Source organism: Acidithiobacillus sp. HP-2 (assembly GCF_015100155.1).
GTDB lineage: Bacteria > Pseudomonadota > Gammaproteobacteria > Acidithiobacillales > Acidithiobacillaceae > Acidithiobacillus.
In genome coordinates this window covers 1-54325 of record NZ_JACKZA010000017.1, presented here as the reverse complement: position 1 = coordinate 54325, position 54325 = coordinate 1, and the positions used below count along the sequence as shown (strand labels likewise).

The window sequence follows — 54325 nt, the reverse complement described above, 5'->3', positions numbered from 1 at the left end:
CGTCTGGCCACTGCATCACCGGCAGCTCGTGCGCAAAACCATCCAGCACGTTGGTTTAAAAAGCAACAATTTCCAGCTTTATTACGTTCTTCTATGGCGTCAAAGCGATTCGTCCGGAAGATTCGGGAATATATCCGGGAAGACTGTATACCGATCAGGACCCCCAGGACAACATCCTGCGCGAAAAATACGGGAAGGCAACGAGTTATTCATGTGGGTGCGCAACAGATTTCAGGATATTCGAAAAGATGGTCCTCTTCCTACCCTTATTCTTCTGCACAACAGACGCGCAAGGCCTATGCAATCATCCATATCTCCGTGGGGTTCAAGCGATCCGCGTGCTTATCCCAAGAGTATTTCAATCTGGCTAAGCCAGCAACCGTGTGGAGATTTGCATGAGCTTAAAGATGAATCGCAAAAAAATAGTTCAATCACTTGTCGTAAGTATTTTATGTTTAACGTCAGTTCATGCTATGGCCCATGAGGATCATGCTCCGCAAAACCCTCAATATCAAACAAAAATAATGAAAAACAAGGCGGAACGACTCAGTTATGACACCATTTTGGCGTTGAAGGCGCGCCATTGGAAAACCGCCCTGCATGACACCCAGCTGATGAACAAAACTCTTCATAAAATCTGGTATATTCACCAGCATTGCTAACGATTGGAAAATAATGAAAACGGTCCGCAAAAAATATCCATACAGGGCGCGCAAGTTACTGTATATCCTTGCCCTGATAGGAGGGCAAGGAATGGCCTTGCCCGCTGCTGGACATATCTTCTTGCATTCCACAGCAGCTTGCGACTATCTCAAGGAGCATGCCATCACAAATCGTGACATGCAGAATTCGGCTCACACTGCAGAATCATGGTCCAGGCAAAAGGTTGCCCTGTATATAGACCAGCCTCAGTCTATTAGGCGTGTCGCCCATATTCCAGAGGCGCCTTACCTCACAGCCATTGTTGGCAAAAAGGCAGAATGTGTTGCCGCTGCGCCTACCTGGTTCAGACGGTTAGCCCCTGCAGAGCAATCCTGGTTATGGTTGGTAGGCATTGCCAGTTTACGCCATCCACACATCTATCATCTCATGCTTCATGCTGCGGAACATCCACCACAAGGACTTTTTGCCGGTGTTGAAAAATGGTATGGACGCCGCGTTGCGAATCGCAGCATTCTGAAATCAGAAAAGCAGGCGACCCTCTGGTTACCAGACAAGGACCATGGTGCAGCCCGAAAAGCATTAGAAAAGCTCTCTCGTGAACCTGGTTTTTCAAAAAATTCCTGGTTACCCACATTAAAGCAACAGATGCATGCTATTCGTTAGTTTGATGTGCATGAAACATTTAAATAGGAGCATGAATGACACCCAATGAGGTTGAACAAATTGCAGAAACGTCGTTCACTGGGGAGAGTAGCCTTTTTAAAGTATTGCATTGGTTGATCGCCGTGCTGATTGTTTTTCAGGGCCTATTGGGTGCTGCAAACTTACGTATAGCCTGGCTGCAAGACCATCTGGCAAGTGCCATTGTGGTGCATGAAGAGATTGGGCTGCTTATTTTATTGCTCACGCTGTCGTTATTTATTGTACGGGTCATTACTGAACGCAGATCAGGCGCAGGCGCACAACCAAGTCACCAGCTATGGGCCAAGATGGTCCATGGTGCTTTTTATGGGCTCATTATCGTTGAGTGTGCCATCGGTATCTGGATGATGGGGCTTCTGGGTAAGGGCTTGACGATTCTGGCATGGCATATGCCGCTTCCCATTACCCCCGATCCCCACTTTGCTTTTTCTACTGTATTGCAATGGCATGCAGCAGTAGCGTTGACGCTGGCGTTTTTAATCGTTATTCATAGCCTGGCAGCACTTTATCATCATTACGTGCTTCGCGATCATACGCTGACCAGAATGTTACCCGTTCGCTTATCACGTACGAACCCCAAATCCTGATGTCAGTTTCCAGCTATTTTTTGAGCTATCTCCATGCCGCAGTCGTTTCGGCTTCGGGTGTGGTAGATCAATATGGGTTGGCCATAGTCGTGGCTGGATTGTTCCTGGAAAGCGCCGGTGTCATTTTTTTACCTGGGGAGACCTTGTTGATTGGTGCAGGTTTTGTAGCCAGCCAAGGTGCCTTTAATCCGCTAGTATTATTTGCCCTCGGCATAATAGGGACCAGTGCCGGTTGGTTCACCGCCTATTACATAGGTTACAAAGTCGGTATCAAATGGGTCAAAAAACATGGTCGATGGATAGGGATTACAGCAGAACGCCTAAATAAGACGCATACTTTCATGAATAAATATGGCTCCATAGTGGTGCTATTTGGCCGATTCATTGTTCCGTTGCGACAGCTTCAAGGATATATCTCTGGATCCGCAGAAACAACACTACAGGATTTTTATCTCTGGAATATATTAGGTGCAGTCATATGGGTTGCGTTTTGGGGCGGCGCTGGATATTTTTTGGGAATGTTATAGATGTTTGTGATTTAATGTTCATAAAGTTGCCTGCAAACGTGAAATGGAGGGCTACAATCATTTCTATTGATAGAATTAAATTTACATGGTGGTTATCATCGTTCTTATTGTGTATAGCCACATTTTATGTGAATCCTGCTTATGGAAAGCAAGTGATGACATTAAGCCAAATAGAAAATATTGCGCAGCAGTCACCGGCAATGCGCGAGAAAGAAAATGACGTACGTGCAGCCCGGCAGGAAATTAAAATTTTACACGCAGAAAGCTCGCCCATTCTCCAAGGGAGAATAAAGGCTGGTCATTATACCCACTTCAACTATGACGGTATTCCACGCGCCTACATTATGAAACCAAAACTCGGTTTTAAATATTATTTATTTGGTGGAAATAAATATTTGCGTCACATTACCGCAGAAGCCGAGCCCACATACTACCAAAATCTTTCTAAATATGACTCAGAGTCAAGAAATATCAGAATGAATATTCAGAAGTCATATGTAACCTACTGGGAAAATTATAAGATAGCAAAAGAGTTAAAAAAGGTTTTAATATTTTTTAAACGTAATAAAAAAATTCCAGGAGGTGTTCATGGAATTCTTGAAAGGTTGCGGCTAACGACTTATCTTGCACGCATGCGTACAGAAATATCTTTACACAAGATGATCGAGACTATAGGACACAAGTTTCATTCATTTATCCCTAAGCGACCAAAGTTAAAAAAAGAAAATGCACACAGAATTCCACCAAGCGTGCTCCGCCTGCATCCGGCTATTGAAGGTTTAATACGCTATTATCATGGGCAGCGCAAACTCGGTTGGTTACGATTTCTTGATGTAAAGTTAAAGCTTTTTGTGAGACCCTCCTACTACCCTGCAGCGGGAAGAACGAAAATGGCAATCATCGGTGGTTTGTACCTGAACATGCCGATCGACATCATGGGTGCAGTACATCATGCGAATCAGCAGCTCGATATTGATCGGGAAAACATCCTTCTGAAGCTCAAGCAAGATGCTTTAAAAAGTCAGCAAGAACATAAAATTACTAAAATAAAGTTACCCATTTACCACAAAAAGGAACGGTTCTGGAAAAACCGCACTCAGTATTGGTATAATTTTTTAAAACGATTACTATCACGAGATAATGGCGATTTAAAGGCAAAAAATACTGTGAATAAGGTACCTCATGCCTTGAGGGCTTATCGAGAAGCGACACTTAAATGGATTCATACTGAAGCGGCTTTGACTTTAATGCAGTATCGCTCTTGATCATATTACCTGCTGTATAATTTATTCATCACGTAGACACTCCGTAATTCATGATTATTAAATTATTTTTGCATGCTAGTGTAGCGTTATATTCTTGGTGAAACTTAAGGTTAATCATGATAAAATGGCTCCATGTTGAGGGTATGTGTCAAAAAGCCCCTGAGGTTTGTCAGTTTTCAGTAGAAAACAGCGTCAATACGGTTTACCTATGACCTGCTCCATATTCCGAAAATTATTTTTATCTATCAATTTGTTAATATTTATTCTTCACGAAATTGTGCTGTAAAAGCGTGATGCTGATGTATAGCGAAAAAAGACGCTGTTTAACAAACACATCTTGCACAGGTCGGCAGATGATAGCTTACTATGATAGCATTTTGATTAATTATTTTAATTGCTATATCAAAATAATATATATGCTCCCAAGGGAACACGAACTTAACCCCGCTTTTATAGACCTACGATCCATCTCTATCAAGCATCGCAAACGGTCCATCTGAAGCAAACCCTTTTGGGCAAAAACCCGCCAACTCTACATATAGCCGATTATATGTAGAGAAGCCCAAAAATCGTCTTTAACGTAATGAATCTATTAACGAAATTCGACTCACCCCAACCTGGAACACATTAGATAGCATAGATTTAACAAAAACTGCCATAAACTGCTCGAAGCTGAGAATGGTTTTTCGATTGTTTTTTTCAAAAACCCCTGCATCTGCTCATCCATAGATTTTGTCCAGCCTCTTGTTGTCGGTATTCACACTCAACAAGGAGTTGATTTATGAAAGCACTACAAATTGTTGCCGCCGCCTTGGGCAAAAGCCTTGGCGGAATTCAGGTCGAAGTGGACCCCAATGCGTCCACGGCATATACGAATGGAAGAAAGGTCGTTCTCCCCGTGCTTCCGGTTTTGGTAGACGAAGAGCGGGCCGATGTCACACTCGGCCTGGTATGCCATGAGAGCTTCCACATCCGGGATACCTATCTCGGTGGCAGACTGAAAGGTTTGCCGCCGGAAGGGATAACCTATACCCCCTTAAAAAAACGCCTCCAGAACGCTCTGGAGGATGCCCGGATAGAGCATAGGGGTTTTAAGCGTTACCCCGGCTCCAGGAAGTTTCTGGACGCCCTGGTGACGTTCGCCATTCGTGAAGGTTGGTTTCGGAATCCTTCGCGGAAGACGAAGCCGGGTAATCTGGTTTTGTTCGGATTGCTGTTTCATTATCGGGCGCATTTTCTGGGGCAGCACGCTTTGGATGCCATCGCGGATGCCTGGGAGAAAAAGGCCATCAAAACTTTTGGACCTGATCTCTGGGATAGGATGGTGGCCATTGCTGACAAGGCTGTGGTTGCGAACAACCCAGAGGCTCCCTGGTATGCAGCAGATGAAATATGTCGCTTGCTGGCCGGTAAGGATGCTAATGCAGCGAAACAGGCTGCAGAATCCGAGGACAACGATCTGGATCAGACGGATCTGGCAGAAATGCTACCGTCTGATTCTACCGCTGCCAAAAATGGCACTGACGTTCCCATAGAAAAGCACCTTGTCCAGCCGGTCAAGGAAAGCCCCATTGCTTCATATTTGGATTTGTCCAAGGGTGAATCCAAACGGGTTTACCGTAAGGTAGCAGGTCCGTTGGAAGCTAAACTCTGGGCCAAGGCGCAAGAGGATGAATGGGTATCCCGCACCGGAACAGCGGGTGTGGTGTCCAACTCCCTGTATAACGTCCAGACTACCGGGCGCGTATTCAGGAACCGTGTGGACGGCGATAGTCGGTCCATGACGGTTCATCTCCTCCTGGATTCCAGCGGAAGCATGGGGGCTGTGAATGTAAAAGAAAAGAGCAACTACTGGGCAAATGCCGGGGCTTTTGCTCTGGTACAGCTTTTCAGTGCTTTGGGGATCGAATGGTCCGTATCCTGGTTTGATGACGAATATTACCCAGGAAGGACGTACTCCAGTGCGCCACTGTCTCCCAAAGATCCCTGGCTGGTGGTTGCGGGTGGTTACACGGAACTTCCCAAGGCCATGTCTGAGGCGGGTAAGCAGCTTGTCTGCGAGGCCGAAACAGACCGGAAGCTATTACTGGTCCTTACCGACGGCAGAGCAAACGAGGCTAAAACAAAGCCTATCGACGATGCCCTGATGGATCAGGGTATTGAAGTCCGGTATGTCTTGATTGGGGCATTGCAGGGCTTCGGCTTCGCCAAGGACCGTGTATCTCACGGGGAAATGCAGAACACGGCCACGGCCATGATCGGCGCGTTCCGTACTTTTGCCTGAGTTTCCCAGGCGTTTTCGATTTTCCCCTACCCCTTTGCTTCGGCATTGGGGTTTTTCTTTGTCCATCGACTGCCATTCCATACTTTTTGTCCAGCCACTTATCTCCGGAAGTAGAAGCTGAACATGGGGTTCAGCGTCTTTTAATAGGAGAGTGCCATGTCTGATAAGTTTTATGGTGAGGTTGTGTTCCCCGAATGGGCCTGCAAGTACATTCCGGGTCTAGTTGATGATGCCCGCCTGGAGTTACTGGCAGACAGCAAAACCGTTTCCTTTGCGGAAGAGGAAGCTACAGATGGTGTTCCGTGGGTTTGCGGTGAGTTTGATACTCTGGGAATCCCGTATGACCGGACTTCTGCGGAATATTACGAATATCGCGGGGAAACTATGTTTTCGCGTTTTCGTAAGGGCGGCAAGACCGAGGAGCTGGTCGTGACCGATGGCGACGAGATGATTAAAGCTCAGGACATCATTACCATGATCGACAAGGGCAACAATCTGGCGGCAATCCGTCGCTGGTGTCAGGACAAACTGAACCTAATAGCCCCACTTACCCCGCCTATCGAAGATATTTCCGAAGCGGATTATCTGGCCTGGGCACAGGAGAAAGCCTGGGTGTTTCGGAAGGCTGTCAACGATCTTCGGGAAGGCCGGAGAGAGTCCGTAGGGGATCCTTATGTTTTGCCGGATTCCGGACTGGATGTGGGGACTGTGACCATAGACGGGGAAGCCGGCATTTTGGTCACACGTCCGGTAGTCATAGGGCGTGCGGTGACGGGGGAGCTGTTAGACCAGGCAGAATGCCGGTTCCTGAGTGATGGTGTCCGGTTCTTTCGGGTTGGTAGTTCTTACGGGCCTGTCGGTGCTTTTGTGCCGTTCAGGGTGGATAAGAAGCCCATCGCCAATCTCACCATCACTGCGACGGAGTGGTTGGAGATAATCACAGGAAACCGCAAGGAGGCTGTATGAAATCGTCAGTGGAACTAAAAGTCGGTGACTGGTACATGCTGGCAAATAAGATGTACCCAGAAGATCGGAGCATGGACCGTAAGGTGCTGATTACAGCACTGAACCCGAAAATGGTGTACTTCGATCAGAAAACAGACCGAAGGATGCCAGCAATAGCAAGGGGAATAATGTTGAAAGCACGTTTTTGCAAGTATGCGCGTGCGATTAAGGAGGAATCTGTATGAGCTTCGATCTAAGTGGTTGGAAACCAGGTTGCGAGCAGGCGAAGCATCTGGCAGGCAGCTTCCGGATTGCCGGAATTGCTTTTTTTGCGGCGGTGGCAGGGCCAGATGTACATGCTATCCTGTCTGACAAAGGTGTTGATCTTGTCATAAACCTGACCGTCGGATTGTGCTTGTTGGAATGGGCCGGATTTGAGGTGATTGGGTATATGATCCTCGGCAAAGGAGGATGCTAAGATGTTGATCTTGTATAACGTGATCATGCTCTCTATCGGGTTTGTGGTCCTGGCAGTTTCTTTCTACCTGTTGACCCGAAAAGGCAACAAACACTGAGAGGATAATATGTCATCACTGGATTGGTATGGTTTAATCGTTTCGTGTAGTGGGCTTGCCATATCCGGGACACTGATTTACCTGTTGACCCGGAAAGGCAACAAGCACTGATCTGGCTTGGCAAGGAGAGTGTAATGCTCTGGTATTCAGGAATCCTATCCGTTGGTGGTTTTGTTTTAATCTGGGGATTTTTCTACCTGTTGACCAAAAAAAAGCAACAAGCACTAAGAGGGTGATATGTCCTTAACATACGAAATTACGATGACGGTTATTGGCTTTGTTGTTGGTGGCGGGCTGCTGTATCTGCTGTCTCGGCACTAACATTAAGACATCGCCACAAGCGATCAGATCAACCCCACCCCTCTGCTTCGGCATTGGGGTTTTTCTTTGGGCATCGCGCAAAATTAAAGCCCTCTGTTCACACTTGGGCGGGCGTCCGCTGCCCTCGAACAGTGAGGGGAATCTTTACTCACAGCCAGCCCTTGCAACGGAACCCGGAACTGACTGTCCTTGACGGGCCGAAGATTTAAGAAAACCCCAAGGCAGGGAAGGAGATCACATCCCAACGTGAGGGGGATGCTCTTTGGCCTGTATCAAAAATAGCGGATACGCCGGGGGGAATCAAGCGACTGCCTTTCCATACTTTTTGTCCACCCACTTATTTGCGGAAATCATCGAACATCCCGTTCGGATTCTTTTTTCTTAATAAGGAGAAGTGCTATGTATCAACATAATACGGTCGCAGGTTGTTTTGTCCTCGTCAATGACGAGGCAACCAGTAAGGCTTTGGCTGCGGCCAAGTCAGTAATTGGTGATCCGTCTTGGAAGAAGGGGTATTCCGAGGACAACGCGAAAATGATTCGCGCCAAGCTCAAGGATGCGAAAGCACCCTTCCAGTTCAAGTTCTCTGGCAATCTCATCGGCGTTTCCACCAAGGAAACAAAAGATAGCTCTGGAAATGAGTACCATAAGGTCCGGGTGCATCTGGCTGATGAGAGTGGCACCGTCACAATCCTCTCTTTGGATGTTGGGACAGAGTTTGGTGAAAGCCTCGTCCCAAAACTCGGTTCTGCCGTCATGCAGTTGGGTCTGGGATCCAACATATCCATATCGGCCTTTCCGGTCGAAGAGGAACGGGCTGATGGACGCAAGTTCATCAATTTCAAGGCGTCAGTTAAGGATGCAGATGGCCATGAGGTGAAGGCTACCAAGCCACACTTCAAGATTGCTAATGAAAAGGTGATGGCTGCAGTTGAGGCATTAAAAGCAGCGGGCATTAAGGATCCCAAGACTCTGAATGCGGCTAGAAATTCGGCCAAGGAAGAGTATTTCTGGGATCTCGCTCAGAAGGTTGCCGCTGTTGCGGAAGTTCAGTGTGCGGCTGCTGCTGCGTGATTTTTAACTCTCCCCCACCCCACAGCTTAGGCTTTGGGGTTTTTCTTTGCCTGCGCTTCCATAGATTTTGTCCAGCCACTTGTTGTTGGTATTCCGACAACTGGAGAGACTTGGCCATGGATCTGAAGAAGATGCAGTCTGGGGATGTGGTCTATGGCCCATTCCCCACAACTATCACGAACAGGATGAAAACCAGTCATTATTGCCTGGTGTTAAGTGTGGATGAAGACAAAGGCCTCTTTTTGGCGGCACTAGGAACGTCCAGTCACATTGATTCGAGTCCACTCGAATATGAATTGTTAATTGATAATTCAGAAGATTTAAGAAGGGCGAAGCTGAAAAGGCCAACCCGATTCAACCTGGGGAAAACTGAATGGTTGCCGTCAGATAAATTCTGCGAAAACAGCAATATCAGGTTTTCACCCAAACTGGTTTATGCGCTGTTCAGGGCTTGTAAGGCGGCTGGATTGTTCAATCAAGAGGAGTATGATCAATGAAATCTTATGTTTTTGGAGGGCTACCAGTGGACTTTCTGGTATCTGGCTTTACCGATGGTGAGGTGCAGAGCATGAAGCAGATGCTTGCCGAAATCAGGGCTAAATATCCGTGGGAAACAGACCAAAGACTTCTGTCTATGGCCATCACCCGACTCTTTGTAGATCTGGTGGATCCCGCCATTGCAGAGGACTACCCCAGCCCTGAAGATCTAGCCGAAATGCGTAATGGCGCATCTCCAAAGGAAACGACAGAGCAGGATCGTGCGCGGATTCATAACGATCTTCGCAAGGTTTTCTCGGCGCATCTCACGCAAGTTTAATTATCCTTACCCCAACCCCTCGCCTTTGGCTTGGGGTTTTTCTTTGTCTGCTATTCTGCAGGGCGGTTGTATTTCAGGGATTGCGCGTAGAACGGACCTTTGGGTATCGCATCGCGCAAGGATGCACGCTCGATCTTCAGATCGCAGGCATAGCTTTCTGCCTGCGTCAGTGACCTGGCCAGGTAATTCCACTGATGCACAATCAAACGGCGGTGCTCAATCAAATCTTGCATCCGGACAAGAGATTCCCGCGTTTGCTCAACACCGAGCCCCCACCCGCCTTTGCTCTTTGCTTTGCGGGAAAGCCCCTTTAACGGCAGAACCGTATAAAACCAGCGGTATCCACCGGAAAAGTGGCGCATGAGCCAGCGAACCATCAAGGGCTGCAGCGCACCGTTCATACGGCCTTCCCGACGATCCCAGAACAATCCGATCTTTTCGTTACTCTTGGGCTGGTAACTGTCCAATATCCGGCCATGAAGCGCCAATGTCTCGTCGATCTCACCTAACAGGCGGATTGTCCGTGTGAGCTGGGTATGGAGATATTGCGTCATATTTTGGTCGCTTCCGGCTGGAATCGGAGCGCGGGTGGATGTTTCGGGAAGATCCACGACAGCGGCGATTTCATCCGGAATGGTGGTTTTGGAGATTTTTGGCATGTTTTTGAACCGTAAACGAGAACTTGGCGCAGCAATGATAATATAAGGTTAGAGGCGCAGTCTTGCGGTTTTTTTTCGGTGTTTTGCTGTGCATATTTCATCTTCTCGGTGCTTGCCGGTGCTTGTCGGTGCTAGTCAGTGATTATCGGTGCAATCAGTTGCGTTTTATTACACTATATTAGTGTGTGTCAGTGAATTTCGGTGTAATCGGGTGTTGTCCGGTTACACTCGGTGCGCTACAGTGAGCCATGCAGCAGTTTTGGTTTCCACTATTGTTGCGTTTTGTTGTTGGTTGGTGCTGACTGGTGTTGTTGGGTGTTTGTCGGTGCTAGTCGGTGTCGATTTGGGATGACGTGTGCTTTTGCACTTGTTGCGCCTTGTAGTTTTTTATAGTGTAAAACTTGTTTTATTAAGAAAGGAGGAGTTATGACGTGCGTAGGAATTGATGTGGGTCACTCGGCGGTAAAGTTCGCTTGGCGCAGTAAGGACGGGTCCACCAAAAAAATGATGTTCCCCTCAGTAGCGATTCCCGCGATGACCATCAGTGACAGTACCGCTTCCGAACAGGCGGCCAAGGAAATGGTCCCGGTCAATGGCAATCCGTATTACATTGGGGAAACCGCCATACACGAGTCCGGATCCATCAAGGTCGCAGGTTTGCATGACAGATGGCTGGATATGCCGGAGTTCCAGGCGCTTGTTCAGGGTGCCATCAACATTGTGAAAGAAGACGCTGGCAAGATTGACAGCATTGCAACAGGACTGCCGCCTTCTATTTTTCGGGAACAAAGCCTGAAAATGCGGAACATCGTGTCCACATGCACGGATGCTGAAGTCAGGGTCTATCAGGAACCCAGCGGGGTTTCCTCACGGTACATCCTGGATGAAAACGGGATGATGCGAGAGGACGTGACCAAGAATCTGGGTGTGGTAGCTATCGGCAGGTACACCACCGACTCCATGGCCATGCTCGATGGGCGCTGGATTGAAGATGCAGCAGGATCTTCCCGTGGAATGAGTGGCGCAGCCAATATGGTCCTCAAGAAACTGCGGGAAGATGGGTACAAGGTGGACTATCTGGATGCTGATGACGCGCTCTGGAAAGGAACGATTCAGTATAACGGCAAGCAGATAGATACATCGCCTTACAACAAGATCGCATTGCAGGCACTTTCATCGGAGATTTTTGATGCCGTATCCAGCAAGTTCGGGGACTCTGGACGAAAGCTGGAGAAAATCCTGGTAGCAGGCGGTGGAGCCGAATTGATGTTCGACGGGTTGGGAAAATACTGGCCACAGGCGGAGCTGGTAGAAGATCCAAGATATGCCGTAGCTGAGGGATTTCGGCGCATCTGCGAAGGATTCTGGAACATCCGCAATGTTCGGGCATAAAGGGGGTAGCCTTGAAAAGCAATCGAATTACCTTTTCGCTTGGACGTGATGATCAATATCTTAAAGACTGGTACGAGTCTATACCGGACAAATATCGCACCATGATGGTTAAAATTGCCGTCCTTAATGCCGTTAATAGCGGGCTTGCCGATGTGGATGCTTATCTTCCTTGGGTAAGGAGAAAACCATCACCAGGAACACAGGAATTACCGTATTCTGTAAAAAAACCGGCAGAACAGGCACATCCTGAAGCGTCCAAGATGCCGCTGCAAGAGCGACCGCAGGAAAGAAAACCTGCCGAAAAGCCCACAGAGAAACCCGTAGCACAGAAAGGTGAAGACCTACTGAAATTCACCCTGGCCCATTTGCCAGAAGGCTGCACACCAGATTTGCAGGCTTGTGCGGAACGGTTCCCGCGACCTGTTCCTTACACCTTGAAAGAGCTGATCACGCTCAAGGGAATGCTCAAGGCACTGGACGAACAGGAAGCACAAACAGGCCAAAGTTAAGGGGGTATCATGCTAATCGTTACCGACCCGGTAATTGCCGGGAAATCCGTGGAACAGACACTAGGAGCCGTTTTCGGTGTGGCCGTGCGTTCGCGCAGCGAAATGGGCAATTTTCTGGGGAAGATACGCGCCATTGCAGGCGGCAAAATGGGAGGGTATGAAAAGCTGGTGATGTCCGCCAATCAGGGGGCAGTTGCAGCCATGATCGCCCAGGCGGAACAGGCCGGAGCCAATGCCGTAGTCAGCTTCCGATTCAGCGCATCCTCCATGGGCGGCGGCGAGGAAGAAGAGTTCATCGAGGTAACAGCCTACGGGACCGCCGTTGTTCTGCGCTAGGATCGCACCCAAAGAAAAACCCCAATGCCGAAGCAATGGGGTTGGGGAAAGTCAGAACGACCAGTCGCATCCGCAGGGGATTTGACGGATAGATGCTGCAATGTCCGGGATGGGCTTTTTGGGCTGCACGGGAACAGGATCAGGCTTCGGATCCTTCCACTGGAGGCTTCTGATAATCATATCAAAGTTTCCAAACTGCAAGGCCCGTAGAATGTCCTTGGCTGCACTCTCCAGCGGTACATCCGTGTCAAACTGTGCCGAATAAATTTCGGCATATTCGCCGCTGAGTTTCTTATAATACATATCGACGGCAGTGACACGCGGCTTGGTATAGATCGAACCGCCGCCCTTTGTAGATGGGCCGTAAAAAATGGCTGCATCTTTTGTGTCCTCTTTTATATTGGGGATTAACGCGCCCCAGACCTTTTTGGTGGGACTATTAGCTGCTTGGGCAATTTTGACGTTCACCATCATAGTGAATCTCCTTGTGTCGAGTGTGATTTCCAAACAAAAGAGGCTGGACAAAATCTATGGGATGGCACCCAAAGAAAAACCCCAGGCCGAAGCGCGGGGTTGGGGTAAGGTAGGTATCAGGATGCTTTGCGGACAGTCTCGCGTGTGCTATCCGCCTTGCGGTAGCTATCCACAACGGATTCTGTAACATCCAGATCTTTTAACAATCGGGGATAATCGACGGATCCCTTCGTATTTTTGCGGGAGACTTCAATCCCTGCCCCTTTGATACAGCCTTCTCCGGTTTTGGGAAGAAATGACAAGAGCTTTTCGCGCAATTTCTTCTCATTGGCCTTGAAACTCTCCATCATCTCCTGAAAATCGACCCATTCCGCAGCAGCCTCGGCAAAGCCGGATGGCAATGCGTCTGACACCAACCCATCAAAGATGGTCCAGTCTTCCGCCTGGACAGCCTGCCAAAAGGCCTGCTCTCGCTCGATTAAGCGTTGCTGGTAATCCTTATCGGGGAAAACCTCAAGGATGATCGGATTTTCCGCTTCTTCAGGTCGATAAGTGGCATACAACAGCTTTTCTGCCCCGCTCACTGCAAAAGCGTGCTGGATTTGGCCCACATACTTTTCTGGAACCTTTCCGGATTGGGCTACTTCCCAGTCCTTTTGTCCGGGGCATTTAATCTCCAGGAGCGTACTGCCATCCATAGAGATCCCATCTGCAGACAGCCGCATCCAAGAGTGATTCTCGTGTTCGCCACAAATAGGAGAAAAAAACTCCTTGGTGATGCTGCAGACCAGATCACGAGCAACCGGTTCCAGATCATGCCCGCGCTGCATAGCTGCGGCTGCGGCGGGATGGGGTGTTGCCGGTTTAGTGATGCCCGTTTTTTCTGTAAACAGGGTATAGGGCTTTTTGAATGGTGAAACCCCCATGATAATGGGCGCATCGGATCCACCCAGACCGCCCTTTCTCCAATCCAACCATTCTGACGTATTTTGTTCCAATGTAATGACATTCATGACCAATCTCCTTGAGTTTGAGTGAGTACCAACAACAAGAGGCTGGACAAAATCTATGGATGGGCAGGCAAAGGACAAAGAAAAACCCCAGGCACAAGGCGTGGGGTGGGAAAAGGTTAGAAAGCCCAGGGACAGGATCCCTGAATACTTCTCAAAGCAGCCCTTAAATCCGGCGCGGATTCGGGTGTTTCGGGTGCAAGGCCATAATCATTCTCGCATCCCAAAATATGAACGGGTGATATGCTCATCGTAGCCATAAACTTCGGAAAACCCGTCAACACCTTTTCCGGACTGGAAGTTTTGTTGTGACCTTTCTGGAGATAGGTCGTAATCTTCTTGGCCATCTCGTAGTAGCTGAGATTCCCTACGGGTTCCAGCTTTACGTTGCAGACTTCCCGGTACTCAGCGTCAGGTTCCAGTACGCGAGATCGGTACCGGGCGATGACCTCGTTACTGGTGTGTGCCCGGATATTGGCGTTTCCGTCGAGGATCCCACACCAGAATGATGCGGCATCCATGGCAGATGCCCCATCCAGCTTCCCCTCTTCAGAATATAAAATGCCGTAAACACTACGGCACTTATCTTCTCTGACACCTATTCTGATATGAATCATGACACACCCCCTATGCAGCCTTGCGGCCACTGGCGGCGGGAAGTGCGCCGGGGAACGCCCTGGCGATCACCCGGTTGCACTGGCCAAGAAGCGGCATAGCCTTATCTTTGAAAACGATATGACCAGAGCCTTTCTTATAGACCTTCATCGTGAAGTATTCCGTATCCACAACGGAATCCTGCTGGGCCATCGCATCCGAGATAACGGCATACATGCCGTGCCGATGTTCCGGAATAGGCTTCCCGTCATAGACGGAAAGAATCCGCACCAGATCATCCAGTTCGTTGGCGACACTGTTGTTGACCATGCCGTAAGAATTAAGGACACGCTCAACAATCAGTTTTTTCTCCATCTTTACAGGATTGTTCGTCTTGTAATTCCAGGAGAGCCGCCGGAAGAGATCAATCATCCCCTCCTCCATCATGTCAGCGCGTTTCTCATAGAGATCCGCGAAGGTTGATTTGATGGAATCCATCTCGAAAGGCGGGGTTTTGCCTTCAGAGATTAGATCGCGCCACTGATCTCGCTTTGCCGCAGACATAAATGCCCGGATACCTGACTTTTCCATCAAGGCATCCCAGAATCCGGCGTCAACCTGCTGCATGGCGAGAACCATGGTGTCTTCAGGATCCTTCAGTGATGCAGAGTGCCACCTTCCTCCAGCCAAAAAACTCTCAAGAATAGAGTATTTCTTGGAAGTAACCGCCAACTCAGTAGAAATGGCTTCGGACAGCGTTTGGAACGCGCCCAGAATTTTAGCCTGAATCTGGTTCCGGCTCTCAATCATTTCCGCCACAGATGCACTGATAATCATCTCTCCGTTGTTCATAACATTTCTCCTTAATTGAAAAAAACTGCTGAACCCCATGTTCAGCTTCTACTTCCGGAGATAAGTGGCTGGACAAAAAGTATGGAATGGCAGGCAAAGAAAAACCCCAAAGCCGAAGCGTTGGGGTAGGTGTTTTGTCGTGATAACAAGCTGAGTTCCAGCTTATTACCTTCTGTTCCCAGGGGTGACGTGCTCCCCGGCTTGCCAAATGCAGCAGGGGATCCAGTATCAGACGATACCGGAGCGGAGGAGTGAACCGCGAATCCCAGCATAAATGCTGAAACCCGCGATCACGCAACCGCACATGACGATAGCCATTAGGCCACTCCTTTTCGGATGAATTCCGCAAATAAGTGGCTGGACAAAAAGTATGGAAGCGCAGTCGAGGGGAAAATGGCAAAGAAAAACCCCAAAGCCGAAGCGTTGGGGTGGGGTAGAGTAAAATTAAGCAGCAGCAGAGCGCCGTTCAGCGATGGCCTTTTCCAAGGCCTTCAAATCATCGCCGGTGAAATTCATCCGGCACCACTGTTCTGCGAAGTCCAGTTTTTCGACTGGAGACTTCTTGACCTTTTCCAAGGCTGATTCCAGCGATGGACCAGCTTTGGCAGCTTCCTTTTTCTCGGAAGATGTTGCCGCAGCCTGCTGATTCTGCTGCTGACGTGGCCGTTGAACCTGCTGACGACCTGCATTGCCAGCAGAAGAAGATGCGGCATTACCGTCATCATCTTCTGGAGCGATGCCCAAAAGACCCATAAGCGCATAGCGGCGGGCGTATGTTACTGCGCTGCCGTAACCCTGTGCGTCGTTCTTGGCCAAGGGGATGCTTGTCACCACTTCCAGCGATTCACCCGATTCAGCATGAATCAAAGTGGTTCTTACAGTGGCGCAGGGCTTTTCTAACCGTTCACCGGTATCAACCGGGGGCTGCATGAGCAGAATCCCCGCATCCAGCAAAGGCTGACGAACCGCATCCAGCACGGAATCCAAGGTCGCGTATTGCGATTTGTACATCGGGTTCTTGCCATCCTTGCGAACGGCGCTGAAAGCCTTTTGAGCCTGTAATAAGGCTCCAAACAATTTCTGATTCTGATTTTCCATGACACTCTCCTGTTAAAAAAAACGCTGAACCCCATGTTCAGCTTCTACTTCCAGAGAGAAGTGGCTGGACAAAATCTATGGAAGCGCAGTCGGGTACCGCATGGATACAGATTTGTCTTGCCAGATTTGTCTTGCAATGTTAAATACACTATTATTTTTTGATGCAACCTATTGTCCTTGTCCTCACAGCGACCCCCGGAATGGCTCTCGCCCTGCGGCGAGTGCTGTCGAGCACGTCCAGTTATCACCCGAAGGTTATAGCGACCGGCGGTGCCCTGTTTCGGCACGCCAGCCCCAAGGAATACCATCTCAAGTGGGATAAATGGCGAGCCGAAGACCTGCCCTTGCTGCCGGAACCCCGGTTCCGACCTAGATCCGGTACTACCGAAAGAATCCGCGAATACAAATCCGCCATCATGCGCTGCGACCGGGTAATCCTCGCCCCTCCCCCGGATCCCGCCGGGTTGATGGACCTGCAGTTACTTCTCGATTATGCGGGTTTTAATGGCCCAGTCACGATCTGGGATACCACGTCCTTACGGGATGAAGACCTGGTGCGGGCCATTGCACACCCACGCAAGGACGTGGCGCATTGGGTGCAGGTTGAAAAATTACGGGTTCATGCCGACTGGATCATTGGCCTGAACGGATCACGCGCCATGACGCTTTCCAGACGGGTAGCGACCGCCATCCCTGTCGGGCGGGTATTGAGCGCCATGCTTTCTACATTCCCTGTAAATGAAACGGGCCTATCCCGGCAAACCGAATCTGGAATGGATACGGCCATCTTGCAAGCCAGAATCCTGCGCGGATTTGATTTTCCCCCGGAGGATGCACTGATACAGCTTGCCCGTGCCTGGGAACGTGGCCAAATCACCTATCCGTTCATCACATCAGGAAAAATAACCACTCTGGAACAATACCCTACCGCACCATCCGATCCGGTTTATGCCGCATTTCATGGATCAGGTTCCAGGGAAAACAGCCCGCAGCATCCCCTTGCTGACTGGCTCGAATCCTTGCGGGATGTCAGTCCTTGGGTGCAGGACGATGCCCTGAAATTGGCCGCACGAAATATCCAGTTGGGTTCTGCGCGAGGCCGCATGAACCATTTTACTCAACTGATTCGTCAGGGATGGGTGGACCCCGCCACCATGAACCTGACACCCCTGGGTCAGACCATTTATCAGAAATTACCCGAATCCCTTACTGATCTGGGAATGACGGTGCTATGGACGCAGGCCTTGGATCGCCTGAGTCATGGCGAAAAAGATGAGGAAACTGAGCTGGAAACCCGGCTCCTGGCGTTTCGCTCGTGGGCGGAAAAGTATGTCGTTGACCTGGTTTCCCTATTGGGGAAAGGATAGAAATATGTCGCTTGTAAATAGCAGTCTCTCACAATATGGCTATGAAAAAGGGTTTTTGAATATCGGTTATGTCAGCGGTTATGCCCGTGACTTCAAGCGTACCGATTCAGGGGCTTTGCGCGGAAAAATACAGCAGACGCGGGATATTTCCCGCATGGTGCCCATTGAACACCGGAGTTCCCGTAGATTGAACATCAGCAACGAGCAGCCAGTGAAGCTGATCGGCAGAATTCGATCCCGAAAAATCGTCTGGAACAATGGCAGGCAGGATGTCACGGACTATCACGCTTATCTGGATCCACTGGATGTGTCCTCGCCTTCAGTGATTGAAATGCCGACTTCCCTGGCCTGGTCAGACGCCATACAGAATCGGAAGGAAACGAAAACCGATGACTTCAATCCCTTTGCGCTGGCAGAGGGCAGTCATCGAGAAACCACCCTTCGGGAAGGGGCTAACCGGGTCAAGATCGCAGGTATTGTGGACCGGGTGCAATCCATTCTGCACGAGCATAATAACACCGTCATCGGCGTCGAAGTCTGGGTGCGACTGACAAGCAATCCCAACGCACTGATTCCAGTGCGAATGGTCAATGCGGCCATTGCCCAGTCCGTGCGTCGTGAACTGCGTATGGGCCGGCCTATCCTGGTGGATGGCAAGCTGCGTGCGCGGGATCTCAAGCGGATCGACGAAGATGGGCTGGAAGTGCCGACAGGTGAGCAGGTCGGGTACATCTGGTGCCGGACCATTCTCAATGCCCGCCGTGGCGTGGATATTCTGTCAATTCCACCGTGGATTAACGAAATCATGGACCGCTACCGAAATCCGGAAGCCGCATCGAGCGCGTCCACGGATACCGAATCCGCGCAGGATGCACAAGATGATAAAGCGGCTCACACCGCCCAGGATCCTCTGGATCACGCGGTAAACGAATCGCAGGAAACCGAAGAGGACGATGAGGGACTTCCACCATCGGGAAGTCTCTCGGATTTGGTGGACAATCTCTGATGTTTGGTAGGAGGCGCATTTCTGTTAGAATAACCGGGTGCCCGGCCTCTTGCCGGTGACGTGTAGAAAGGGTCGGAGGCAGCAATGCGTCCGATCCGACCCAAAACGTCAAAAGAATTTTCAGAAATTCAAAAAAATCTCCCGATTTTACCCTTCAGACTGCGCTTCCATACTTTTTGTCCACCCACTTATTTGCGGAAATCATCGAACATCCCGTTCGAGTTCTTTTTTCTTTCTCAATAAGGAGAGTGTCATGAGTGGAGTTAATAAAGTAATTATCATGGGTCGGTTGGGTCAGGATCCGGAAATTCGTTATACCCCTGCTGGTAAGGCTGTAGCCAATCTTAGTATTGCGACATCCGAAAACTTCAAGGATAAGGACGGTAACAAAGTAGAACGCACTGAATGGCATCGTGCGGTGCTGTTTGGGCGTACTGCCGAAGTTGCTGGCGAATACCTGCGTAAAGGCAGTATGGCTTACGTTGAAGGCCGTCTGCAGACCCGCAAGTGGACCGATAAGGAAGGTCAGGATCGTTACACCACAGAAATTGTGGGTGATCGGCTGCAGCTTGTTGGTGGGAAATCTGATTCTCAGGAATCAGGCAATTCCCAGGCCTCTCACAAGGCTCCAGCCGAAAATACTCCGCCTCCTGCGGAAGATGATTTTGATGACGATATTCCTTTTTGAAATCAATGAGTCACATCTCTTCCTTACTGCTTGATACCCTTACGGGTTTCGAGCGTCCTTAACTTTCCCCCACCCCACAGCTTCGGCTTTGGGGTTTTTCTTTTTTCTGCAGAGGATTTTTGGGATGGCAGACCGTGTAAAGCTCAAGTTCGGTGGATCCAATGACGCCTTATCCATGCTGGCTTTGGGGTCAGCGGCCTGGGCCTGTGGGCCTTACGTCCCAGGAACGCTGAATATCGACTGGAAAGTGGCCGCTGGCAGTCTGGCGGCAGTGGGTACCCTGCATCTGAGTAAGCGCATCGTCGAGTGGTATCACAATGGTCGTCATATCCTCGATTCCAATCTGGAAATAGATTCCGCCGATCCCATTTTCCCGGTCAACCCGGAAGATCAGCCCCCGGATTCGGCCTTGCTGGGCTATATCACCAACTCTGGCCAACCATTCTGGATGCCGCTCGTATCCTCTGCAGGCTTTCGGGAAGCCGATCCATCCAATGATCACATGGCCATTCTCGGCATGTCCGGCATGGGCAAAACCGTTGCCGCCAATTTTCTCATGTATCAACAGCTCATCAACGGCGGCGGGATCCTTTTTGCCGACGGGAAAATAGACGAAAAAAACATCTCAAATCTCTGGAACCTGCTGAAATATACAGGGCGCGAGCACGATCTGGTGATTATCCATCCCGGTGATCCGTCCATCAGCAACCGTTACAATCCGTTGCTGTTTGGTGACGCCGATGAAGTCGCCTCACGCATCATGGCTACGGTCCCTCTGGCCACGGGCAATGCAGGTGCAGACTACTACCGCAAGTCCGCAACACAGGCGCTCATGGCCGTCATAGCCGCCCTGCAGCGGGGTGGATATGCGTACACGGCAGCCGATCTGTCACTCTTGTTGAATAGCCCCACCGAACTCGACAAGCTCCCGAATCTTCCGGGGATACGGGGAACGTCGGAGGGCCGAACGGTCGCCCTATTCATCAACCGCTTCCGGGTGCCCAACAAGGCTGGCGGCACGATGATCAACGTGGATAAGGTCAAGGATCTGTTCGGCGGCATCGGTGGCCGCCTGGGAATGATGGGATCAGGCAAGTTTGGTGAAGTGGTGAACACCACCAAGCCCGACATCAGCATCTTTGAGTGCCTCACACAGAACAAAATCGTTTATGTGCCCCTGCCCACCATGGGCAAGGAAGAAACTGCCTCGGACTTTGCCAAGCTGTTTATCGGGGATTACCGCACGGCATTGTCCTGGATACAGACCATGCCGGAAGAGCGCAGGCCGCGCCCCAGTACGCTGGTGTTTCTGGATGAACCGGGCTCGTATATCTCTGAGAACTGGGATCGCATCTTTGAACAGGCCCGATCTGCCCGACAAAGAATCGTGCTCTCTCCGCAAACCAAGGGGAACCTCGATACCATTTCGGATAACCTGTTCAATAAGGTGGTCGGCAACTGTGCCAACAAGATGTTCTTTGGCCTGGGCGATCAGGACTCGGCGGAATATGGTGCGGATTTCATCGGTAAGCATTTGGCGGTCTTGCGAACCCTGAATGAATCCTCTTCAGATTCGGCCAGTGAAGCCTCTACGGATCTGGCAGGCAGCGGAGCCGCGTCCGGCGGCGCAGGCACGGCTTATGGCGAGCGGGAACAGGAGATGTATCGCGTATCCGCTGATGATCTGAAAGCACTGGATAAAGGCGAATGCCTGTTCACCCGCAATGGCAAGCACTATTACCACATTCGGGTACCCCTGCTGAATTTCTCCCCGGAGTTCAAAAAATGGGCGGGACCATTCCGGATCTGGGCACCGGAAGTCCCCAAACGCCCACGGCCCTATCGCAGCGATTACGGGCTGATGGACCGCATGGATGCCGTCATCAAGGCCGACGAGGAATACATCAAGTCCCAGTTCCCCAAGGCTCCACCCCCCAAGAAAGATAAAGATCCGCAGGCGGGCGATACGCAGCAAGGTGAAGAATCCAACAAGGGGAACGCGCGGCGGCGGAAAGCATAGCCTTGCACAACCTGCCTGGCTTGCACCCAGACATTTTCGAGATTATTGTTATAGTGTACAACTTGTGTAAATAGAGGAGGCATTTTGCCCAAGTCTTTTGATCAACCCCAAAAGCAGACGCCCAGCGAGCGTCAGGCCGCCTGGCGGCATCGCGCCCTGGTGGATCCCGATGGCCTCAATCGCACGCGATTCCAGCTTTTTCTTTCCGCGCAGGCGACCACCACCCTGCTGGCATTGGTCCAGAAAACGGGCTGGACCAAGCGCCGGGTCGTGGAAGAGGCGTTGGAAGAATTGGGAAAAAGGTTTCATGTTTAACCCAGCTAAGGAGTATGAGGATGGCACCCACGGCGACTGCAGCCTCCGCGAAAACGCTCGCGCATCACGCGGCGAAACACGCGCCGTCCATTATGGCGAATCCACACACGGCCTTTCTGATCGGGATCGGGATACTGGTGTTTCTGCTGCTACTCTGGATGCCGATTACCAGGGAGATATTGAGGGAGATTATTGGCAAGCTGTTGATTCCGGGCTTTTCGGCGATCTTCCAGATTTCACTGCGCTGGCTGATCAAGAAGATCAAGTGGATCGGGCAGGCGCACTATGTTCTGGGGAGGAACCTGCTTTCTTCCTATCGCAACATTCATCCCACCTTACAGAAACCAAAGAAGTAACCGCGCTACTGGAGGATCTGAGTCCGGAACAGGTGGTGGTCTTCCGGTTCCTGGCCACACAGGTTCGCTCGGTTTTTCTGGTACGGATCAGCATGGCGAAAAAAGCCCGGCTGCTGGAATGGATGTTTTCAGCGGGTACCCTGCTGGAAAATGCCGCGTTTGAGGACTGCTGCAACGTCCTGGATTGCCGCCCCTGGATCATGCGTCTGAGACTCCATCTGGAGTTCTGGCGCAAGGACATTCAGCTTTCAGAAAAGATCAAAGGGCTGATCGTCCCGGTACCTGAACGGATACTGGAAGAGGCCTACGCCCTGGCGGGCGATTCCGGTTCCTGGCTATTGCACCGGGTCTGGGAGTTTCCCGGTATTTCCAGTGAACGGTTATGCCGCCATTCGGATGACCAAGACGCTCTGGAGCGTCTGGATGAGGCGGGCATCCTGCTGGCTTCCTATCAACACTTCTGGTACTGCGTGGGGCACAGCCCACTGACCCGCGCAGGCCTGCCTCGTTCGCAAAGTTGGGCGAGTTTTTGGAGGAACTTTTGATGAACACTTACCGAGCAGAAGATTATCGCGCAGCCTGGTTGGGCTTGCCGGTTTCGCACGCCAGTTTCGGCGGAGGCATGGTCATCGGTGCAGTGGCCAGCCGACCGGAACCCCTGGTGGCGGTGCATTTCGCGTCGGGTTACAAAAAATCTTTCCGAGGCAGCGATGCCCGTGCCGAACTGCGAAGCCTGTTGGGACTGGGCAGCTTCAATCCTTACGGATCCCATCCCGTAACGCTTCTGGAAAATCCTGCGAGGATGCAGAAAGCATTAGCAGATGCCCAGCGGCGGCATGAACGGCACTACTGGGCACTGGAAACCGATCTGGAAGATCGCCTGCAAAGGGCTGCCGGTGTCTTCCAGACCCGACCCCGGCCTCGCGTCGATTTCTCTGCCATAGCGTTTTAAGAAAGAGGGGAAATTGTGGCCGTACCCGTTCATCGACGCCTGATCTCTGCCACGGCAACCGTCGTGGGATTCTGGACCCTGGTGGCGTTGGGGGTGTCGTTTTTCTTTTTCAGCCACACCTTTTCTGACAACCTGCCCTTCCTTCTGGATCGTATCCTCTGGGTATTGGCTTGCATATTTGCCGCCATTGCCTTGCTGCTGTTCTGGGAAGCGGCAGAAGTTTTTGCGGTCACACTCGGATTGCGCCCGCAATCACGGCGCGGATTAAGCACCACAACCATCGGGATGTTGCCCCGATCCAGCGGCATCACGGCCCCGCAATCCCCCATTCCCCACAAGAAAAGGGCCGCACAACTGGATGCGGCCATCGCCAGGTTTCAACGCGACAAAGCAGAAACACAACTGGATAAACCGGCATTACGGCAATTCGCCCTGCAGCATAATAACCCCAGAACAGAACTGTTCTGGGCCATTTATGGGATTCTGGAAGAATCTGGCCTGCCCGCTTCGCCCTATCACGGATCCCACGGGGATGCGTCATTGCTGGAACATAGCCTGCGTGTAGCGGCGGCCATGGCCCGTGGTTGGGCCGAGATGGACCAGGCCGGGATCGAGGCGGTACGCGCAGGCGGAAAGGCTTCCAGTAAATCCTTTGATCGGGAAACCGCCATCCTTGCAGGCATGGCCCATGACATAGGCAAGGTACTCTGTTTTCGGAGGGACGGGGAGAACATTGAGGTCGTCGGCCTGCACGACATCGAGGGCAGCCGCCTGCTGGCCAGACTGGATGCCTTTTGGGAGCTGATGGATAGTCATGGGCAGCATGACAACTTTCTGCAGCGCATGTTGACGCAATCCATCTGTTTTTATCATCACGCCTACGCCTATCCCGGTTCTGGATACAAAAGAAACTTTATCCAGACCGATGAAGCTGTGGTGGATCTGATGCAGGCGATTCGCAAGGCGGATCTGGTCGCCGGCCAGATTGAAGGCCGTGCAGACGAAGTGGCGAACGACTACCAGGACAGCAATGATCTTCCGGAAAGGAAAATGGAAGAACAAATCTGGGAATCGTTCCTGTACCTGCTTTCCCATACCAACCTGATCAACCACAAAAGCCCGGAACAGCGTATCGGATACAAACAGGGCAATCTGGTTTTCCTGGCGGAAAAGCGGATACGCGCCCAGATATGTGCCCATCTTGGGCTCACGCGGGCGGACTACGTTGCCGACAACAACGGGAATCCGGGTCCGATCATCAAAATCATTTCCGCCAAACTCGATGAACAAGGCATTCTGAAAAAAGATTATGGATACCCCGAAACCAAAAGTTGCAAGAAACCGGAAGGTGCTGGCTTTTATCTAACGATTGAGGGAACCACGAAGGATGGCGAAGCCAGTGAAGTCGAGGAGAAAATCCCTTACTACCTAGTCCGGATAGATGGAAGCGACCTGTTCTCCCGGTTCGCGGAACTTGAAGACTACCGGGCCAAGCTGGGGGTTGCCTCTCCAACCTGGCCGCAGTATTTCAAGAAACCGGAAGAGTCCTCGGAAGCAGAGGAAACAGGGTCGCAGAAGCAGGACACATCCGCGCAGGATGCCGATTCTGAACCGGCTGAGTCTCCGGAAACCACCCAGGTCGAGCCATCAACGGAGCAAGACCAGGAACAGCAACGAACTCCGGATCAGCGGACAGAAGATCAGGATGATGCCGATGATGCAGACCCTTTCGCCGGAGAGACACAGCCGGATACGGCTTCTCAGGATGATTCGGATGATCTCCCGCCGGATGAGGGAGAAAGTCTTTGGGGATGCACACCTGTAGAAAGCCCAGCATTCCCCCGCACAGAAGATACAGACCCTTCTCCGGTGGAACCCTCTCAAGAACCCGTAACAGAGCCGGAAACACGTCCTGCTGCGCCGGCAACACTGGATGCAGACAGCCGGGAACGTCGGCTACAGGAAATACAGGCCGCAAGGCGCAAGGCAGAACAGCAACACAGCCATAACAGGATGATTAACCCCATTATGCAAACTCCCGAACAACGGGTCGCCACGGTCAGACAGCGCGTCCGTGACCTGCTGAATACTTACCCTCAAATACTCCCGGAGATACCGGACAAGAAACGGAAAAGATTGCTTTTCTCCATGGTTTGGCTGGACGAAATCCAGAGAGATGCACGTTTGGCGGAAGGCTCTGGCCAGCAACAATACCGTGGTTATGTTCAGCCCCTTCTTGATCTGGATCCGCCGGGGGAAGCTAAAACCCTTGTTACGGAAACCTTGTCTGCGCTTGCTCCTGGCTCTTATCTTTTGATGGAAGTACGGATGATATTAAAGATTGTTACGGATCTGGAGGGGAAAGTGGATATGCAGTCCAGCAACTTTATCGCTCCTGCCGAATCCAGCGAGGATGCCGATGCCCTTTGACATAACCGACGTAGATCGGATTAAACAGCAGGTCGCAAAACACTTTTATTTTCGTCGGCGTAAGTATGGAATGCCAGTTAGTGAAGATTTGCAGGACGAAGCCGTGCAGGAAGTCTGTATGGCTTTACTGCAAATGCCGGAAGAAGAAATCACCGGGGACCGAATCAAGACACTGGTTCGTCTAAAGGTGGAGAGCATCCAGAAATCTTCGGTCCACTGGTATCTCAGAACCATGCCACCGGAAGCCATGCCGGAACCTGCAGGCGCGGAGTCAGATGATCCCCTGGAAAGGGTGGCACAAGCTGAAAATCTCCATTTGCGTGAATCTGAAAAGGAAGCGGCAATGCAGCGTTTGCGCGGGGCTCTAAGTTCCTGGTCTGATCCGGATTCGCAGCCAGAAAAACGCATCGAGCGCGGATCGGCGGCCACAGCAATGCGCGGTCCAAACGCGACGGAATCAGCCGACCGATTGCGCGAGCTGATCCAGATAACGGGATGGACGCAAAAAGAGGTCTGTCATTACCTGCATATCACCCCAAGCCGTTTGCGTGAGATTCTGTACCGGAAAGGCGAACTGTCCGTGGAGCATCATCATCGGGTCATGCAGGCCATCCGGATACAACAGGAATCCCGGCCATGGACCTGGCCGGAGCTGATTGAAGACGGTTGCCAGAGCACGGGCAAGGATGCCGTGGCTTTCAGCAAATACCTGGCGGATATTATGGGCGTGAGCCCACGAAGTATTCGGCGCTGGAGTCAGGGAGAGTCCGGGGCAAAGAGGAACCTGAAACTGGCTCTGGAGATCCGCAATCGCGGGTGGAAACGATAGGCAAAGAAAAACCCCAAAGCCGAAGCGTTGGGGTGTGGGTGGATAGATTAGGCGTGCCGCTGATGATGGCGCGACTGCTTTTCCTTTTTTGCGGATCGTATAGCGAAAAACGCCAGTGGATAGCCGACTACAGCCACTAAAGCTGTAGCCATCCATTGCCAAAAAACGATGTCCGAACTCATGGGTGATCTCCTTGTGTTTAGTCTTCGCAGGCCATAACCAGCCAAACGATACTCTTGCAAACAAGGATATACCCAATGGCCGCAAGGAATCCAGACATACCCTTGTCGTGCTCGAAAAGGTTGTATGCCAGTGCGCCAAGCTGGGTGATCCCGCCTGCGTAAGCCAGCACGTTAAACGTGCGGATGATGTCTTCACGAAGACGATGGTTAAAATTAAAATTCATGGTTTCGCTCCCTTTGTTATCTATGCGTACCGCAAGGGAGTGGGTGGACAAAAAGTATGGAAGCGCAGTTAGAGGGGGGGGATGACAAAGAAAAACCCCAATGCCGAAGCAATGGGGTGGGGTAAAGATTAAAAGGTCCAGTCTGGGATACGACTGGTCTTGGCAGGCTGCGGAATGAAAGACGGATGTTCATCTTCCATATCATTGTCCTCTTCAGCCGCTTCAATAGCTGAGTCGGGTTCCGGATCCTCTACAGATTGAACGTCCGGAGCTGGATCAGAAACCGCTGCTACTGGAGATTCTGTTTCTTCGGGCAACAACGCGCCGGCCTCCTCAGAATCGAACTCCAAAACAGCCTTGGGGTCGCTCAACACCTTGAGCACGCCCAAGACCGTCATTCCAGCAGCAGGGCCACCGGATCCTGTACCATCAATTATCACCTTTATCGCTTCATCTAGGCCGCTGAAACGACCATCAAGGAACGCCAAGGCGCGTGCTTTGGCCTGGATAGCCTTCAGCGTCCCAAGACCCGGAATACCACGCTTTCCGGATCCTAAAGGCCGCCCCAGATAGGTACTGGCCATTTGGGACATCTCCTTGGCTATTTTTATGTGCAGGGGGTTTCCCTTTAGCACCTGTTTGATCTCCGGATCCGCCAGGTTGACTGGAGTTTTGATCCAGCCAAAGCTGACGGACTCCTCGATGTCCGCTTGAGAAGGAGCAGATTTCCGGATCACATCCTCCCATTCGGGAGCCTCAGCGATCCGATCTTCCAGAATCCGTGGAAGATTATTGGCCAGTTTTGACCTCGCCTCCAAGACTGCGCTCTGGATTTTCTCCAGGGATTTTTGGACATCTCCTGCATTTTCCTCTGAAACGAGGAATCCGCCGAAGAACCTTGTCCCCTTAGCGAGCAAGGTTGTCTCGATGGCCTTCCGCGCAGTTCCGAAAACCCTGACGGCTTCTCTGGGAAGGATCTGAATGGTGCCAGAGCTGGCTAGCACCTTATCCAGATCCCTGCCGTCACGAGATTCAATCAGGTCACGCGGTAAAGACCGTGACCCGGAGATGGATCGAAATTCCGGTAAAAAAACTATGGTCTTCATAATCCACCTCCTAGTGACGAGTGCCAAAATTGGCAGTTGCGGGATTGATGATTTCACGGGCAAGCGACAATGCGCTTTCCCACGCCTTAGAGACTTCATCGTAGGATGCCGCCGGGAAGAATCCTGCTTCCCAGACTGTCCCGGTGGTTTCAAAAATTCGGAGATGAACCCCAGTTTCGTCCTGGTAGATGTTGGCTTTACCGCTTGCAGTGCTAACGTGCGCTTTCATAAATAAACTCCTTGAGTTTGAGTGAGTGCCAAACACAAGAGGCTGGACAAAAAGTATGGAAGCGCAGTCGAGCAAGCTGTGCGGCCTGTGTTTTGCTAAAATTTGTTTCTAGTGTATTATTTTTAATCTATTACGTTCTTCTCAAAAGGGGTTCTCTTGTTCCACGACTTCCACGGCGTACCCGATAGCTGCATCCAGCAAGCCTCTGCTATCTATGGTGTACCGCGCCGGGATATTGTGGCCCTCATGAAAAACGAGGGTGCTGCGCCTGGTGTCGCGGTTCGTGATAGCAATGGAACGCAAGACCTTGGCCCTATGCAAGTCAACACCTGCCATCTACCAACATTACGAGCTTTTGGCTATAGTTATTACATATTGAAAAACAACGCCTGCGCGAACGTCATGGCGGGCACTTGGGTATTTGCCCGCTGTCTTGCGGCCACTGGCAATCTGATTGCCGCGAGCGCCTGTTACAACGCGGGTACTGGCGATATGCAGGCAGCTTGGAATGACGGCTATGTGCAGCGTTTCGCGGCGCATTTGGGATTGAGCATCAACGGTCAACCGAAACAACACTATTTGGCGGCAGGGCTGGTAATTGAAGGAGGCAAACATTAAAGCCCGTATCTTACGCGGATTGGTCACAACAGCCTGCTTGCTCTGGGCAGGACAGGCCGTTGCCGAACACGGCTGGTTCTGGTACCAGCTTCCCCCTCCCCCGCCGCCAAAGCCCAAGATCGTGCCCAAGCCGATTCCCAAGCCGGTCGTCGCCAAGCCAAAGCCCCTAAAACCCAAAAAGAAAGCGCCACCACCCCTGTCGGTGCAGTGGATTCGCGTCGAGTTACCCAAGCTCCGGGATGCGGCTATTAACAATCCCAGCACGAAGAACGTCACCCAGTATCTTTCCGTGCAGAAAGTCATGTTCGACAAGGCCCAGAACTTTGCCGAAAAGTTCGTGCGGGTGGCCAACACCAACCCGGTCCTGAACTACTCCAATTTCGTGCCGCGATCCAACGCCGCCAACAGCGAGTTCAATACCTACATCGCCTGGAACAAGCAACATGCCCTGCAATATCTCACGCATCATGTGGGGATGTGGGTTTTCGTGAAGCACGACTGCCCGTTCTGCAATTTGCAGCTTCGGCAATACCGGCATCTGTTACAGCAGGCCCATTTCAAGACGATTTATATCGACGCCAGCGATGGTCCCGTATCTGACATTCCGAAAAACGCGGTCTTTGTTCGGGATCACGGTCAGGCCAAGCTCCTGCACCTGGTCGAAACCCCCTCCATCGTCATGGTTTACCCCCCGGACAACTTCGCCATTATTTCCCAGGGGTATCAGGTCATGGCGAGCCTGGAGCAAAACCTGCTGGCCGACGCCAGCTATCTGCACCTGCTTCCCAAGAAAATGTCGGAGTGGTCGGAAAACGCCTACGAACGCGGCGTGCTGACCACCCAAGAAATCCACGCAGCGGCCAAGGCCGGCATCACAAACCCCAAGGCCATCAGCCGGTATGTCGAAATGCAGACGGCGGCAAGGGCAAAGAATTGGTAGAGGATAAACACATGGCAAAGACAGAACCATTCAAAAAGAAGATTTCCAAAGGCGTACTGCTGGCCATGACAGCATCATTGGTTACGACCAGTATGTTGCAGTCCGAGGCTGCCTATGCCGGAATGCAGGGCTTTTTAAGCGGCATGTTTGCGGCCACGTCCGTTCCCCAGGCGGCCAGTCTCGGCAATGGCGTTACCCTCTCCGGTGGGTATGCCGAAGTCCGGACGCCGCTTTCTGGAGCCAATATCGTCAGCTTCAGTCCACCCGACATCTCCGCAGGATGTGGGGGAATCAACCTTTACATGGGTTCCTTTCATTTCATCAATGGCCAGGAGTTCCTGGCATTACTCCGGACTATCGGCCAGGAAGCCCTGGGGTATGCTTTCCAGTTGGCGATTGATGCCATGTGCCATCAGTGCGGGGCTTTACTCGCTTCTATCGAGAAAACCATTCAGGCCATGAATAACTCCCTGCACAACACCTGCCAACTGGCCCACGGCATTTTTAATGCCGGGGATATAGCCGGAGATTTCAAACAGGTCGGGAAGAATGCCGAAAAAGTTTTTGGATTCAGCTCAGGTGCCTCTACGGACGTATCCTCTGCTTATGATTCCGCCAATCATGAAGGCGTGCTGCAGAATGTTCTGGATACGTTCAAGACCAACATCGAAAAGTCCTGGGATACGATCACTTCCAGTGGATCCGTTGTTAAAAACTCGAAGACTAAAAGTGTCTCGGCTGCCTCGCTGATCCCCGAAGGCAATATGTTCTGGAAAGCGATTGGCGGCAGTGAGGCTTACAATATGCTGGAAGGCATAGATGACCCCTCTACCAACACGTCCCTGCCCTGTAAAAATCACGATCACGCCTGTACCAAGGAAATCCTCATGTCTCTGGTCGGTACAGAGATCCTGCACCCCGGTTCCAGCACAACCGCCAATGCGGATCAGAATGCCGAACAGGAAAGCAGCACGCAGGCCACTCCCAATGCCGCCTACTCCCAGAGTCCAGATACGGCAGCGCCCACGCTCACCCTGCAAGATCTGGTCAATGGCACCAAGAACGCTTCCGTGATGACCTGCGAACCGTGGCCCACAAATAGTCAAAAATATTCCGCCTATTCCACCACCATGGGCTGCGAAGCCGTGGAGACTCGTGGCACCACCTTGGGTTCCATGGGCTTCGAGGGCATCAAGCCGCATATTCAACACATGCTCTTCGGGGGTGGGCCAAATGACGACCCAGGAATCGGGCCAGACATCGAAGACGGAACCTCATTATCCACGGAACAAATCCAGTTCCTGCAAACCATGCCGGGGGGCATGTACACCTTACTCCGGCAGGCACAAAGCTCTCAAAATATGGTCAATGAAGTCCTGGCATTGATGGAGCCAGTGGCAGTGAATCTGTATGCCGTGAATATGGCATCCGCACTGCTGGGTGCAGAACAGAGCGTTTACTCCGGAAATCCCCATGTCGTCATCCCGAAATCCTACGGGTCGGCCATCAACCAGCTTGCTCAGAGCGAAGATGTCTATATGCGTGACGAAAACTCGGATGCACAAAAAATCCTGAATGCCGAAGCTCTGGTTCGGGGATTGCACAACACACTGAAAAAAGAACACGGGAACCTCTGATGACTTGGAACATTTATGTTATCGGCAACATCAAGAGTTTTTTTGGCGTGTTCACCATGCTGCAGATGTTGTTCGATCCCGGCAACAACACGGCCTGGGCGACCAACGGCAGTGCCTGGGGCGGGCCGCTGATCGGCCTCATGCTCATCATCAGCTTGATTATTATCGTGGTCGCGTCTTTCATGCAGGGGCGATTCCTGATTCATCACATTATGATCATGGCGATTGCGTATGCGGTGCTCTTCGGGGTTACTACTCAGGTCAATATAGAGAACATCTATAACGGTGAGTCGCAGATTGTGCCTGGTATCCCTATCGGTGTCGCGGTACCCGCTTCAATCTTTTCATCGGTTTTTTGGGCAATCACCACGCAAATGGAGCAGGCGGATGGCGTAGTTGGTTCAGGTGCCGATACCAATATGTTCAGCGTAAACTCCTCTGGCGATCCGACATCCAATCAGGTCTATGGTTTCGATGGCCCCCTGGCACTCATGTATAACCTGCGCGGGCTGTATTCGACATTTTCCAGTATGAATCCGGCGCTGAATCACTCCATCGTGAATTATGTGGACTTTTGTGAAGCTCCGGATACAAGCCTGCTTTATACGATGGGTTCACAAAAGGATCTGGCGACAACATTGTTCGCAACGACGCCACCCAAGCCTAATCTCACGGACACCCTCTTCGTCAATAGTTCCGCCCAACCTGTGGCTCACTACAATGAAACCTGTTCCAAAGCCGCCAGTACCCTGAAAAGCGCCTGGGAAGTTTTCGAGTCCGGGTCCATGCCCAGTGGTAATGAAAACCTGGGTGAAACCATTGACACCCAACTGGATAATGGCTCCGTTGCCAGCCTGAAAGCGTCCCAAGCAAATTCACTGCTGGATGACGTTTTCATGAAAACGGGCAACACCGGTTACGACTTCATGAACAACATGATCCTGAATTGTGCAGTGGAAGCCGGAGCCAACGCGAATTTCTACTGGGACAGCAGCGGCCCTACAAACCAGATGTCGAGCTATTGCTCGACCAAGGCGACCGCATTCGGACGGAGTGTGACCCTGAATGCGGCGAATGCTTCCCTGTTTGAAATGAACATGATTCCGATGATGGCGATCCTGCAATTCCTGTTCTTTGCGGGCTTTCCGATCATCATTGTGGTGGCTATGGCGATGGGGCCAAACGGATTCGGCAAGATCGGAGCATTCATGGCGTTCGGAGCGACGACACTGGCCTGGATACCGATTGCCCAGATTATCTCGAATTATGCCCAGAGCAACATGCACCAAACCATGTCGCGGCTCGTCGGCACTCTAAACGGGGGGAATATCACGGCATCCCATAACATCCCGATCCTGCTGGAACATGCCATGCGTCAACAGGCGATGGCGGACAAGATGCTGGCCTTGACGCCGGTAGTCACGATGGTCCTGCTGGGTTTGGGCGGCGCTTATGCCGCCACACGACTGGCACAGGATCAGAGCGAGGAAAGTTCTGCCTCAAAAGCCATTGGGGAAACGACACCGATGGAGGGCACGGATACACTCAGTCAGGGGGTTGCGGGGGTTCAGCAGAACACCACAGGTGTCGGCTACACGGGTAGAGGGTCTTCAGGAATCGCTGGGATGAGCCCGGCTTATGCGGGGTTGTCTGTCAATGTGGGCTCGCAAATGAGTTCCGCCATTCAGGAAGCCCAACAGCAGGAAGCCGCCTACACACAAAGCGCGATGGCGGCCAGCGCAAATGCCTGGAAGACCGGATTCCAGTACGCCAATAGTAGCGAAACAGGTGTAAAAAGCTACTTAAAGCACAACACCAACGCAGATCATGGGCTTTCGCAAATGAAGCAGGAAAGCCAGGAACTTGGGAACCAATGGAACATGACGGCGGAACAGGCCGTGGCAGTTTCTGCCGCGATGAAAGGTCAGTTTGGTGCAGATTTCATGGGACTGGGGGCCAGTGCGTTTGCGGGGGAAAAGGGTGCAGCAGGTATTGCGAACGCTATTAAAAGTGCCAATGTGGGCGTAAGTGCCGATGCGGGCGAAGTTGCTAAAATCCAACACGCTCTGCAGAAGACATCAAATCGCAAGCTGGCTGACAGTGTAACTTCATCCAAAAACGCCAAATTACTGCATTCCATTGCTACAGGCTCAGAAACCACAGCGGGCAGAACGGCGTCTGCTTCCATGACCCATGATGCAGCACTATCTGGCCAGGATACCCGAAATGCGACAGCGGCCCGCAAACGGGCCAATAGCCTCTCCCGCATGGTTAATGCGTCGAACAGTGTAGCAGGCAGTGATGCGGTAAATATGGGCACCATGGAAGGCATGATGGCCAACTATGACAAAAACAAACCCAGTGGCCTGGGAGATGCCGTCATGATGTCCAGACACTACGCAGAGCAAAACGGGTTAGAGAACGCCTGGAACCGCGCCTACAATGCGGCGAGCCAAAATTTGAATCCTAATGCTGCCGCAGCGGTAGCGAATCTGATGACGGTTAATGGTGCGCTGGCCCAGGGCCAGTACCAGGCCGCCGGTAATTTCTGGAATGACACCCTGAATCGCTTTGCCTCAGCAGGGAATCAGGCCAAAACCGGTGCGGCGGTTCAGGAAGGGATGGCGAAAGGGGCCACAATGCCTAAACCGGGGGCTGCACTGCAGCAGCAGGTAGATGCGGCAACCCCCCCGGCCAATGCAGCAGGCAACGCGGCACAGTCAGCAGCCATTCAAGCGGGAGCACAAGGGCGTTATAACGAAACCAATCCGAATGCGGATTATCAGCCATCTGCGCCAGATACCAGTTATGCCGATAGCATCGCCAAAGGTTTTGGGCTGAATGTTGCGGCGTTCAACAAAAAACTCGCCCAAGACAAAGCGGGTATGAACGGCAACGCGCTGATGGAAGTGGCAAAAGAAATAGAGGACCATCCGGCACTGGCTATGGGCGGTGCTGCGGCAGTAGGAGCTGCCGCTACTGGTGCAGCGGTTTATGGCGGCAGGAAGGCGTTACAGCGCATGAAAGATGCAAAAGCGGCAAAGGATGCTGGAGATGGCCCCAAATCTGCTAAACCGGGTATGCGTGACCCGATGGAACCGTCAGACACGCATGCGAGGTTGACCGGGAATTACAAGCCCCCGGCATCAGATGGCGTTCCTGAATCCCCTGGAGAAGCAGCAACAAATGACCTGAACATGGTTAAAGAGCTTATGGAAGGCCATGGCGAAGCTGCGTTAAAAGATCTCGACAGGAATCTGAGTGCAGATGAATATCGGTTGAACGAGCCACTGAAAAATCCAGGAGAAGCGGTTGGTGATGATGATATACCGATTGATGGTGGGTGACGTGGGCGGTTTTTTTCTTGACAAAAGCCGCTTCCTGGATGAATCTCACCCCATCATCGTTTATCCGGTGATCGGGATTGGCGTCCCGGAATCTCTAGGCGGACAGCCGCCCTTCCCCTAACGGGGAGTTCTTGCGGCGTTTTTTATGTCCGTTGTCCGGCAGTGCTCTATGGGCGGGCCGGGCGGGGAGCCGCAAGGCTCGCCGGTTCCTAGAGTCCGGTACGCCAACCCGTTCGGTTCCGTCCACCTTTTGATTGGCGTCAAAGGTAGGCGGTAAAAACACGCACTCTAGGAGATCCGCAATGAACATGAAAGCTAAAAAAAGCGATTCCGCACCCAATGTTTTTCTTTTTCAATCCACTGAAGTCCGCACTATAGAACAAGATGGCCAGGTATGGTTTGTCGCTGGTGATATTGCCAAGGCACTAGGCTATCGAGATGCGATCAACATGACCCGCGTCCTCGATGACGACGAAGCTGATACTCACATCATGAGTACCAGATCCGAGAATGGCACCATCCAGACCCGCGAAGTCACCATTATTTCCGAATCCGGACTGTTTCACGCGTTACTCAAAAGCCGTAAGCGGGAAGCCAAACCGTTCCGGCGCTGGGTGACGCTGGAAGTGCTGCCGGAAATCCGGCGCACGGGCAGTTATGCGCCATCGGCACCCTCTCCTGCCGTGCCCGCCCTGCCCGGTTCACCGGGTAGCAAGATGCTGCTGACGCTGGAAACGGATGGACGCTACCAAGTGAAACAACTGGCACAAGGCGCGATGGTGGCCACGGTCGGAGAGATTGTCGAGTATCTGGAGAAGCACGGCTACCTGCTGGTGCGGCGGGTTTCAGGTGATGAACGGTTGGTGTTTGAGGAGGCGGGAAAGGACACGGGGATTGGTTAAAATCCTCACTGATCTGCCCTTATAGAATCCTCTTAGGATGTGGTAACACCTAGTTTCGCATCAGGATTTGCAAATTGCTTTTAACCGCGCTATATCTAAAAAAGATTTTACACTATAACGCATATCTTGCGAGTAAATTAAAGGAATTTCGAGGATTCGATCATGGGCTACAACGACAACTATCTCATTACGTCCGATGGCGGCGGGGAGCGTTATCTCCGCATCCGGAGGCAGAATCGTACGCATCCGGTAGCCGAGTATATCATGTACCGGCTGGAACCTTGGCTCATGCCGTTTACGCTACTTGCGACGGGAGTTGTATTTCTGGTCACCAATTATCTGTTGGGATACTCTTGGCTATTAGTGTTTGACTGCACATTTGGCACACTTGGTGGCTTCTACCTTGGCGGCCTGTGGATTTTTCTTCCCCTGATCCGCCGGATGTTAGGCTACCGCAAGGTGCCGGACTGGGAAGTGCGTCTGGATCGCCGCAATGCTTATGTCCGGAGCCTGAGCGGTTATGAAGCTACTGAATTTTTCCGGGAGGAATACCTGAACGATCTGCGGAGTGGCACGAGCATGGTGGACCTGGAAAATAAGCGCAACCGGGTTCTGCAGCGTCTTGACGCTGCAGAGCGGAAGCGTTTTCTGCGCGATGAAGTGCTGGCAGCGGATACCGGTGCAGGGGTAAATCGCCAGCGTGCGCGGGATTTCAATGCTGGTGTTGCTACGGGGTATGTGGCGGGGCGGCAGCAGTCCCGGAATTATTAAAAAATGAAGGTTCGCATTGTCATTCCGTTGGCGTTTATTGGGCTGTTTTCAGTTGGCAATGCTTATGCCCTGACTAATACGCAGGCAGAGATTCTGGGGATTGGAGCGGCCACTGGAAACAGTATGGACCTCTCCAAACTGGAGGCTGCAGCAAAAGCTGGGGATATTGCCGCGCAAAAATGGTTAGCCACCTATTGGGATACAAAAAAAGACTACGTGAAGGCGATATTCTGGTACAGGAAGACTGCTGCACAGGGAAATTCCTGGGCAGAAAATAAACTGGGTTTGGCCTACTCCAACGGCCAAGGGCTACCGCAGAGCTATGCCAAGGCAAACTACTGGTACGAGAAAGCGGCAGCGCAACGATAAGTATCGGCAGAGTATAATCTGGGATCTGCCTACTACTATGGTCAAGGTGTGCCACAGAGTTACGTCACCGCCGACTTGTGGTATCGCAAGGCTGCTGAACAGGGAAACTCGTGGGCGGAATACAGGCTGGGATATGCCTATTATTATGGATTGGGCGTACCTGGAAGTTACAACACCGCAGATTACTGGTACCACAAAGCTGCCTTGCAAGGGAACGCCGAGGCAGAATACAAACTGGGAGAGGCATATTACCATGGCTGGGGCGTACCAACGAGCGTCACCAAATCAGCTTACTGGTACCGCAAGGCTGCTGCACAAGGAAATATTCGTGCGGAGTATGAACTCGGAATGGACTACAGCATAGGACACTTGGGTGTACCAAGAAGCAAAGTTGCTGCCCACTATTGGTACGATAGAGCCGTTAATCAGCTCCGCAAACCTGCCTCGCAGGGGAATGGCGATGCGGAATATCAACTGGCCCGTGCTTATTCTCATGGCTGGGGAGTACCACTTAATTATGTGACCGCCGATCACTGGTTTCGCAAGGCTGCTCTAAAGGGAAATATTCGAGCCAATTCCTCTCTAGCGTTGGATTATTCCAGTGGACTGGGTGTACCGAAAGATAAAGCTATTGCCGATTATTGGTATGGTAAAGCTATTCACCAACTTCGCAAACTTGCCTCACAGGGAAACTCCTGGGCAGAAAATAAACTGGGTGATCTCTATTCCTTCGGCTGGGGGGTGCCATCTAACACAGCCACCGGCTGTCACTGGTACCGAAAAGCAGCGAAAAGCGGATATGCCAATGCGGAACTTATGTTGGGATCTTGCTATGAAAGATTCGGTGGCCTACAGCAGAACGAAAAGAAATCTTCTTACTGGTATCGCAAAGCTGCGATGCAGGGGGTTGCCATGGCGGAATATGATCTGGGAAAGGCATATTACCATGGCCGTGGAGTCCGGCAGAGTAGCACACAAGCACTGTACTGGTATAAAAAAGCTGAAACTCAAGGGTTCTGTGATGGTTCTGAAATTCGGCGTATAGAAAAAGGAAATTGAAAATGAGGACTCGTATTGTCATTCCGTTGGCGCTCATGGGGCTGTTTTCTGTGGGCAGCGCCTATGCGATGACAAATATTCAGGCAAAAGACCTAATGATGGCCGCAACACACAAGGGAAACACTACGGACTTAGCCAAATTGGAATCTGCGGCAAAATCAGGGGATGCTGTGGCGCAAAGATGGTTGGGCGTCTATTGGAGTGCATCAGACAGCGCGAAGGCAGACTACTGGTTCAAAAAGTCAGCAGCACAGGGTAATGCCTGGGCGGAAGAGAGTCTAGGGCTTGCCTACTTTGAAGGCCAAGGCGTGCCACAAAATTACGAGAAGGCGAACTACTGGTTCAAAAAATCAGCGGCACAGGGTAATGCTGATGCGGAGGCTAACTTGGGGGTTGATTACTCCTCTGGGTATGGTGTGCCGCAGAATACAATGACCGCAATAAAATGGTGGAAGGAAGCGGCTGCACAAGGTGGTACTGAAGGGGCGTTGGCACAATATGAGATCCATCTCGCTGAACGTGGTTAATGGAACCCCTAATAAGCGTAACAGTTACAAAGGACACGAATCCAGGATGGATAAGGAGGGATCGGCGTGAAATTCCCGAACTTCAAGAAGAACAAAAATCTTCCTGAAAGAAATGAATGGGCCTTCCGCAAATTGCCTGAGCCCAAGAGATCCGTCCGCAGCAACGCTGGGCCGAGATCTGCATATCTGATTGTTTGGGGGATTATATTTCTGTTGGCGGGGTTGGGAATGGCTGGCTGGGGTGGATATAACACTTATACGAATATCAATGTATGGCAGACCGAAAGGGCGGGATTAAAGCAGATAGCCTCTTACACGCCTCAGAAATTGGCGGATCTTCGAGCGAAGGAATCTCAGGGCGGCGGCGTCGAAAACGGTCTTGTAGGGATGCTCTTGTCCTCTCCCTTTTTCTTAAAAATCGCCGTTGCGAAAATGGAAAACGCAGAAATTCAGGCGCAGAACAATCTTATCCTCGATTTCCCCCTCACTATTCTTGGGCTTTTCTTTATTTTTTGGGGCAATGGAATGCTTAGAAATTCTTAATGAGGTTTATTTTATGATCCAGAATATATTGTCTAGTCTTGTCTGTATTGTTTTAATTTCAGGACTTTTTTACGCATGGTTTCTCACCCGCCGTGTAAGGATGCACCCTCTGCACAAAGAAAGATCACCGGAAAATTTCTTTGGCTATGGTGGCACGTTCCTAACCTTGTTGGTAGCTGCCCCTATATTATTACCTACAGCTATTGTTTACAGACTGTTTTCTAAGAAAAAAATGTTCCCTATTTACCAATGCTCACAGGCCGATGTTCTGACGGACGGCGGACTTGTGGAGAGTGGCAAACTCGCAAAGTGGATATGTGTTCCCATCTTTTTTATGGTCGCTATTGCAATGGGATTAGTATTATTTTTCATGCGCTATGCCAATGCTCGCAGGGCATCTGTTCGCTCAAGAAAAAAACACCCAGCAGATGAAGATGACACAATTTTTCTAATGCAGGTTCACGCTATTGAAAACACACTGTTTAAGGATTACTAGCAGGTGCCAATTTGCAGTTTTTGGATTAGCCTCTAAAGGCTTTCAGACAAGGGAATTTTTATGCCGTTAATTCACAAAAAACAGGCAATACTCGCGGGATCCATTTTGTGCCTTGCAGGATGCGGTATGCCTGGGCCGCATTTCAACCATGTTGCCAAATCAGAAAATCATCCATATCTGGCAAAAGCCCTATATTCTCCAGAGATAGGAAATATAGGTGGCCCATGCACCCTTGCCGGACTAAGCACGCTGAACAATGAACGCAAATGTCGCGCCGGTGAAATCGTTGAAACTTCTGGTCCTGCCACCCTTTATGTGGAAGATGCAGCATATCACCTAAGGGAGATACCAATCCCGCTTAACGGGAATATGCGCCCCGAAGCCGAGTTCATGGCAACAGATAAGGTACATCACTCCAATCTGGGTGGAGTGGTGATGGGGGGATTACAGATCGCGAATGGCGATCAGCTACTCAATGCAGGCAATTTCGGTGGCATTGGTACAGGAGGAATTGTTCTGGGTGCCCTGTCAGTATTGGGTAGCCTTGGCGGGGGCGGAAGCGGACATTATGTCCCCGGTTATCGCTACTGGAAGTTCCATCATGCACTTTCTGCTGTACGGACCTATCCGAATTACCAAACGGCTAAAGTCGCTATGGTTAAAGATATATTATGGGCCGAAAGGGTCGCATCCGGCAAAGAAATGAACCAGGAAGGCTCCCGCATGGTTGGGAAAAATGCTTTCTGGGCACCTGGAAAAGCATTTTACTCCGTTTCCAGTTCGGTTTACGGGGTGGTTTTCCAAGGTGAAATCCGTAACCCTGATGTCCTTCACAAACAAGCCATGCTTCCAGTGTTTCTGTGGACTGAAGATCTGAAACCCATCACGCCCAAGAAGGAATACGCCATGACCGTGACATGGAAACCTGTTGGCCATGAGTTCCAAAATGCTAAGTGGGCGAAATCACAATGCCAAATTCTTTCCGAGAAGTATGGTGATTGGTCCTTCGTTACCCGCCAATCCAAGGGCGAAGCCTATCTTTGCCACGCTGGAGACTGTCATATTGAGCATGAAGTTAATCAGCCGGTTTTGTGGTAGCCACTCCGGTCTGGATGCTAGGTTTAGTGAATATCAATTCCAAGTTGCAGAAATAAGCAAGATGCACGACAGCATCCCTCGTGCCGGATGGTTCGATAGTTACGATTCGGAAACTGACTGGGAACCCTTGGATGAATTGCCCGTGGACAACGACGACCCAGAGTGGACTTGGTAATATACATACAAATCTGATTAAAGAAGGAAGATTTAATGCACCACACAAAAACGCTTCGCCTCGCCGCATTCTCCGCTGCCGTCGCCCTACTTTCCGGATGCGCCACAACAGTACCTATGCCCAAGGTTGCTTACACCGGGCCTGCCGTCCAGAATTCGCCTCTGGCTGATAAAACCGTGGCTTTGGTTACGACGACAACCGGCGACAAGTTTAATGACCCCAAATGTTTAACATATCTTACCAGAGCATGTCGCAACACCACGTTGGATTCAAAGCAATCTATTAAAAATTATAACAAGCTGCTCTCGGAAGCCCTCACTGCAGAAGGGGCGAAAATGGTAGCTGAACCACCCGCAGACATCATCATTCACACCAACATGGTTCCTGCTAAGGGGCATCGCTATATGTTCCTCCTCGACTACGATTTGGGACATAGTTTAGCCATGGGAGTGATCCCCATTTATGGCTTCTTTTCGCCAAAATACTATCACGTCATCGGTCACATGGATGACGTAGTTACCGTCACCTCATCACCAGGCAAAACCGTTCTTTCAGAGGGTTATCCGATCTCGGTCAGGAAACAGATAACCGGTAGTGATCACATGATGTTCACTTTCGACGGATCTGCATCTAAAGCAGACAACGTGTACCTATCGAGCCAGAGCGCAGTCATCGCCAAAATACTCGCGGATACCAACCAGAAATTGCAGGCCCAAGGATGACCGTTACCAAACTCGAAATAGCCACAGAAGTAGCCTACGTTACCGGGCTCACGGTTCGAGACACCAAACGCCTGGTGGAAGCCTTTTTCGATACGATCCGCTCCACACTGGCATCCGGCGAGGAAGTGAAACTCTCCGGATTCGGCAATTTTTCCATTCGTGAAAAAACTTCCCGACCGGGAAGGAACCCAAAAACGGGAGAACCGTCTGAGATTATCGCCAGGCGGGTAGTGACCTGGCGGGCCGGGCAGACCTTGCGGGGAAAGTGTTAAGTGGATTGCATCTCGCATCGCACCCACCGGATTTTTCGTATAGGATAACTACATGGGTAAGCACGATCAGAATCAGGCAATCTCGGAAAGCAGGGAATCATCCAAACCGCTTTCGTTCCCTTTTGATGAAAAAAAGGCTACAGAAGTCGCTGCCTTTTTTCTTCTGAAGGCCCAAGCCAGGGGAGCAAACATCAGCATTCTGAAGCTGATGAAGTTGATGTACCTTGCCGAAAGGGAATCTTACAGGATCTACGGCGCTCCGATGGTAGGCGATAGCCTTTATTCACTTCCGCATGGACCCGTAATGTCCACAACCCTGAATCTGATTAACTCCGTTCCAGAAGAACGCGAAGGCGGGGAATACTGGGATTCCTTTATCGCGGAAAGGGGTGCGGGCAAGTATATGTGCCTGAAAGAAGGCAAACTGCGGAATACGGATGATCTCTTGCAGATTAGCGAGAGTGATGTCGAAATACTGGAAGGTGTTTGGGAAACCTTTGGTGATTTTAGTGCCATAAAATTAAGGAACTACACGCACAGTTCAGAAAACTGCCCTGAGTGGGAAGATCCGAACGGTTCCAGCAAGCCGATTTCCATGGAAATCATGCTGAAAAGCATGGGTTATCAGCCTGACGCCATCCAGATCATCTGTGACAACATTCAGCAGATGGCATCTACCAACTCCAGTCTGAATCCACAGATTCGATTCTAATGTGTGCATGGGTACCGCGACCGGGGAAAACGATTTTCATACCCAGCGGCCCTGACGGTGAGCATCTATTTGTCATCATCATTGGTCCGAAAACACTTTCGATATACGGAACAGCCGAGCAATTCATTGCTGTTCCGATTTGTTCTGCCATTCCAAGGATGCAGCACGAGTGCCCACTAGATGCCGGTAGCCATCCTTTTATACGCCATGCCAGCTATGCCGATTTTCAACACGCCCGCCTTCTGAACAACACCGAACTGACTACCCATATCGCTAGTGGACAATGGCATACAGGAGAGGATGTTGGGGCAGATATTCTCCACCGCATTACGCAGTCTATTCTTACGTCAAGACGTGTTCCACGATACCTGAAAAGGGATTTTTTGGGGGATTAGGAATGACTTTCATGGCCACCCTACTCCACATCCTCTATTTCCTGCTAGCCCTGTTCGTCACCCTGGGGTTGTTCGTCATCTCGTTTCTGCTGCACGAGCTGGGGCACGCGCTGGTCATTGCGCTGCTGCGCGGGAAAGAGGCGGTTCTGGAGATCCGTGCAGGATCCCTGACATTCTATCGTGGACGGGTACTGCGGGTCGGCATTCTGCCTATCTGGGGCTATGTACGTTTTGCTGAAGAGAATGTCCCGCCGTCTGACTGGCGGCTTATATTCGTAGCCGGCCCTGCCGCATCCCTGTTCACCGCGTATCTGTTTCTGATTCTGCATCACTTTTCCGCGTTTCTTGGCTTTCCGGCGAACTGGCACCAGGTCTTCGGCATCATGGCCATGGCCAACTTTGCCCTGGCCGGATTCAATCTGATCCCCATCCCGCCGCTGGATGGCTGGAAAATCGCCGAAAGCTGGTTGCCCCTGTTGGGTATCCATCTTAGCAAAGAGTCCCGCGCCCAGATGAATAAGTGGGGGATGATCTTCATCATGGTGGTGAGCTTCGGTTTCGTCGCCTTCCACGGGTTCTATCACTGAAATCCGCTTCACGCTTGCATTTTATATTGTAGTGTATTAAAAATATAAGTATGCTTTGTTTTTGCATAGTTGGTATTTTTTTCGTTCTTATATGTTGTAGTAATAACACACATCTTAGGAGGATGTTTCATTGAACAAGGCACAATTTCTCGATCTTATGTCTCGCAACGGGGATATGCCCCGCGCCCAGGCGGAAAAAGCCCTGGCGACGGTGGTTCACTCCATCTCCGATGCGCTAACCGTTGACACGGACCTGCGGCTGCAAGGACTGGGTACCTTTTCCGTCGTAATGAAGGAAGCCCGCAAGGGCCGCAACCCACAAACCGGGGAAGAAATAGACATCCCCGCCTGTCGCGTTGTCCGCTTCAGGCCCGCCAAGACCATCAAGGAGGCTGTTCATGGCTGACAACGACCAGAACACCGAACACCATCTGCATCTGCATAAGAAACCGAAGGAATCCGGCAAGCGATTAACCCTGATTCTGGTGACGGCATTTGTGGCATTTACCATTGTGTTTTTCATCATTGGCAAATTTATGGGTGGCCATCCAGCGCCCCCTGTAGCGCACCCTGCTGTTCCTGCTGCGTCAGCTTCGCAGACGGTTCATCAGGGATCATCTTCTTAGCGGTTGTTTTGCGGCTATTTGCCCGTCTTTCGGGACGGGCTTTTTTGGGAGACTTGGATATGCAGATTTCACATCTAAAGCAGTTTGCGGGCCTTGTGCGCCGTCCTGAAGGAAGCATCCTGCCCGTTCTAAAAACAGAATCGGTGGATGGTTTTGTGAAACTACATATCCAAGGCTCTGTCGTGGACTTCTGGGCAACGCCCGAAGAACTGTATTTCCGGGGATACCGGCTGTTGTGTGCCAAGCCTGCCATCTGGGATATCTGGAGCCGGGTGATTTGCGCTCCGGACCAGGCGAAGCCGGGATCTTTTGCGGTGCATTAGTTTTGCGGTGCCACTCTCCCAGAATGCGGTTGTATTGCCCGTCGAGTTGGGCGGGCTTTTTTAGAGAAAATGAGGTTTTCATGGAAAAGATACCCAGCCGATACGGTTGTCAGCGTTGCAATTTTGGTATGAATGTTCCGGGAAATGAATGGTGCCCCCATTGTGGTTTTAATTATTGGGGTGATATGACGGAATTTGATAGAGCTATCGGGCTAAGGGCGTGCGACGAAATGACCGAGGGAGAAACAAATGATGACTGCAAGCATTGATTTCACTCCAGAGTTGGCTGATCTGGTAATGTTTATGTCGCGTGTGGCCATTTCTATTCGGATGCACACCCCTTACAGGTACCGTTCAGGGTGGGAGAGCGCGAAAGAACATTGTAAGCATGTGCTTTGGCTGTCTGATTCGATTCATTATTTCGGGGAGATTGCTCGTTGCATTAAAGCTAATGATATAGAGAGTGCAATTCGTGCGGTTAATTCTACGATTGTCAATTACAAGGAATATAGTATCGCTGGTGATGGGTGGGTAAGTGATCCAATGTTGACCTTCAAAGCAAAACCCGCTGAACCGGTATTTGGAGAGTTTTACGATGGATGGATTCTGGATGAAGGGCTCGCATTATTAGAGCGCATTAAAGAGAAGGCGGAACAATAAACAAATTATAAAAGGGAAAACGCACATGGATAAGATTTTCCATTTGCGATTTTATAACGGTGATGATTATGAATCGAGTTTTTCAGATGGTGCTTGCGCTGGTGGTTGCGGGTGTTGCGATGACTGAGCAGCCCCGTGCCGTTTTTAATGCCCTGCATGAAATGGGCGAGGGCCGTGAGGTGGCCGAGCAGGTACGGGCGCGGGTCGGCTTTTTTGCCCTGGCACTGGTCGCTGCACGACGGGCTGCGTTTGTCCTGAGATCTTCTGCCCTGCAGACGGCGAAGGTTCGGACCAGCAAGGTGGTGCGCGTTATGGCCAGCGTGCATGAGGCTGCCGTAGCTGCCGTTAATCATGCGGCAGCATGGCTGAGTGGCCATCATCCAAAATATCTAACGGGGATGGAAAGAATAGCGTAAAGGCTTCGGTGTTCGCGCCGGATAGGTGTTTAAGGAGATTTTTATGATCTGGTTACTCGGTGTTATTGGCATCCCCATTCTGGTAGTCGCTTTGCTGTTTTTTTCTGCAGCGGAGGATTTTATGCAGATCATCCGGCTGCAGATCGACTTCTCCCGGCTGTTCGGGGATCTCGTGCATGTGCTGGTCATTCTGGCCTTGGGCACGCTCGCGGAGCTGTTCTTTTTGTACCAGCTTGTCGTGCATGTTTTTTAGGGATGGTAGCGTGAAAACGGTTCATGTAATCAGTGTGTCTGGTGGCAAAGACAGTACGGCCACATTGCTGATCGCTTTGGATCGTGTACCCAGAGAAAGCATCCAGGCGATATTTTGTGATACCGGCAATGAAATTCCGATAACTTACAAACATCTGGATGAGCTGGAAAGACATCTGGGCATACAGATAACACGACTCAAAGCGGATTTTAGTCGTGAAATTATCGCTAAACGGCGGTTTGTCGCCCAAGATCAACGCACCCGGCGTGAATACAAAACCGCTCCGGTGTTTGATGCCAATGGCAATCCAGTGCCAAAGCGGGACCATCATGGGAACGTATTGTATCGCACTGTTCGGCGTGGTGGCGTTTCGACCCAAGAGCTTGTCCAGAAAACGCGGAAAATCGGTGGCGGTCGAAAAGTACGCTGGTCCAATAAAGCCAAACGACGAGCGTTAAATGTGCTGCATCCTACTGGTAATCCATTTTTGGATTTGTGCTTGTGGAAGGGCCGTTTTCCTTCAAGAAAGGCACAATTCTGCACTGAGGAACTGAAAAGAAATATGGCCGTAGCCTATCAGCTACAACTCATTGACCAAGGCTTGCATGTGGTTTCCTGGCAAGGTATCCGCCGCGATGAATCACCCAATCGTCGTTATGCCAAAAAGATGGAGCGCATCGGCCCCAAACTTTGGGCTTGTCGGCCTTTGGTGGACTGGACCGCACAACAAACCGTCGATTTTGTGCGCGGTCAAGGTTGCCCATTGAATCCATTGTATAGCCAGGGTCAAAGCCGTGTCGGGTGCGTCTGTATCAATAGCAACAAGAGTGATTTGGCCCAGGTGTCGTTTCGGTATCCGGAAGAAATAACAAGACTGTCTGAATGGGAACACTTGGTTGGCCAAGCATCGAAGCGCGGATATTCGACGTTTATGTGTGATGCCAGCGACCTAAAAGACCGACGCGCCATTTTTTCGGATCTGAACATCCATGCGCGGGTGGCTTGGGCCAAGGGTGAAAATGGCACGATGGATTTATTTGATAATGGTGATCTAAATCTGCCGGCCTGCGCTTCATCTTATGGGCTTTGTGATCAGTAAAAGGAGAGAACCATGACTATTTCTTGTGCCATAGAATGCGACGGGGCGGCGTGGTGGTGGAGTGCCAACATGCGTCTTTTGCCCTATGACAAGAATAGAGGCAAGCGATGCTGTTCATGCGGTGAAATGGTCCGGCACGGTGCGAAATATATCCAGGTAGAGCGTTGGCGGGATTACGCCAATGAGGTCGAAGAACGTATCTATGGCGATGAGGTTCCCCTGGCGTCCTGGGTTGTTTGCGAATCATGCGCCCCTATCTTCGTGAAATTTTACAACATGAATGTAGATTTGGGATTGGGTGTCACCAATCTTCACAATCTTTTAGGTGAGTTTGAGGCGCTGTATGGACCAAGTGTGGGTTTCAAATTAAAGCTACCTACCTATCAACCAGGAGGGATATGGGTATGAAAACAGAACCCGTTGAAGCGCAGAAAATACCCTTGTCCACAACAGATTCCATTCAGGAATCGCTAAATATGCAAATTATTACCGTGATGAACCGGGCCTTTTATGGTGAATGCTTTTCTCACCAGCCGGACGATACGCTGAATATGCTGCAAGAGAAGGCCCGTACATTGGGTGCCCAGACAGTTATCGGTGTGCGTCTGGTCCCGATGGTGGATGAACGGGGGATCCGGGTGATGATGGCTTATGGGACGGCGGTTATGGATGCGACATTATGAATTATCCATACCATTTTTAAGGAGACACACTTATGAGTAAATTGACAGACGTTTTGCTAAACTTGGAAAAATCTTCTCATTTTTCCAGCTATGATTTGAAAATAATCATTGCCATTGGCTTTTCTGCAATGATGATTGTCTTGTTTTACAGGGTCTATTCCTTTTACAAAAAGGCTTACGCTGAATCAGTGCAATCCGGTGCAATTACAAGTGAAGAGTTCATAAAAGTGTCAGTTTGGCCATTTACTATATTTATTATTTTCTTGATTGTTGAGTTTACTGGTCTTTATCTGTGGTTTTATATGCCGTTTAACTTGTGAATACCAATGATGAGTTACATGAATCCACCATACCTCTGCCTGTTTTGTGGCGCACCCTGTTGGCGCGAACCTGGTGAGCAAGTCCCGCCGCCGGATTATTGCCATGAGGAAGATCATGGCACGCCAGAGGAATATCTGGACGGAGCTGGTGAGGCAGATTCCGAGACAAATTAAGAGGGCTAATTCCGATGGTCAAAAAACGGGATGTGGTTTTACAGCGTAATTCATCTTTGCACGAGGGCATGGCTGTTCGCGCCCATGCGGATCGCCTTACGCTCGCTTCCATAGAGGATATTGGGAATCTCCCGAAATCTGGATGGATGCCGGTCGGTTCGGTGGAGTTTTGTCTGGCAGCTATGATTCATCAGCAAATGGACCGGTCTTATGTATCGACCTATCCAGAGTGCTTGCGCGAGTTCTTGCATAGGGAAGCCTGGCTGGATACGGCAGGAAATGTTTTGGCGAATAGCCGTAGGGTTTTTGTGAAACCTTCCGCTCGCCAAAAGCTGTTTACAGGCTTCGTATGCCGGATGGTGATGGGCAGGAAATCGCTCTGAAAGACTTACCAGCAAATGATGTGCTTTGGTGCGCGGATCCAGTCTCATTTACCCAGGAATGGCGGTACTACGTTTGCAACGGCAAGATCTTGGGTGCGGGTCGCTACGACGATAATGATGCGGAAGATCCTGTTTTTGAAATGATGCTGAACTATGCGGCAAGTGAAATGGCAAAGCAGTATCAGGATGCTCCGGCGGGATACAGCATAGACTTAGGAGTGCTGGATGACGGCAAGGTAGCATTGGTAGAAGTGAACGATGGGTGGGCACTGGGCTTTTATTCAGGTTCCTGTTCTTCGTCGGATTATTTTGATCTTTTGTGTGCCCGATGGGATGAAATAACAGGGGTAGATCATGGCTGACAAAACCGGCATTGCCTGGACAAATGCCACCTGGAACCCGGTGACGGGCTGCTCCAAGGTTTCCCAAGGCTGCAAGCATTGTTATGCGGAGCGGGAATGGGCAAGGCTTTCGGCCAATCCAAAGGCCATAAACTACTACGGGCGGGCGTTTACGGGCGTGGCCTGTCATGAAGATCGTCTGGACCAGCCCTTGCGCTGGAAAAAGCCCCGGATGATTTTTGTCAATTCCATGAGTGACCTGTTTCATGAATCGGTGCCGGACACTTTTATCGACAAGGTGTTTGCGGTGATGGCTCTGGCCGAGCAGCATACTTTTCAAATTCTGACCAAGCGACCGGAACGGATGTTTAAGTATCTGACTACGCCGGGGCGCATGGACATTATCGGGAATGAGGCGATGCCTGCTGTCCGGTCGGATTGTTTTGGCATTCTGGAGTGGCCATTGCCGAATGTTTGGCTTGGCGTATCTGCTGAGGATCAAGAGAGTGCTGATGAGAGGCTTTTTTACTTGATGAATACACCTGCGGCAATTCGTTGGCTCAGTGCCGAGCCGCTTCTTGGCCCGATAGATCTTGAGGATGTGCCTGTTGGCATGAACGAACCCTTACGGCCATACGGAGAGATAAACGCCACCAAACTGGATTGGGTCGTGGTAGGCGGAGAATCAGGGCCGGATGCCCGGCCAATGCACCCGGATTGGGTAGAGGCTATTCAGGAACAATGCACCCAGGCTCATGTACCGTTTTTCTTCAAACAATGGGGTGAGTGGCTTCCTGTGAATCAGATGACGCCGGAGTTTATGGAAACGCTCTACCGCTCTAATCGGAAAGCGAAGGCCGATGAACGCCAATGGGATGTTGATGAGGCGTTCGGGAAACATTGCGTCATGCCACAAGCGGTACTGAATAAGGACGGAGATTGCTTGTCTCTCACTGATCCAATGGCTTTCCAGCAAGGCAGTAGGAGTATGTCGGTATTCCGTGTGGGTGTGCGTAAGGCTGGATGCAGGCTGAATGGCCGAGAATGGCAGGCTTGGCCTGTCGGAATGGTCACGGATGATATTGATGGCTGACGATCTCGTGAACAGGCTTCGCGCCCTGGCCAACTACCAGCACGACGACCTCTCGATTGCGGAAGAAGCGGCAGAGGAGATCGAGCAGCTTAGGGCGCGGGTTCGTTTGCTCGAAAGTTATATAGGTTGCCCGTGCATTTCGGAACGAGAAAGCCATGCCCGCTGACCTTTCGTTTTTCGCCTGGATCTGGCTGGTGATTCCCGCCGCCGTAGGCTTATTACTGGTGTGGGTTCTAGTGTTGGAAGTACGTCAAGTGTATCGCAATTTCCGGGTCTGGATTCGGAGAGAGCGTTAAATGGACGATATTTTATGGTTTTTTAATGCAACAATCCTGTTATCCATGGCGGGCGTTGGCGTTTTGCTATTTTTGCTTGGATGGTTTTTCTTTAGAGAAAACGAAAAGATTGGTGATAAACTTGGGATTGTTGGTGGAATAATAATTATTATAGCGGAGATTATCGCTGGGATAGGCACGAATTATAACGTGCCTGAATCATGGCTTAGAAACTTGCCTGTTGCAGAGAAGGTGATGATGCGTCACTACATAGAAACGAAGCACCGGCCCATTAGTATTTTTGCTTACAGAGAGATACAGGCACGCTATTACATCAAGACCCATGCCAAGGTAGATAAAGAAAGGCAGGACAAGGATGTTTTGAAGAAGATGCACAGCCCCGCCATAGCGAAGCAACTGAAAGCTATTGGAGACTGACACGAACTTGGAGGCGACATGATTTGTGATGATTGCGCGAGAGCGCGGAAAAAGCACAACGATCCTGAGCTGCTGGAATGCAAGATCCGCGAGGTTCAGCCTGTAGATGTGATGATCGCGTATTACGCTTTCATCGTGCAGAAAGGCGTCATCGAAGAGCCGTTCCGACTGGTTTGCGACTGCGGAAAACATCCTGAACATGCCTGGCCATTCCAGTTTCATCCGGTGATTGTTCGGGAATGTGACGGGTATAAGAAGCAGGTGATTCATGGAAAGTATTAAAACGAAGGCAGGCCTCGTGACCTTCGGTATTCTGATTGCTGCAGTCATAGCCATTATTGCATTGGCTTTTATCCCTCTCGGCATCCTTTACGGGCTCGCGCTTATTTTCGGCTTTTCGCACAGTCTGAACCATATTATGTATATTCTGATGATCGCCGCTTTTGTTTCTCCTTTCTTTTTCTTTGTTGGATGGGCGTCTGTTGACTTGATTCATGATCTGTATCAGGAAGTCGTTTTTTTCATGGACACCAGAAGGAGGCAAAGATGAGAATAGCCATAGATGCCGACCAGGTGCTTTTCGACTTTCTTTCGACTTGGCACACGGTCGCAGAAAACACCCTGAATCGTGAACTGGTCGAAAGGAACCAAAGCTATCATTTGATGATCCGCTATAGCTTATCCATGGTGGAATACCATCGCTGCTGGGCACTGTTCAATCGCTTTAATGTCTGGGAAGACTGCCCGGTTATTCCGGATGCCCTGGAAGCCGTCAACACCTGGCTGGAAGCTGATCACGAGGTTTTTGTTATTTCCGCTGTGGATGTGGAAGCACGAAAGGCACGTCAGAGAGCCTTGGACAAGCTGGGCTTACGGCAAGTGCGGCTGATGGGTGTGGGCTTTGGTGGCAGCAAGTTCGATCCACTTCGGATTTTGAAACCGGAGATCTTTGCCGATGATTTGTGGGCGCATTGCCGGGAAGCCGTGGATGCTGGAGTGCCGCGAGTGGTGCGAATCAGGGGAAACCATGATGGTGGCGGGGATCCGGTTCCCGGTGTGCCGGTTTTGGAAAGCATAGGAGAGATGATTGTTAAGCAGAGAAATTATCGCGTCGGTTGAGGGCGCGTTGGATGATTCCTGGCAAAGTGCCCAGGAAATAGCCGACCGGCTGCATATACGGGCTGCGACAGTGCGCGAAGCCCTTACCCGGCTGGAAGTGTCTGGGAAGATCAGCACGCACGGGAAAAAGCCTATTTGCTACCGCTTGCGGGAACAGGCAGAAAATTCAGGATCGGAGTTTCGATCTGAATACCGAGGGGAGCCTAGACCGTATATGCGTCCTGGAAGTTATGCCCCGCCAGCTCGACCGAAAATTACGCTTGGGGGTAGCGTGCGTTCCCCTGGAAGCCCAAATGACGAATGACGCGACTTTGGCGATTAGCCAGGGTCCAATCAGAACGGTGTAGCGCAAGCTGCGCCCTATTTTTACCCAAAAAAGGAGCAACATCATGTTTGGATTTGGAGAAAAACCCGCAGAACAACAAACCGCCACTTGCCCATGCTGCCAGACACCCATGCAGGATATGGGTGCCCATGGCATCCGTATGGGAGGACTCACAGGCCTTGGCGGTGCGGCCCTGGGCATGATCGGTGGCCAGCTCGCTGATGATGGTGAGGAGGCCTTTGAGAAAAAGCTGAAGGTGCAGGTTTTTGTCTGCCCACAGTGCAGCGAGATGTCCTTCAAGTATCACGGTGGGCTTTAATGCCACTCTACATTGAACCCCATGCTGGACCCGCACCGATTGTGCAGCTTATCCAGTCTGCCCGCCGCGAGGTCAGCGTCGGGGTTTATTATCTCTCTGATCGCCCTATTCTTCGGGCACTGAAATCCGCCCGTGAGCGCGGTGTGGATGTGCGGGTGATTATCGAGGGCAAGCCCTACGGTATGAAGCCCTGGCAGGTAAAAAAGGAAGAACGGGAGATCGAGGCGACGGGTGCCACCCTGCACCTGGCCCCTTACCGCTTTACCAGCCATGGGGATCATTACGCTTTCTACCATGCCAAGTACGTCTGTTCAGGCCATGAATGCGAGATCGGTACGGCAAACTTCGACTGGAGCGCATTCCATCGCAATAGGGAGTACCTGTATGTCACGAAAGATCCTGCCGTGGTCAAGGCGGCCAACACTGTTTTCAATGCCGACTGGAATAATCAACGGGCTCCTGGCTGGACACATCGGGTTCTGGTCCTTTCTCCGGGCACGTCTGCCGCGCAGATCATCGGTGTCATTGACCAGCCGGGGCCGATAGAGATCGAGAGCGAGGAAATGGGGCCATACCGCCCGACATTGGACGCTATCGCCCGGAAAGGGCATCTGGCCAGAGTGATACTGCCTGCCAGTATCAATGCCGAAGACAAGCGGGATGTAGCCTTCCTGCGAGCGCATGGCGTACAGGTGCGCCTGATGCCGGTGAAGCCGATATACATCCACGCGAAGACCGTAATTTCCAGCAATGAGGCCTTCGTGGGATCAGAGAATTTCACCCAGACTTCACTAGAGGTCAGCAGGGAAATGGGGCTGTTACTGAATGGTAAGCCGGTATCGGAGCTACAGGCGCAATTCAATCGGGACTGGGCCAGAGCTGCACATGGCTAGGCGCGAAACAAACTTAAAAGCCCCTCAGTTTGGGGTTGGCGGGCATCTAAAGGCTGATCCCGTCAAAGAGACTCCTGCGGAGCTCATTCCTGCGGTGCAAAAAGAATCCGCAAAGGATGTACGGGATCCTGGCACGACTTCTGCGAATGGTACCCCGTCATTCTGGTACCCCAGGGATCTCGATCTTCCGGCCACGTCTGCACCAAAGATAGCTGCCAAGGTCGCACCAAAAGCAAAGGAAAAGCGCAAGGTGGAAGTTATTGTGCGAAAGAAGCGGGCTTTTAGCGTCTAGTCGCGCTTAGGACTCTGTTATCAGGCATTTTCAGTGAGCCGTTGCCCGCGACGCCGCTGTCATATAGCTCGTTTCATGTAATTTTAATGGAGGGTGATTTGTGACCACTGCACATGTGAACATTCGGGTTAAAAAACACCGGGACGCTTTGCGTGCCGCAGGGTTAAGGCCGATTCAAATATGCGTGCCAGACACCCGCCGTCCAGACATTGCGGAGGAATGTCGCCATCAGTGCCTTGTCGTGCGGAATGACCCACAAGAAAAGGAGGTAATGAGCTGGCTTGAGGCAGCGGCAGATACGGATGGATGGGTGTGAAAAGGGGCTCTATAGTCGTTGCCTCTTTACTTCCAACACCACCATGCCACTACCAAAATGGCAGCACTACCTAATGTCTGAAGTTTCACCGTTTTCCCGCGAGGAAAATCGGCATGGTTAACAAAAATGTCGGTCATTAAATATTATGAATTATCTATGAATTATACTTATTAACGCGCTATTTGGTTACCCTGTTTTTTTGTTTTATTTCTTGTGAATCAGTTAGATAAAGGTGAACAGAACCGCCTTCCGTGATATAATGAATGTTCATTAACGCACTGATTATAAAACGCAAGAGGCCCTGTTCGATGTCCATGCTACGCGATTTACTCCTCCCTTTCCAATCGGCATTTTCTGATTCGCGACTAGGGCGCGAACGGGCTCAATGGTTCCCCTTCATCCTGTTGGCTATCATGGTC

The 54325-nt window shown here is 51.0% G+C and carries 75 protein-coding genes and 1 pseudogene (1 of these 76 cut by a window edge); 66 read left to right on the top strand and 10 right to left on the bottom strand.

Going from position 1 to position 54325, the window contains the following annotated elements:
* The 13 genes from H7F11_RS13400 to H7F11_RS13340 all read left to right on the top strand — a co-directional run.
* On the top strand, window positions 1–399 hold the 3' portion of the coding sequence (locus H7F11_RS13400; protein ID WP_193650464.1) for a hypothetical protein. It extends 270 nt beyond the left edge of the window; only the last 399 of its 669 coding nucleotides appear in the window; the start codon falls outside the window, past its left edge; it ends in the stop codon at window positions 397–399.
* An 8-nt stretch (window positions 400–407) separates the two neighbouring features.
* Window positions 408–662 (top strand): hypothetical protein, encoded by a 255-nt coding sequence (locus H7F11_RS13395; RefSeq protein WP_193650465.1) that lies wholly within the window; start codon window positions 408–410, stop codon window positions 660–662.
* Window positions 663–753: 91 nt separating this feature from the next.
* Window positions 754–1326 carry a hypothetical protein gene (locus H7F11_RS13390; RefSeq protein WP_193650466.1) on the top strand — a complete coding sequence of 191 codons (573 nt, stop codon included), beginning with the start codon at window positions 754–756 and terminating at the stop codon, window positions 1324–1326.
* A gap of 35 nt (window positions 1327–1361) precedes the next feature.
* A complete protein-coding gene (locus tag H7F11_RS13385; RefSeq protein ID WP_193650467.1) occupies window positions 1362–1952 on the top strand; it encodes a cytochrome b in 591 nt (196 codons plus the stop codon).
* The gene (locus H7F11_RS13380) at window positions 1952–2479 is read left to right on the top strand and encodes a DedA family protein (RefSeq protein ID WP_010636697.1); all 528 of its coding nucleotides are present in this window, start codon (window positions 1952–1954) and stop codon (window positions 2477–2479) included. The genes H7F11_RS13385 and H7F11_RS13380 overlap by 1 nt, the downstream gene beginning before the upstream one ends.
* Window positions 2431–3744 carry a TolC family protein gene (locus H7F11_RS13375; protein WP_193650468.1) on the top strand — a complete coding sequence of 438 codons (1314 nt, stop codon included), beginning with the start codon at window positions 2431–2433 and terminating at the stop codon, window positions 3742–3744. Before H7F11_RS13380 ends, H7F11_RS13375 begins: the two co-directional genes overlap by 49 nt.
* A gap of 781 nt (window positions 3745–4525) precedes the next feature.
* Entirely contained in the window at window positions 4526–6028 is a 1503-nt protein-coding gene (locus tag H7F11_RS13370) for a hypothetical protein (RefSeq protein ID WP_193650469.1), read from the top strand.
* 156 nt (window positions 6029–6184) lie between these two features.
* Complete coding sequence (locus tag H7F11_RS13365) at window positions 6185–6994, top strand: hypothetical protein (RefSeq protein WP_193650470.1); 810 nt, start codon at window positions 6185–6187, stop codon at window positions 6992–6994.
* Complete coding sequence (locus tag H7F11_RS13360) at window positions 6991–7218, top strand: hypothetical protein (RefSeq protein WP_193650471.1); 228 nt, start codon at window positions 6991–6993, stop codon at window positions 7216–7218. Before H7F11_RS13365 ends, H7F11_RS13360 begins: the two co-directional genes overlap by 4 nt.
* Entirely contained in the window at window positions 7215–7451 is a 237-nt protein-coding gene (locus tag H7F11_RS13355; RefSeq protein ID WP_193650472.1) for a hypothetical protein, read from the top strand. Before H7F11_RS13360 ends, H7F11_RS13355 begins: the two co-directional genes overlap by 4 nt.
* Before the next feature lie 817 nt (window positions 7452–8268).
* The gene (locus tag H7F11_RS13350; protein WP_193650473.1) at window positions 8269–8943 is read left to right on the top strand and encodes a hypothetical protein; all 675 of its coding nucleotides are present in this window, start codon (window positions 8269–8271) and stop codon (window positions 8941–8943) included.
* Window positions 8944–9059: 116 nt separating this feature from the next.
* The gene (locus H7F11_RS13345; RefSeq protein WP_193650474.1) at window positions 9060–9440 is read left to right on the top strand and encodes a hypothetical protein; all 381 of its coding nucleotides are present in this window, start codon (window positions 9060–9062) and stop codon (window positions 9438–9440) included.
* The gene (locus H7F11_RS13340) at window positions 9437–9760 is read left to right on the top strand and encodes a hypothetical protein (protein WP_193650475.1); all 324 of its coding nucleotides are present in this window, start codon (window positions 9437–9439) and stop codon (window positions 9758–9760) included. Before H7F11_RS13345 ends, H7F11_RS13340 begins: the two co-directional genes overlap by 4 nt.
* Window positions 9761–9810: 50 nt before the next feature.
* Here the strand turns inward: H7F11_RS13340 and H7F11_RS13335 are convergent, their stop codons facing one another.
* Window positions 9811–10419 (bottom strand): hypothetical protein, encoded by a 609-nt coding sequence (locus H7F11_RS13335; RefSeq protein ID WP_193650476.1) that lies wholly within the window; start codon window positions 10417–10419, stop codon window positions 9811–9813.
* Between the two features lie 426 nt (window positions 10420–10845).
* On the opposite strand from H7F11_RS13335, the gene H7F11_RS13330 reads away from it, so the two are divergent.
* The 3 genes from H7F11_RS13330 to H7F11_RS13320 are packed head-to-tail and all read left to right on the top strand — an operon-like array spanning window position 10846 to window position 12656.
* A complete protein-coding gene (locus tag H7F11_RS13330; protein ID WP_193650477.1) occupies window positions 10846–11811 on the top strand; it encodes a ParM/StbA family protein in 966 nt (321 codons plus the stop codon).
* Between the two features lie 11 nt (window positions 11812–11822).
* Window positions 11823–12320 carry a hypothetical protein gene (locus H7F11_RS13325; protein WP_193650478.1) on the top strand — a complete coding sequence of 166 codons (498 nt, stop codon included), beginning with the start codon at window positions 11823–11825 and terminating at the stop codon, window positions 12318–12320.
* Between the two features lie 9 nt (window positions 12321–12329).
* The gene (locus tag H7F11_RS13320) at window positions 12330–12656 is read left to right on the top strand and encodes a YbjQ family protein (RefSeq protein WP_193650479.1); all 327 of its coding nucleotides are present in this window, start codon (window positions 12330–12332) and stop codon (window positions 12654–12656) included.
* 51 nt (window positions 12657–12707) lie between these two features.
* Here the strand turns inward: H7F11_RS13320 and H7F11_RS13315 are convergent, their stop codons facing one another.
* The 5 genes from H7F11_RS13315 to H7F11_RS13295 form a co-directional block, all read right to left on the bottom strand.
* Window positions 12708–13130, bottom strand: coding sequence for a hypothetical protein (locus tag H7F11_RS13315; protein ID WP_193650480.1), 423 nt, complete (start codon window positions 13128–13130; stop codon window positions 12708–12710).
* Between the two features lie 116 nt (window positions 13131–13246).
* On the bottom strand, window positions 13247–14143 hold the full coding sequence (locus H7F11_RS13310; protein ID WP_193650481.1) for a lambda-exonuclease family protein: 897 nt from the start codon (window positions 14141–14143) through the stop codon (window positions 13247–13249).
* A gap of 116 nt (window positions 14144–14259) precedes the next feature.
* Window positions 14260–14757: a hypothetical protein gene (locus H7F11_RS13305; RefSeq protein WP_193650482.1), complete on the bottom strand. Its 498-nt coding sequence runs from the start codon at window positions 14755–14757 to the stop codon at window positions 14260–14262.
* 10 nt (window positions 14758–14767) lie between these two features.
* Window positions 14768–15586 (bottom strand): DUF4942 domain-containing protein, encoded by an 819-nt coding sequence (locus H7F11_RS13300; protein ID WP_193650483.1) that lies wholly within the window; start codon window positions 15584–15586, stop codon window positions 14768–14770.
* 444 nt (window positions 15587–16030) lie between these two features.
* Window positions 16031–16684: an ERF family protein gene (locus H7F11_RS13295; RefSeq protein ID WP_193650484.1), complete on the bottom strand. Its 654-nt coding sequence runs from the start codon at window positions 16682–16684 to the stop codon at window positions 16031–16033.
* Between the two features lie 200 nt (window positions 16685–16884).
* On the opposite strand from H7F11_RS13295, the gene H7F11_RS13290 reads away from it, so the two are divergent.
* The 9 genes from H7F11_RS13290 to H7F11_RS13250 all read left to right on the top strand — a co-directional run bounded on the left by H7F11_RS13290 (window position 16885) and on the right by H7F11_RS13250 (window position 26647).
* The gene (locus H7F11_RS13290; RefSeq protein WP_193650485.1) at window positions 16885–18051 is read left to right on the top strand and encodes a hypothetical protein; all 1167 of its coding nucleotides are present in this window, start codon (window positions 16885–16887) and stop codon (window positions 18049–18051) included.
* A gap of 4 nt (window positions 18052–18055) precedes the next feature.
* Complete coding sequence (locus H7F11_RS13285; protein ID WP_193650486.1) at window positions 18056–19057, top strand: hypothetical protein; 1002 nt, start codon at window positions 18056–18058, stop codon at window positions 19055–19057.
* 253 nt (window positions 19058–19310) lie between these two features.
* Window positions 19311–19745, top strand: coding sequence for a single-stranded DNA-binding protein (locus H7F11_RS13280; RefSeq protein WP_193650487.1), 435 nt, complete (start codon window positions 19311–19313; stop codon window positions 19743–19745).
* A gap of 124 nt (window positions 19746–19869) precedes the next feature.
* Entirely contained in the window at window positions 19870–21765 is a 1896-nt protein-coding gene (locus H7F11_RS13275; RefSeq protein ID WP_193650488.1) for a type IV secretory system conjugative DNA transfer family protein, read from the top strand.
* A gap of 84 nt (window positions 21766–21849) precedes the next feature.
* Window positions 21850–22080: a hypothetical protein gene (locus tag H7F11_RS13270; protein ID WP_193650489.1), complete on the top strand. Its 231-nt coding sequence runs from the start codon at window positions 21850–21852 to the stop codon at window positions 22078–22080.
* Window positions 22073–22981, top strand: a complete 909-nt coding sequence (locus tag H7F11_RS13265) for a hypothetical protein (protein ID WP_193650490.1) — start codon at window positions 22073–22075, stop codon at window positions 22979–22981. Before H7F11_RS13270 ends, H7F11_RS13265 begins: the two co-directional genes overlap by 8 nt.
* On the top strand, window positions 22981–23388 hold the full coding sequence (locus H7F11_RS13260; RefSeq protein ID WP_193650491.1) for a hypothetical protein: 408 nt from the start codon (window positions 22981–22983) through the stop codon (window positions 23386–23388). Before H7F11_RS13265 ends, H7F11_RS13260 begins: the two co-directional genes overlap by 1 nt.
* Window positions 23389–23403: 15 nt before the next feature.
* Window positions 23404–25818, top strand: a complete 2415-nt coding sequence (locus H7F11_RS13255; protein ID WP_193650492.1) for an HD domain-containing protein — start codon at window positions 23404–23406, stop codon at window positions 25816–25818.
* Between the two features lie 70 nt (window positions 25819–25888).
* The gene (locus tag H7F11_RS13250; RefSeq protein ID WP_193650493.1) at window positions 25889–26647 is read left to right on the top strand and encodes a hypothetical protein; all 759 of its coding nucleotides are present in this window, start codon (window positions 25889–25891) and stop codon (window positions 26645–26647) included.
* A gap of 47 nt (window positions 26648–26694) precedes the next feature.
* Here the strand turns inward: H7F11_RS13250 and H7F11_RS17010 are convergent, their stop codons facing one another.
* The 4 genes from H7F11_RS17010 to H7F11_RS13235 all read right to left on the bottom strand — a co-directional run bounded on the left by H7F11_RS17010 (window position 26695) and on the right by H7F11_RS13235 (window position 28388).
* A complete protein-coding gene (locus H7F11_RS17010) occupies window positions 26695–26829 on the bottom strand; it encodes a hypothetical protein (RefSeq protein WP_264674720.1) in 135 nt (44 codons plus the stop codon).
* A 17-nt stretch (window positions 26830–26846) separates the two neighbouring features.
* On the bottom strand, window positions 26847–27053 hold the full coding sequence (locus tag H7F11_RS13245) for a hypothetical protein (RefSeq protein WP_193650494.1): 207 nt from the start codon (window positions 27051–27053) through the stop codon (window positions 26847–26849).
* A gap of 128 nt (window positions 27054–27181) precedes the next feature.
* On the bottom strand, window positions 27182–28186 hold the full coding sequence (locus H7F11_RS13240; RefSeq protein ID WP_193658178.1) for a DUF3150 domain-containing protein: 1005 nt from the start codon (window positions 28184–28186) through the stop codon (window positions 27182–27184).
* Window positions 28170–28388, bottom strand: a complete 219-nt coding sequence (locus H7F11_RS13235; protein ID WP_193650496.1) for a hypothetical protein — start codon at window positions 28386–28388, stop codon at window positions 28170–28172. Before H7F11_RS13235 ends, H7F11_RS13240 begins: the two co-directional genes overlap by 17 nt.
* A 156-nt stretch (window positions 28389–28544) precedes the next feature.
* Between H7F11_RS13235 and H7F11_RS13230 the strand changes: the two genes are divergently transcribed.
* The 41 genes and pseudogenes from H7F11_RS13230 (at window position 28545) to H7F11_RS13020 (ending at window position 53906) form a co-directional block, all read left to right on the top strand.
* Window positions 28545–29006 (top strand): lytic transglycosylase domain-containing protein, encoded by a 462-nt coding sequence (locus H7F11_RS13230; protein ID WP_227485499.1) that lies wholly within the window; start codon window positions 28545–28547, stop codon window positions 29004–29006.
* Window positions 28987–29946, top strand: coding sequence for a conjugal transfer protein TraF (locus tag H7F11_RS13225; protein WP_193650497.1), 960 nt, complete (start codon window positions 28987–28989; stop codon window positions 29944–29946). Before H7F11_RS13230 ends, H7F11_RS13225 begins: the two co-directional genes overlap by 20 nt.
* Before the next feature lie 11 nt (window positions 29947–29957).
* Complete coding sequence (locus H7F11_RS13220; protein WP_193650498.1) at window positions 29958–31583, top strand: conjugal transfer protein TraH; 1626 nt, start codon at window positions 29958–29960, stop codon at window positions 31581–31583.
* Window positions 31583–34930 carry a conjugal transfer protein TraG N-terminal domain-containing protein gene (locus tag H7F11_RS13215; RefSeq protein WP_193650499.1) on the top strand — a complete coding sequence of 1116 codons (3348 nt, stop codon included), beginning with the start codon at window positions 31583–31585 and terminating at the stop codon, window positions 34928–34930. The genes H7F11_RS13220 and H7F11_RS13215 overlap by 1 nt, the downstream gene beginning before the upstream one ends.
* Complete coding sequence (locus tag H7F11_RS13210; RefSeq protein WP_193650500.1) at window positions 34899–35051, top strand: hypothetical protein; 153 nt, start codon at window positions 34899–34901, stop codon at window positions 35049–35051. Before H7F11_RS13215 ends, H7F11_RS13210 begins: the two co-directional genes overlap by 32 nt.
* A gap of 181 nt (window positions 35052–35232) precedes the next feature.
* A complete protein-coding gene (locus H7F11_RS13205; RefSeq protein ID WP_227485498.1) occupies window positions 35233–35832 on the top strand; it encodes a Bro-N domain-containing protein in 600 nt (199 codons plus the stop codon).
* Between the two features lie 162 nt (window positions 35833–35994).
* Window positions 35995–36603 (top strand): hypothetical protein, encoded by a 609-nt coding sequence (locus tag H7F11_RS13200; RefSeq protein ID WP_193650501.1) that lies wholly within the window; start codon window positions 35995–35997, stop codon window positions 36601–36603.
* A gap of 3 nt (window positions 36604–36606) precedes the next feature.
* Complete coding sequence (locus H7F11_RS16800; protein ID WP_227485497.1) at window positions 36607–36972, top strand: tetratricopeptide repeat protein; 366 nt, start codon at window positions 36607–36609, stop codon at window positions 36970–36972.
* Between the two features lie 15 nt (window positions 36973–36987).
* Window positions 36988–37761, top strand: a pseudogene (locus H7F11_RS16795) (SEL1-like repeat protein); the annotation flags it as partial.
* A gap of 27 nt (window positions 37762–37788) precedes the next feature.
* On the top strand, window positions 37789–38031 hold the full coding sequence (locus tag H7F11_RS17005) for a tetratricopeptide repeat protein (protein ID WP_193650581.1): 243 nt from the start codon (window positions 37789–37791) through the stop codon (window positions 38029–38031).
* A gap of 2 nt (window positions 38032–38033) precedes the next feature.
* Window positions 38034–38558, top strand: a complete 525-nt coding sequence (locus tag H7F11_RS13175; RefSeq protein WP_193650502.1) for a tetratricopeptide repeat protein — start codon at window positions 38034–38036, stop codon at window positions 38556–38558.
* Window positions 38559–38624: 66 nt separating this feature from the next.
* A complete protein-coding gene (locus tag H7F11_RS13170; protein ID WP_193650503.1) occupies window positions 38625–39101 on the top strand; it encodes a hypothetical protein in 477 nt (158 codons plus the stop codon).
* Window positions 39102–39114: 13 nt separating this feature from the next.
* The gene (locus H7F11_RS13165) at window positions 39115–39597 is read left to right on the top strand and encodes a hypothetical protein (protein WP_193650504.1); all 483 of its coding nucleotides are present in this window, start codon (window positions 39115–39117) and stop codon (window positions 39595–39597) included.
* 126 nt (window positions 39598–39723) lie between these two features.
* Window positions 39724–40695 carry a hypothetical protein gene (locus tag H7F11_RS13160; protein WP_227485496.1) on the top strand — a complete coding sequence of 324 codons (972 nt, stop codon included), beginning with the start codon at window positions 39724–39726 and terminating at the stop codon, window positions 40693–40695.
* 210 nt (window positions 40696–40905) lie between these two features.
* Window positions 40906–41592: a hypothetical protein gene (locus H7F11_RS13155; protein ID WP_193650506.1), complete on the top strand. Its 687-nt coding sequence runs from the start codon at window positions 40906–40908 to the stop codon at window positions 41590–41592.
* On the top strand, window positions 41589–41864 hold the full coding sequence (locus tag H7F11_RS13150; protein ID WP_193650507.1) for an integration host factor subunit alpha: 276 nt from the start codon (window positions 41589–41591) through the stop codon (window positions 41862–41864). The genes H7F11_RS13155 and H7F11_RS13150 overlap by 4 nt, the downstream gene beginning before the upstream one ends.
* A gap of 52 nt (window positions 41865–41916) precedes the next feature.
* Window positions 41917–42576 carry a Panacea domain-containing protein gene (locus H7F11_RS13145; protein WP_193650508.1) on the top strand — a complete coding sequence of 220 codons (660 nt, stop codon included), beginning with the start codon at window positions 41917–41919 and terminating at the stop codon, window positions 42574–42576.
* 406 nt (window positions 42577–42982) lie between these two features.
* Entirely contained in the window at window positions 42983–43558 is a 576-nt protein-coding gene (locus H7F11_RS13140; protein ID WP_193650509.1) for a metalloprotease, read from the top strand.
* Between the two features lie 130 nt (window positions 43559–43688).
* The gene (locus tag H7F11_RS13135; RefSeq protein WP_193650510.1) at window positions 43689–43964 is read left to right on the top strand and encodes an HU family DNA-binding protein; all 276 of its coding nucleotides are present in this window, start codon (window positions 43689–43691) and stop codon (window positions 43962–43964) included.
* A complete protein-coding gene (locus H7F11_RS13130; RefSeq protein WP_193650511.1) occupies window positions 43957–44184 on the top strand; it encodes a hypothetical protein in 228 nt (75 codons plus the stop codon). The genes H7F11_RS13135 and H7F11_RS13130 overlap by 8 nt, the downstream gene beginning before the upstream one ends.
* Before the next feature lie 59 nt (window positions 44185–44243).
* Window positions 44244–44507 carry a hypothetical protein gene (locus tag H7F11_RS13125; protein WP_193650512.1) on the top strand — a complete coding sequence of 88 codons (264 nt, stop codon included), beginning with the start codon at window positions 44244–44246 and terminating at the stop codon, window positions 44505–44507.
* A gap of 249 nt (window positions 44508–44756) precedes the next feature.
* Complete coding sequence (locus H7F11_RS13120; protein ID WP_193650513.1) at window positions 44757–45167, top strand: hypothetical protein; 411 nt, start codon at window positions 44757–44759, stop codon at window positions 45165–45167.
* A gap of 68 nt (window positions 45168–45235) precedes the next feature.
* A complete protein-coding gene (locus H7F11_RS13115) occupies window positions 45236–45583 on the top strand; it encodes a hypothetical protein (protein WP_193650514.1) in 348 nt (115 codons plus the stop codon).
* Between the two features lie 43 nt (window positions 45584–45626).
* Complete coding sequence (locus H7F11_RS13110) at window positions 45627–45836, top strand: hypothetical protein (protein WP_142088176.1); 210 nt, start codon at window positions 45627–45629, stop codon at window positions 45834–45836.
* On the top strand, window positions 45826–46935 hold the full coding sequence (locus tag H7F11_RS13105; protein WP_227485495.1) for a phosphoadenosine phosphosulfate reductase family protein: 1110 nt from the start codon (window positions 45826–45828) through the stop codon (window positions 46933–46935). The genes H7F11_RS13110 and H7F11_RS13105 overlap by 11 nt, the downstream gene beginning before the upstream one ends.
* Window positions 46936–46947: 12 nt before the next feature.
* Window positions 46948–47343, top strand: a complete 396-nt coding sequence (locus H7F11_RS13100; RefSeq protein ID WP_193650515.1) for a hypothetical protein — start codon at window positions 46948–46950, stop codon at window positions 47341–47343.
* Window positions 47340–47618 (top strand): heavy metal-binding domain-containing protein, encoded by a 279-nt coding sequence (locus H7F11_RS13095; protein WP_193650516.1) that lies wholly within the window; start codon window positions 47340–47342, stop codon window positions 47616–47618. The genes H7F11_RS13100 and H7F11_RS13095 overlap by 4 nt, the downstream gene beginning before the upstream one ends.
* Before the next feature lie 32 nt (window positions 47619–47650).
* Entirely contained in the window at window positions 47651–47938 is a 288-nt protein-coding gene (locus H7F11_RS13090) for a hypothetical protein (protein WP_193650517.1), read from the top strand.
* Between the two features lie 188 nt (window positions 47939–48126).
* Entirely contained in the window at window positions 48127–48495 is a 369-nt protein-coding gene (locus H7F11_RS17000; RefSeq protein WP_193650518.1) for an ATP-grasp domain-containing protein, read from the top strand.
* A complete protein-coding gene (locus H7F11_RS16995; protein ID WP_193650519.1) occupies window positions 48462–48857 on the top strand; it encodes an ATP-grasp domain-containing protein in 396 nt (131 codons plus the stop codon). Before H7F11_RS17000 ends, H7F11_RS16995 begins: the two co-directional genes overlap by 34 nt.
* The gene (locus H7F11_RS13075) at window positions 48850–49929 is read left to right on the top strand and encodes a DUF5131 family protein (protein WP_193650520.1); all 1080 of its coding nucleotides are present in this window, start codon (window positions 48850–48852) and stop codon (window positions 49927–49929) included. The genes H7F11_RS16995 and H7F11_RS13075 overlap by 8 nt, the downstream gene beginning before the upstream one ends.
* Window positions 49922–50095, top strand: coding sequence for a hypothetical protein (locus tag H7F11_RS13070; protein WP_193650521.1), 174 nt, complete (start codon window positions 49922–49924; stop codon window positions 50093–50095). Before H7F11_RS13075 ends, H7F11_RS13070 begins: the two co-directional genes overlap by 8 nt.
* The gene (locus tag H7F11_RS13065) at window positions 50085–50225 is read left to right on the top strand and encodes a hypothetical protein (RefSeq protein ID WP_193650522.1); all 141 of its coding nucleotides are present in this window, start codon (window positions 50085–50087) and stop codon (window positions 50223–50225) included. The genes H7F11_RS13070 and H7F11_RS13065 overlap by 11 nt, the downstream gene beginning before the upstream one ends.
* Window positions 50226–50642, top strand: a complete 417-nt coding sequence (locus H7F11_RS13060; protein WP_193650523.1) for a hypothetical protein — start codon at window positions 50226–50228, stop codon at window positions 50640–50642.
* Between the two features lie 18 nt (window positions 50643–50660).
* Window positions 50661–50924, top strand: a complete 264-nt coding sequence (locus H7F11_RS13055) for a hypothetical protein (RefSeq protein WP_193650524.1) — start codon at window positions 50661–50663, stop codon at window positions 50922–50924.
* The gene (locus H7F11_RS13050; protein ID WP_193650525.1) at window positions 50911–51192 is read left to right on the top strand and encodes a hypothetical protein; all 282 of its coding nucleotides are present in this window, start codon (window positions 50911–50913) and stop codon (window positions 51190–51192) included. The genes H7F11_RS13055 and H7F11_RS13050 overlap by 14 nt, the downstream gene beginning before the upstream one ends.
* Complete coding sequence (locus H7F11_RS13045) at window positions 51189–51761, top strand: hypothetical protein (protein ID WP_193650526.1); 573 nt, start codon at window positions 51189–51191, stop codon at window positions 51759–51761. Before H7F11_RS13050 ends, H7F11_RS13045 begins: the two co-directional genes overlap by 4 nt.
* Window positions 51762–52150: 389 nt before the next feature.
* Complete coding sequence (locus tag H7F11_RS13035; protein WP_065974010.1) at window positions 52151–52405, top strand: hypothetical protein; 255 nt, start codon at window positions 52151–52153, stop codon at window positions 52403–52405.
* Window positions 52405–53298 (top strand): phospholipase D-like domain-containing protein, encoded by an 894-nt coding sequence (locus H7F11_RS13030; protein WP_193650528.1) that lies wholly within the window; start codon window positions 52405–52407, stop codon window positions 53296–53298. The genes H7F11_RS13035 and H7F11_RS13030 overlap by 1 nt, the downstream gene beginning before the upstream one ends.
* A complete protein-coding gene (locus H7F11_RS13025) occupies window positions 53291–53590 on the top strand; it encodes a hypothetical protein (protein WP_193650529.1) in 300 nt (99 codons plus the stop codon). Before H7F11_RS13030 ends, H7F11_RS13025 begins: the two co-directional genes overlap by 8 nt.
* 100 nt (window positions 53591–53690) lie before the next feature.
* Entirely contained in the window at window positions 53691–53906 is a 216-nt protein-coding gene (locus H7F11_RS13020) for an antitoxin MazE family protein (RefSeq protein WP_193650530.1), read from the top strand.
* Window positions 53907–54325 lie beyond the last annotated feature (419 nt).

Bases quoted from the DNA above. Each gene is read 5' to 3' on its own strand.
- H7F11_RS13395 (WP_193650465.1), top strand. From the start codon at position 408: ATGAATCGCAAAAAAATAGTTCAATCACTTGTCGTAAGTATTTTATGT.
- H7F11_RS13390 (WP_193650466.1), top strand. From the start codon at position 754: ATGGCCTTGCCCGCTGCTGGACATATCTTCTTGCATTCCACAGCAGCT.
- H7F11_RS13385 (WP_193650467.1), top strand. From the start codon at position 1,362: ATGACACCCAATGAGGTTGAACAAATTGCAGAAACGTCGTTCACTGGG.
- H7F11_RS13380 (WP_010636697.1), top strand. From the start codon at position 1,952: ATGTCAGTTTCCAGCTATTTTTTGAGCTATCTCCATGCCGCAGTCGTT.
- H7F11_RS13375 (WP_193650468.1), top strand. From the start codon at position 2,431: ATGGGTTGCGTTTTGGGGCGGCGCTGGATATTTTTTGGGAATGTTATA.
- H7F11_RS13370 (WP_193650469.1), top strand. From the start codon at position 4,526: ATGAAAGCACTACAAATTGTTGCCGCCGCCTTGGGCAAAAGCCTTGGC.
- H7F11_RS13365 (WP_193650470.1), top strand. From the start codon at position 6,185: ATGTCTGATAAGTTTTATGGTGAGGTTGTGTTCCCCGAATGGGCCTGC.
- H7F11_RS13360 (WP_193650471.1), top strand. From the start codon at position 6,991: ATGAAATCGTCAGTGGAACTAAAAGTCGGTGACTGGTACATGCTGGCA.
- H7F11_RS13355 (WP_193650472.1), top strand. From the start codon at position 7,215: ATGAGCTTCGATCTAAGTGGTTGGAAACCAGGTTGCGAGCAGGCGAAG.
- H7F11_RS13350 (WP_193650473.1), top strand. From the start codon at position 8,269: ATGTATCAACATAATACGGTCGCAGGTTGTTTTGTCCTCGTCAATGAC.
- H7F11_RS13345 (WP_193650474.1), top strand. From the start codon at position 9,060: ATGGATCTGAAGAAGATGCAGTCTGGGGATGTGGTCTATGGCCCATTC.
- H7F11_RS13340 (WP_193650475.1), top strand. From the start codon at position 9,437: ATGAAATCTTATGTTTTTGGAGGGCTACCAGTGGACTTTCTGGTATCT.
- H7F11_RS13335 (WP_193650476.1), bottom strand. From the start codon at position 10,419: ATGCCAAAAATCTCCAAAACCACCATTCCGGATGAAATCGCCGCTGTC.
- H7F11_RS13330 (WP_193650477.1), top strand. From the start codon at position 10,846: ATGACGTGCGTAGGAATTGATGTGGGTCACTCGGCGGTAAAGTTCGCT.
- H7F11_RS13320 (WP_193650479.1), top strand. From the start codon at position 12,330: ATGCTAATCGTTACCGACCCGGTAATTGCCGGGAAATCCGTGGAACAG.
- H7F11_RS13315 (WP_193650480.1), bottom strand. From the start codon at position 13,130: ATGATGGTGAACGTCAAAATTGCCCAAGCAGCTAATAGTCCCACCAAA.
- H7F11_RS13310 (WP_193650481.1), bottom strand. From the start codon at position 14,143: ATGAATGTCATTACATTGGAACAAAATACGTCAGAATGGTTGGATTGG.
- H7F11_RS13305 (WP_193650482.1), bottom strand. From the start codon at position 14,757: ATGATTCATATCAGAATAGGTGTCAGAGAAGATAAGTGCCGTAGTGTT.
- H7F11_RS13300 (WP_193650483.1), bottom strand. From the start codon at position 15,586: ATGAACAACGGAGAGATGATTATCAGTGCATCTGTGGCGGAAATGATT.
- H7F11_RS13295 (WP_193650484.1), bottom strand. From the start codon at position 16,684: ATGGAAAATCAGAATCAGAAATTGTTTGGAGCCTTATTACAGGCTCAA.
- H7F11_RS13290 (WP_193650485.1), top strand. From the start codon at position 16,885: ATGGCTCTCGCCCTGCGGCGAGTGCTGTCGAGCACGTCCAGTTATCAC.
- H7F11_RS13285 (WP_193650486.1), top strand. From the start codon at position 18,056: ATGTCGCTTGTAAATAGCAGTCTCTCACAATATGGCTATGAAAAAGGG.
- H7F11_RS13280 (WP_193650487.1), top strand. From the start codon at position 19,311: ATGAGTGGAGTTAATAAAGTAATTATCATGGGTCGGTTGGGTCAGGAT.
- H7F11_RS13275 (WP_193650488.1), top strand. From the start codon at position 19,870: ATGGCAGACCGTGTAAAGCTCAAGTTCGGTGGATCCAATGACGCCTTA.
- H7F11_RS13265 (WP_193650490.1), top strand. From the start codon at position 22,073: ATGTTTAACCCAGCTAAGGAGTATGAGGATGGCACCCACGGCGACTGC.
- H7F11_RS13260 (WP_193650491.1), top strand. From the start codon at position 22,981: ATGAACACTTACCGAGCAGAAGATTATCGCGCAGCCTGGTTGGGCTTG.
- H7F11_RS13250 (WP_193650493.1), top strand. From the start codon at position 25,889: ATGCCAGTTAGTGAAGATTTGCAGGACGAAGCCGTGCAGGAAGTCTGT.
- H7F11_RS17010 (WP_264674720.1), bottom strand. From the start codon at position 26,829: ATGAGTTCGGACATCGTTTTTTGGCAATGGATGGCTACAGCTTTAGTG.
- H7F11_RS13245 (WP_193650494.1), bottom strand. From the start codon at position 27,053: ATGAATTTTAATTTTAACCATCGTCTTCGTGAAGACATCATCCGCACG.
- H7F11_RS13235 (WP_193650496.1), bottom strand. From the start codon at position 28,388: ATGAAAGCGCACGTTAGCACTGCAAGCGGTAAAGCCAACATCTACCAG.
- H7F11_RS13220 (WP_193650498.1), top strand. From the start codon at position 29,958: ATGGCAAAGACAGAACCATTCAAAAAGAAGATTTCCAAAGGCGTACTG.
- H7F11_RS13215 (WP_193650499.1), top strand. From the start codon at position 31,583: ATGACTTGGAACATTTATGTTATCGGCAACATCAAGAGTTTTTTTGGC.
- H7F11_RS13205 (WP_227485498.1), top strand. From the start codon at position 35,233: ATGAACATGAAAGCTAAAAAAAGCGATTCCGCACCCAATGTTTTTCTT.
- H7F11_RS13200 (WP_193650501.1), top strand. From the start codon at position 35,995: ATGGGCTACAACGACAACTATCTCATTACGTCCGATGGCGGCGGGGAG.
- H7F11_RS16800 (WP_227485497.1), top strand. From the start codon at position 36,607: ATGAAGGTTCGCATTGTCATTCCGTTGGCGTTTATTGGGCTGTTTTCA.
- H7F11_RS17005 (WP_193650581.1), top strand. From the start codon at position 37,789: ATGTTGGGATCTTGCTATGAAAGATTCGGTGGCCTACAGCAGAACGAA.
- H7F11_RS13175 (WP_193650502.1), top strand. From the start codon at position 38,034: ATGAGGACTCGTATTGTCATTCCGTTGGCGCTCATGGGGCTGTTTTCT.
- H7F11_RS13165 (WP_193650504.1), top strand. From the start codon at position 39,115: ATGATCCAGAATATATTGTCTAGTCTTGTCTGTATTGTTTTAATTTCA.
- H7F11_RS13160 (WP_227485496.1), top strand. From the start codon at position 39,724: ATGCCTGGGCCGCATTTCAACCATGTTGCCAAATCAGAAAATCATCCA.
- H7F11_RS13155 (WP_193650506.1), top strand. From the start codon at position 40,906: ATGCACCACACAAAAACGCTTCGCCTCGCCGCATTCTCCGCTGCCGTC.
- H7F11_RS13150 (WP_193650507.1), top strand. From the start codon at position 41,589: ATGACCGTTACCAAACTCGAAATAGCCACAGAAGTAGCCTACGTTACC.
- H7F11_RS13145 (WP_193650508.1), top strand. From the start codon at position 41,917: ATGGGTAAGCACGATCAGAATCAGGCAATCTCGGAAAGCAGGGAATCA.
- H7F11_RS13140 (WP_193650509.1), top strand. From the start codon at position 42,983: ATGGCCACCCTACTCCACATCCTCTATTTCCTGCTAGCCCTGTTCGTC.
- H7F11_RS13130 (WP_193650511.1), top strand. From the start codon at position 43,957: ATGGCTGACAACGACCAGAACACCGAACACCATCTGCATCTGCATAAG.
- H7F11_RS13125 (WP_193650512.1), top strand. From the start codon at position 44,244: ATGCAGATTTCACATCTAAAGCAGTTTGCGGGCCTTGTGCGCCGTCCT.
- H7F11_RS13120 (WP_193650513.1), top strand. From the start codon at position 44,757: ATGATGACTGCAAGCATTGATTTCACTCCAGAGTTGGCTGATCTGGTA.
- H7F11_RS13115 (WP_193650514.1), top strand. From the start codon at position 45,236: ATGAATCGAGTTTTTCAGATGGTGCTTGCGCTGGTGGTTGCGGGTGTT.
- H7F11_RS13110 (WP_142088176.1), top strand. From the start codon at position 45,627: ATGATCTGGTTACTCGGTGTTATTGGCATCCCCATTCTGGTAGTCGCT.
- H7F11_RS13105 (WP_227485495.1), top strand. From the start codon at position 45,826: ATGTTTTTTAGGGATGGTAGCGTGAAAACGGTTCATGTAATCAGTGTG.
- H7F11_RS13100 (WP_193650515.1), top strand. From the start codon at position 46,948: ATGACTATTTCTTGTGCCATAGAATGCGACGGGGCGGCGTGGTGGTGG.
- H7F11_RS13095 (WP_193650516.1), top strand. From the start codon at position 47,340: ATGAAAACAGAACCCGTTGAAGCGCAGAAAATACCCTTGTCCACAACA.
- H7F11_RS13090 (WP_193650517.1), top strand. From the start codon at position 47,651: ATGAGTAAATTGACAGACGTTTTGCTAAACTTGGAAAAATCTTCTCAT.
- H7F11_RS17000 (WP_193650518.1), top strand. From the start codon at position 48,127: ATGGTCAAAAAACGGGATGTGGTTTTACAGCGTAATTCATCTTTGCAC.
- H7F11_RS16995 (WP_193650519.1), top strand. From the start codon at position 48,462: ATGCCGGATGGTGATGGGCAGGAAATCGCTCTGAAAGACTTACCAGCA.
- H7F11_RS13075 (WP_193650520.1), top strand. From the start codon at position 48,850: ATGGCTGACAAAACCGGCATTGCCTGGACAAATGCCACCTGGAACCCG.
- H7F11_RS13070 (WP_193650521.1), top strand. From the start codon at position 49,922: ATGGCTGACGATCTCGTGAACAGGCTTCGCGCCCTGGCCAACTACCAG.
- H7F11_RS13065 (WP_193650522.1), top strand. From the start codon at position 50,085: ATGCCCGCTGACCTTTCGTTTTTCGCCTGGATCTGGCTGGTGATTCCC.
- H7F11_RS13060 (WP_193650523.1), top strand. From the start codon at position 50,226: ATGGACGATATTTTATGGTTTTTTAATGCAACAATCCTGTTATCCATG.
- H7F11_RS13055 (WP_193650524.1), top strand. From the start codon at position 50,661: ATGATTTGTGATGATTGCGCGAGAGCGCGGAAAAAGCACAACGATCCT.
- H7F11_RS13050 (WP_193650525.1), top strand. From the start codon at position 50,911: ATGGAAAGTATTAAAACGAAGGCAGGCCTCGTGACCTTCGGTATTCTG.
- H7F11_RS13045 (WP_193650526.1), top strand. From the start codon at position 51,189: ATGAGAATAGCCATAGATGCCGACCAGGTGCTTTTCGACTTTCTTTCG.
- H7F11_RS13035 (WP_065974010.1), top strand. From the start codon at position 52,151: ATGTTTGGATTTGGAGAAAAACCCGCAGAACAACAAACCGCCACTTGC.
- H7F11_RS13030 (WP_193650528.1), top strand. From the start codon at position 52,405: ATGCCACTCTACATTGAACCCCATGCTGGACCCGCACCGATTGTGCAG.
- H7F11_RS13025 (WP_193650529.1), top strand. From the start codon at position 53,291: ATGGCTAGGCGCGAAACAAACTTAAAAGCCCCTCAGTTTGGGGTTGGC.